Origin of the sequence: Methylobacterium sp. WL19 (genome assembly GCF_008040005.1) — a bacterium.
In the GTDB taxonomy this organism is placed as follows: Bacteria; Pseudomonadota; Alphaproteobacteria; order Rhizobiales; family Beijerinckiaceae; genus Methylobacterium; species Methylobacterium bullatum.
This window is the reverse complement of sequence record NZ_VRVC01000027.1, coordinates 1-43839: the sequence shown is the minus strand read 5'-3', so window position 1 is coordinate 43839 and position 43839 is coordinate 1. Positions and strand designations below refer to the sequence as shown.

Genomic DNA, 43839 nt, shown 5'->3' with positions numbered 1-43839 from the left:
CCCGTCCTCGATGCCCCCGTCGTCCCGCCGCCTTCCCCGGCATTCCGCAACGAGATGGGCGGGACCCCCTGGGTGCCCCGAGCCTGGCCGCCGCTCGAGCGGTCCGAGCCCGTCACGGACCGGGCGCGGCCGGACCGGAGCCACGATGCGGTCATGGTCGCGGCCTTCGACGGCGACGGGCTCGAGGTCCATCTCCAGCCCATCGTCTCCCTGCCCCAGCGCAAGGTCGTGTCCTACGAGGCACTGGCGCGCCTGCGCCTCGGCGCCGACATCCTCAAGCCGGAACTGTTCCTGCCGGTCCTCGAACGCCATGGGCGGACGACCGAGCTCGATCGACGCATGCTTCCCCTGGTCGCCACCGTGGCACGCCATCTCAGCGGGCGCGGCAGTCAGGCCGCGGTGACCTACGCCCTGTCGCCGCATTCCCTGTTCGAGCCCGGCTTCCTGCGCACGCTGCCTCGGCTGCTCGTCGGCGAGCCCGGCCTGTCGGGACGCCTCGTGATCGCGCTGCCCCAGTCGAGCTGGCGCAGCCTGGACGCCGAGCAGGCGGGCGCGCTGGCGGAACTGCGCGGTCGTGTCGGCTTCGCCCTGGACCGTCCCGTGGACCTGCGCCTCGATCCGCTGGCCCTGGCCGACCGGGGCGTCAGCCAGGTCAAGGTCCCCGCCGATCTCCTGCTGCGTCCCGATTCCCGCCAGGCCATGCCCGATATCGCCCTCGACGATCTCGTCGCCTCCCTGTCCCGGGCCGGCATCCGGCTCGTCGCGGAGTCGGTGGAACGCGAGAGCGACGTGCCGGATCTCATCGATCTCGACGTGCCGCTGGCGCAAGGCACCGTCTTCGCTCCGGCGCGGGCCGTGCGGGCCGAAGTTCTCGCCGCCGCTCCGCCACAGGCCGCGCCATCCCCGGCGCCGCCTCCGTCCCGAGAACCCGGCGGCGACGATCCGGAACCGCCGCCGCAGCGTCGGCCGTTCCGCGATTTCCTGCGCCGCGCCGGCTGAAGCAGACTCGCCCGGACCCCGGCGCGTCGATAGTGCTGCGTTGATTTCAGGGCGTGGGCGGCCTAACCGGTCAGCCATTCTCGATGCCCCCGATACCTTGCCAGTCAGGCCAGATTCATGAGCGAAACGATCGCGCGCGCCGCATCCTCGGCTGCGGTTCCGATTCTGGGCGGGCTTTCCGCCGTCGCCGAGCGCTACGACCTCATCCTGTGCGACGTCTGGGGTGTCCTGCATGACGGGACGCGGGCCCATGCGGGGGCGGGCGAGGCGCTGATCCGATTCCGCACCCTGCCCGAGGACGGTCGCCGGCGGCGCGTCATCCTCGTCTCTAACGCGCCCCGCCCCTGGGCCGGCGTCCGGACCATCCTCGACGGCTACGGCGTGCCGCGGGAGGCCTACGATGCCATCCTCACCTCCGGCGACCTGACCCGGCGGCTGATCGCCGAGCATCCGGGCGAGCGCATCCACCATCTCGGGCCGGAACGCGATGCCACGATCTTCGATGGCCTCGACATCCACCTCGTGGCGGCCGGGGAGGCGGATCGCGTGGTCTGCACCGGCCTGTTCGACGACACGACCGAGACGGCGGAGGATTACCGTGAGACGCTGGCCGGGTTCCGGGCGCGGGACGTGCCGATGATCTGCGCCAATCCCGATCTGGTGGTCGAGCGCGAGAAGAAGCTCATCCCCTGCGCCGGTCTGATCGCGCAGGCCTATGCGGAGATCGGCGGCGCGGTGACCTATGCCGGCAAGCCGTACCGCCCCGTCTACGAGGCGGCGCTCGCCATGGCGGCGGAGCTCGACGGTGGCTCCGCGCCGGACGTCGCCCGCGTCCTCGCCGTCGGCGACGCCCTGCGCACTGACATCGCAGGGGCGGCGGCCTACGGCATCCCGAACCTTCTGGTGGCGCGAGGCATCCACGCAGAGGAACTCGGCGTTCTCGCCGAGCACGACACGCTCGGCGAGGTGTCCGAATGGCTTGCTCGGCAGGATGTTCGCCCGGATGCCGTCATCGAGCGGCTGATCTGGTAGCGTTCCCGGATCTCATCGGCCCCGGATCTCATCGGCCCCAAGCGGCGAGACCCGCCGATCAGGAGAACAGGGCGTCGATCTCGTCCTGGGCGGTGGCGGGCCCTTTGATCTGTGGTCCGTTGAGGAGGAGGAGCTCGGCTCGCACCCGGCGCTCCACCTCGGCCGGGTCGACGCCACCCTCATCCTTCGCCTTCACCGCGGCGGCAAAACGCGTGAGGCGGCTTTCGAGCTGGCGCAGGGATTCGCTCACCTTGGCGATCCGCTGGCCCGTGATGTCCTGGAACGTGCACGCCTCGAAGATGTCGTTCATCCGTGCCTCGACGGCGGCGCGGTAGTTCTTGTCGTTGGGCAGGCTGAGGATTTCCTCGGCCGCATTCATGATGGAGTTCGTCGCCCCCGCCGTCGCCTCGACGACGCTGCCGAGCTCCTCATGCGCCATCGGCAGACGGTCACGGGTGAGCTCGTTTGCCCGCAGGGCCGCGATCTCCCTGCGGACATGCGCGATGTAGTCGGCGATCTCGACCAGCTCCCGGATCAGCGACGGTCGCGTCGATGCCGGGTCAGGGCTGGCCTTCCGTGACTTTTCCGCCATGGCCATCGCTTGTTGCTCCACGATGCTGTGAGTCGCCGAAGAAAGAGATCGGGTCTGCGGCTCAAGCGCCGCAAACAGCCTCGATCTTGCTTTTCAGCGTCGCCGCATTGAAGGGCTTGACGATGTAGTTGTTCACGCCGGCCTTCTTGGCCGCGATCACGTTCTCGGTCTTCGATTCGGCGGTGACCATGATGAACGGCGTGGTGCGCAGGGCCTCGTCGGCACGCACGTGGCGCAGCAACTCGTAACCGGTCATGGGCTCCATGTTCCAATCGGAAATCACGAGGCCGTATTTGCGGTTCTTCAGCCGGGCGAGGGCGGCGGTTCCGTCAGAGGCATCGTCGACCTCTTCGAAGCCGAGCTGCTTGAGCAGGTTGCGGATGATGCGGACCATCGTCTGATAATCGTCCACGACGAGGATCGGCATGCCGAGATCGAGGGCCATGGGTCGGGGTGCTCCGTCGGTGCAGGGCCGGTGCGGCATGCCGCGAACCGGAGAAAGTGGCAAAAAATTGGGGGAAGCGCCGCCTCGCGCCGCCTCTCGTTCGTGAAAGTACCTCGCCCAGCATTGCGAAGCGGTTAACTGCGCAAGGGATCGCGCATCCTCCGTCGATCGGGCGGCCGCTTCCCTTGACCCCCCTCCGGCTTTTCGACAGGTTCCCGCGCGGAATCCCCCACGGTCGCCGCTTCGGCCGCAGCTTCTTCGAGACCATTTGAACCCGATGGCGCCAGCCGACGATCCTTCCGTGCGCCCCGGAGCCGCCTCCCCGTCGGGGCGGCCCTTCACGATCTGCCGCGAGGACGAAGCGGTGCCGGCGGCCCTTGCCGGCGCCATCGCGGCGATCGGCAATTTCGATGGCGTTCACCGGGGCCACGGCGCTCTCGTGGAAGCCGTCCGCGAGGAGGCCGACCGGCGCGGCGTGCCGGCGGTGATGCTGACCTTCGAACCGCATCCGCGCGCCTATTTCGCCCCCGACCTGCCGATGTTCCGGTTGACGGGATCGGCTGCCAAGGAAATCGTCTTCGCCCGCCTCGGCCTCGACGGCCTGATCGTGCGCCGTTTCGACGCTCTCATGGCGGGGACCACTGCCGCCGAGTTCGTCCACGGCCTGCTCGTGCGCGATCTCGGCCTCACCGGCGTCGTGATCGGCCACGACTTCCATTTCGGGCGGGGACGCGAGGGAACGCCGGAGGTGCTGGCCCGGCTCTGCGCCGAAGCCTCCCTGGCATGCCGGATCATCCCCCCGGTCTCGATCGGGGAGGGCGAGGCTCCCGTCTCGTCGAGCGCGATCCGGGAAGCACTGCGACAGGGCGACGTCGTTCGCGCGAACCGGCTTCTCGGCTACCGCTGGTTTGTCTGCGGAGAAGTCCGGCACGGCGACAAGCGCGGTCGGACGCTGGGCTATCCCACGGCGAATGTGGCTTTGCCCGATTGTGCCCTCTCTCACGGCATCTATGCCGTCCGCATCGGGTTGCCCGATGGAACGGTGCGGGACGGCGTGGCGAGCTATGGCCGTCGTCCGACCTTCGACGACGGCGCGCCCTTGCTCGAGGTCAACCTGTTCGGTTTCTCGGGCGATCTCTACGGCCGGACCATCGCCGTGGAGTTCCTCGGCTACATCCGCGGCGAGGAACGTTTCTCCGGCGCCGAGGCGTTGATCGCCAGGATGGATGTGGATGCGGCCGAGGCGCGCACGCTCATCGCGAACGACCGAGTTCCGTCGATGATCGGCTGAGATCCGACGCGCGACGGCCGGGCCGCGCCATCCGGCGGATCAGCGCTTGGCGGGATCGATCGAGGCGAGGCGCCGCGCCGCCTCTTGCAGCGCATCCTGGTGGCCGTTGCCGCTGAGCGCATAGACCGAGCGACCCGCCGTCCAGTAGACGGTCTCGCCGTCGCCCGGGCTCGTCACCTCTCCGGTGAAGGCCGCCTCGTTGGTGCCCCGTGCCGCGAACAGGGAGATCTCGCCGAGATCGGGGGCGTCGATCATGACCTCGACCCCGGCCCCGTGACGCGCGGGCACGATCTGGACGTCGCGCACGGACCAATCCCCCGGCAGGTCCGGCAGGACGATGCCGGTGGCACCGGAGATGCCGGCCTTGTCGTAGCTCGGCGAGGCGGGCGAGCCGAGGCGGGCGCGGATCTGGGCTACCTCTCTCGCCTGGCGCGCATCGGCGACCAGGGCCGGATCCACCGGGGCGGCGAAGGTGTCGGGCACGCCGAACACGCCGGTGTCCGAATGCGCGATCCAGCCGGCACCCACGAGAAGCACGATCACCGCCGCCCGCTTGAGCCGCTCGCCCACGCGCCGCCAGGCCATGGACCGGTCGAGGCGGCGGGCCGCCGCGCGGTTGCGCTCCGGTCCCGGTCCCGGCAGTTGCGCGAAGGCCTGGCGCAGGGCGTCCCTGTCATGCATCTCGGCCATCACCCGCGCCGCCGCCTCCGGCGTGCGGGCGAGATGAGCTTCCACCTCGAGCCGGCGCATGACGTCGAGTTGGCCGTCGACGAAGGCGGCGAGGTCACTGTCGGTGATCGGGTCGATCATGACGGTCGTATCCAGTTCAACGATCGGAAACGGCGATGCTTCCATACAGTCCTGGTACTCGGAGGAGCCGAGTACCCTCGAATTCTGTGCGGTTACGAGCCGCCAATGGCTTTCGACGCGAGCCGGACGTCCTGCCGGGAATCCTGGCCGTTCCAGTCGCTGACGAGGCGCAGATGCGGTCGTTCGGGTCTGGCCGTCCCCGAACCCGGCGAGGATTCGGAGCGGCCGCGGCCGGTCTGGCCTTCCTCGAAGGCGCGCAGGGCGGCGCGACCGCGACCGAGGCGGGACATCAGCGTGCCGATGGGAATTCCGAGCACGGCCGCGGCATCCGCATAGGCCATGCCTTCGAGGGTCACGAGGTGGAGCGCGGCGCGCTGCTCCTCCGGCAGGGTCAGGAAGGCCTGACGGATCTGGGCGAGACGCACCTGTCCCTCCTGCGCGGGCGGCACGCTCTCGTCGCCCATCTGGACGAGGGCTTCGGCATGGCGGGCTTCCACCCGCTTGCGGCGCTGGTCGTCGATGAAGACGTTGTGCAGCACCGTCATCATCCAGGTCCGCAGGTTGGTGTTCGGCCTCACGGAGAGACCGGATTCCAGCGCGCGGACGAGGGTATCGTGGACGAGGTCGTCGGCCTTCAGTGCGTCGCGCGTCAGCGAACGCGCATAGCGTCGCAGCGGGACCAGCAGGTCGACGATGGAGGAAGCGGAGGCGGTCTGGGTGGGTTCGGCCGTCATGCTCAGTTAACGCGCGAGCCCGGCCGACTAATCCGGCCGGCCGGAACCCTATTGATAGGTCGCCTTGAGATTGAGCGTGCAGGTTCGTCCGATGCCCTCGTAATGCTCGGCGAGCCAAGCCTGCGCCGCCGCGCGGCCCTTGTCGCGCAGCCCTTCGAACACGCGCATCCGGGCATCCATCCGCGAGGAGGCCTTGTAATCGTCGAGGGCCCCAGTCCCATCGATGCGATGGACCAGCATGCGATGGTAGTCGTTGCGGCCGAGCACGCCGTCCTCGATCAGCCCGTCGACGAAATCGATGGCGCGCAGTTCCCGCATCAGGTTGGCGTTGAAGGTGATCTCGTTGAGCCGGTCCTGGATCTCCTCGCGCGAGCGAGGGGTCTCGCGGCGTTCCACCGGATTGATCTGAACCAGCACCACGTCGCGGGTCCGGGCACCGTGGAAGAGCGGGTAGATCGGCGGGTTGCCGAGATAGCCACCGTCCCAATAGGGCACGCCGTCGATCTCCACCGCCTGGAACACCGTCGGCAGGCAGGCCGAGGCCATCAGATGGTCGATGCTGAGGGAATCCCGCTCGAAGACGGCGAGCTTGCCGGTCCAGACATTGGTGGCCGAAACATAGATCCCGGCGGTCTCCGCCGTCCGGAGACGTTCGAAATCCACGTGCTTGGCCAGGGCCTTGCGCAGCGGGTTCACGTTGAGCGGGTTGGAGACGTAGGGGCTGGTCCTGAGCGCCCGCGTCCAGAAGTCCAGAACCGGGTTCTCGTTCCAGAAGTCGAAGAGCCGGTCGAACACGCCGCGCTGGGCCGGCCACAGGTCACCGTCGAGGCTCGCCTCGCGCCAGAACCGGTCGAGGGCGGCGCGGGCGCCCTCCGGCCCTCCGGCGATCCAGCCATCGACCATCACGACCGCGTTCATCGCCCCGGCACTGGCACCGGTGACGGCCTCGAAGGCGAGGCGGCCATCCTCGATCAGGGCATCGAGCACGCCCCAGGTGAAGGCGCCGTGGGCGCCGCCGCCCTGCAGGGCCAGCGCGACGGTCTTCTCGGCATTCGGACCGGCCAGGCTGACGGGCGGGCGCGAGGCGGGGCGCGGCGGCGCCACTTCCCTATCGGTAGAGGGCGAATCGACCGGGGCAGGCTGTTGGGAATCGAGCATCGTCAGCTCCACGTGGCAGAATTGCACAGACGCATCGATAAAGTGCGCATGGGCATACTGCATTGCAGCATCAAAGGTCGCAGGGCAGCAAAACGGTGGCTGCATGGATCGGTTCCGCTTGGGCCGTTCCTGTGGCGGACATGTCGCACTGCGCCAATTCCCTCGACATCGCCCATGGGATAAGACATGTCAGCCGACGCTGAGCCAACGTGTTGCGCGTGGTCCGTCCTGCCCCCTGGTTTCACCATGCGGTAAGCGGGCTTGACGCATGCGGCGCGCCATCTCAGCTAACCGGCAGGGGTCTAGATAACCGGACCCTTCACCCGATCTTCGCAAAGGATCGGCAGGATTCGATACCAGACGACCATGGCCGGGCGCTCGCTTCAGGGCAGGGCAGGCCAGGCCATAAGCAAGGTCAGCGATGGACGCCATGATGGAAGCCACTTCCGCCGATCCGTTCGGCCCCGGCATTTCGATTACCGGCCCGGAGATCGCCGGTCCGACGCCGCGTCACCGCACGGTGGGGGTCACGGTGGGTGAGGGCGAGGGGGCCGTCACCGTCGGCGGAGGCGCCCCGGTCGTCGTCCAGTCGATGACCAACACCGACACGGCCGACATCGATGCCACCGTGGCGCAGGTCGCCGCCCTGTCGCGGGCCGGCTCCGAACTCGTGCGCATCACCGTCGACCGCGACGAGGCGGCCGCCGCGGTCCCGAAGATCCGCGACCGTCTGGCCCGCATCGGCGTCCATGTGCCCCTGGTGGGCGACTTCCATTATATCGGCCACAAGCTTCTCTCCGATCACCCGGCCTGCGCCGAGGCCCTGGCCAAGTACCGGATCAATCCGGGCAATGTCGGCTTCAAGGAGAAGAAGGACACGCAGTTCTCGACCATCGTCGAGCAGGCGATCCGCTACGGCAAGACCATCCGCATCGGCGCCAATTGGGGCTCGCTGGACGAGGCCCTGCTCACCCACCTGATGGACGAGAACGCCCGGTCCGCGCGTCCCATCGATGCCCGCGCCGTGATGCGCGAGGCCATGGTGCGCTCGGCCCTGTCCTCGGCCCAGCGCGCCGAGGAACTCGGCCTTCCCAAGAACCGGATCATCCTCTCGGCCAAGGTCTCGGCGGTGCAGGATCTGATCGCGGTCTACCGCGAGGTCGCCAGGCGCTCGGACTACGCGATCCACCTCGGCCTCACCGAGGCCGGCATGGGCTCGAAGGGTCTGGTCGCGGCCTCGGCAGCCATCGGCGTGCTGCTCCAGGAAGGCATCGGCGACACGATCCGCTATTCGCTGACCCCGATGCCCGGCGGCGACCGCACCGTGGAGGTCAAGGCCTCGCAGGAACTCCTGCAGACCATGGGCTTCCGTACCTTCGTGCCGATGGTGGCCGCCTGTCCCGGCTGCGGCCGCACCACCTCGACCACGTTCCAGGAACTCGCCCGCGACATCCAGAACTGGATCGTCACCTCGATGCCGGAATGGAAGAAGACCTATCCGGGAGTCGAGGGCCTGAACGTTGCGGTGATGGGCTGCATCGTCAACGGACCCGGCGAATCGAAGCATGCCGATATCGGCATCTCGCTGCCCGGCACCGGCGAGACCCCCACCGCACCGGTCTTCATCGACGGCAAGAAGGCAATGACCCTGCGCGGCGCCACGCTGGCCAAGGATTTCGAGACGGTGGTGATCGACTATATCGAGCGCCGTTTCGGCCAGGGCGCCCGCACCGCCGCCGAGTGAGCCCGTCCGTCGTGACGCCCGTCGCCCCGCGCTGCTCCGGCACGCGGGGCGACTTCGCTCGCCTTCCCGGGGAAGCCTTCCCGGACATCACGGGATCGTCGTTCTCGGCGTCACACCCGCATGATACGACTTTGGCATGCTTCGCGCTGGGAGCCGTCGTGCACCGGTACCTCAGGGGCCGGCCGCCGGTTCGGCCGCGACGTGTCCGTGTGAGGCGGGACAGAGGAGCGCTCACGGCTCGCCCGTCTCCGTCGCTACGTCACGCTCCAAAAAATCCGAGCCTCCCCATTCGATTCCTTTCCCCGTCGCAGAAGCCTGATCGCAGCGCATGACGCAAACCTCCATCCCGAGCGTCCCCGGCGCTCAGCCAGGCCCCGCGGCCCATCCCGAGACGGGGTCGGGCGAGCATGGGTCGGGCAATCACGGGCATGGGAAGACGAACTTCTGGACGCTGGTCGTCGGCTCCGTCGGCGTCGTCTACGGAGACATCGGCACCAGCCCGCTCTACGCCTTCCGTGAGGCGCTCGGCCCGGCGCGGGCGGACGGCATCCTGCTGACCGAGGAAGTCCTCGGCACGACGTCGCTGATCCTCTGGGCACTCCTGCTGATCGTCACGATCAAATACGTCGTCATCCTGCTGCGCATGGACAACAACGGCGAGGGCGGAATCCTCTCGCTGATGGCCCTGGCCCGCAAGGCGCTGGGCGGGTCGCGCATCGTGTTCATGCTCGGGCTGCTCGGCGCCTCTCTGTTCTACGGCGACGCCGTCATCACGCCGGCCATCTCCGTACTCTCGGCCGTGGAGGGCCTGAAGCTCGTAACCCCGGCCTTCGAGCATTACGTGCTGCCGATCACGGTGGCGATCATCTTCGCCCTGTTCATGGTCCAGAGCCGGGGCACCAGCAAGGTGGCGGCCTTCTTCGGCCCGATCATGGTGGTCTGGTTCCTGGCGCTGGGGCTCGCGGCCCTGCCGCACATCGTCTCGCGGCCGGAGGTCTTCCAGGCGTTCAATCCCTGGTACGCGGTGCACTACCTCCTCGGCCACGGCACCGGGGCCCTGGTGGCGCTGGGCGCGGTCTTCCTCGCGGTGACCGGCGCCGAGGCGCTGTTCGCCGATCTCGGGCATTTCGGACGCCGGCCGATCCAGGTGGCGTGGCTCGGCCTCGTGGCCCCGTGCCTGACCCTGAACTATCTCGGCCAGACGGCGCTGGTCCTCAACGTGCCCGACACGACGGATCCGTTCTACCAGCTCGTCCCCGAATGGGGCCTTCTGCCCATGGTGATCCTGGCGACCATCGCCACCGTCACCGCGAGCCAGGCCGTCATCACCGGGGCGTTCTCCCTGTCGCGCCAGGCTATCCAGCTCGGCCTGCTTCCGCGCCTCGAGATCCGCCACACCTCGGAATCGCATTCCGGCCAGATCTTCCTGCCGCAGGTGAACATCCTGTTGCTGATCGGGGTCGTGGTCCTGGCGATCCTGTTCCGGTCGTCCTCGGCCCTGGCCTCCGCCTACGGCATCGCCGTGACGGGAACGATGCTGCTGACCGCGAGCATGGGCTTCATCGTGCTCTGGAAGTCGTGGAAATGGTCGCCGATCGCCGCCGCCGCCGCGATCATGCCGTTCATCGTCATCGAGTTCCTGTTCCTGCTCTCGAATCTGCTCAAGGTGTTCGAGGGCGGCTACGTGCCCCTCGTGCTGGCCGGGATGCTCATCATCGTGATGTGGACCTGGGTGCGGGGCGTGAACATCCTGTTCAACAAGACCCGCAAGACAGACGTGCCGCTACTCGAACTCGTGGGCATGCTGGAGAAGAGCCCACCCCATCACGTGCGCGGCACGGCGGTGTTCCTCACCAGCGACCCGTCCATCGCCCCGGCGGCCCTGCTGCACAACCTCAAGCACAACAAGGTGCTGCACGAGAAGAACGTGATTCTCACGGTCGAGACCGTGGACACCCCCCGTGCAAGCGAGGCGGACCGTATCCGCATGGAGCCGATCGGCCCGCACTTCTCGAAGATCGTGATGAAGTTCGGCTACATGGAGCAGCCCAACATCCCGCGGACGCTGACGCTCCTGAAGAAGCAGGGCTTCAAGTTCGACATCATGGCGACGTCGTTCTTCCTGTCGCGCCGTTCGATCCGCCCCGCCGCGCATTCCGGTATGCCGCTCTGGCAAGACCGGATCTTCATCACGCTCGCCAAGAACGCCAACGACGCCACCGACTTCTTCCAGATCCCCACCGGCCGTGTCGTGGAAGTGGGGACTCAGGTCACCGTCTGAACTGGCCGGGTCACGGCCTCGGCAGGTTGATGACGGGCGGCGGCGGTGGCGCCTCGGGGGCAAGGGCCGCCAGCGTCGCCGGGCTCTTCGTAGCCCGGCCTTTGGCAGCCGGGCCGTTGCCATGAGCGACCTGGGTTTCCGCTGCCGGCTTCGGTGAGGTTTTGGAATGCGCGCCCTGGCTCACGGCGGCGTGGGAGGCGGCGACGGGCTGGCGGCCGGTCACTTCCGGTACGGCGGCTGCCACAGGTGTCGCCGGAACACCGGCGGGAGCAGGATTCGCGATGGCCTGGACCGGTGCGGCCGGAGCCGCCTCCGAGGCGGTCGGCGTCGGGGCCGCTGCATAGGCCAGGGCGGCCGGCGGCCGGGCCTGCTCCACGGCGCCGGGCTTGCGCTTCTCGTAGAAGGCGTTGCCGCCGGCCACCGCCACGTAATGCATGTTGTTGTAGTGGAACGTGCGGCCCGCCGTGTGGAAGTACATGGCGCGGCCGACCTTCGGGTGGCGCTGGCCGGCCAGGACCGCGTCGGCCGCGTCCGCGACCTTGGTCAGGTCCTTCTCCGCCATGGGCTTGGTGAGCACGCCGGTGGCGAACTGTCGGGGCTGGCCGACGACGGCGCAGATACCGCCGTTCGGGAAGGCGGCGGCTTCGAGGCGGTTCATCACCACCGTGCCGACGGCGAGCAGGCCTTCGGAATCGCTGCGGTTCGATTCGAAATACATGGCGCGGCCGAGACAGTCGCGCTCTTGGTCGCTCACCGCCATGGGTTTGGCCGCAAGGCCCGGGCCGCCGAGGGAGCCGGTCGTGGTGGGGGAATTGCAGGCACCGAGGCCCATCGTCGTCATCAGCAGGACCCCGTAGAGTCCCGTCGTCGCCGATCGGGGATACCCCATGCCGTCTCGCTCCCGTCCGTTTCCTGGACGGTCTAGCTCGGCGGGAAATGTGGTTTCTTTTCGGATACGGTCCGGGAGGTTCGCTCATCTTCCCGATGCTGTGGCTTGAGGGTCACGCCCGGCTTTTCTCTCTCCGGCCAGGGCGAACCCGATCCGTGCCTCAGAGCATCGGTAGGTGCGCGGGTTTGGTCCCGTGCGGAAAGGCATCGTCGAGGCGCTGCCATTGACCATCGGTCAGCGTCAGCTCGCCGGCGGCGGCGTTCTCCTCCACATGCGCGATTCGCGCGGCTTTCGGGATCGCGAGGACGGAGGGCGACCGCGTCAGCGCCGCGAGGGCGACCTGCCGCTGCGTCGCTCCCGTCTCGGCGGCAATCTCTCCGAGCACGCGTCCGCCGGCCGAGTCCGGCTCGGGGAAGTCGTCATGGCCGAAGGGGCTGTAGGCGACCAATGCGACGCCATGCGCCGCGCACCAGGGAAGGACGGCGTGTTCGATCGCCCTTTCCCCGAGATGATACAGCACCTGATTGCAGGCGATGCGGCCCTCGCCGGCTACGGCGAGAGCGTCTTCGAGATCGGGGACGTCGAAATTACTGACGCCCCAGGAGAGGAGCTTGCCCTGCCGGACCAGGCCCTCGAAGGCACCGATGGTTTCCTCGAGCGGAATCCCGCCCCGCCAGTGCAGGAGATAGCTGTCGAGCCGGTCCGTCTTCAGGCGCGCCAGCGAACGCTCGCAGGCGGTGATGACGGAGCGTGCCGAGGCATGGTTCGGCAGCACCTTCGAGACGAGGAATACCTCGTCGCGTCGCCCCGCGATCGCCTCCGCCACCACGAGTTCGGCCTCGCCATACATCTCGGCGGTGTCGATATGGCTCATCCCGCGATCGAGGCCCCGCTGCAGGGCGGCGACGGCGTCCGGGCGGTGTGCCTCGTCCAGATACCACGTGCCCTGGCCGATGACGGAGACGGGCCGCCCAGTCGGCCCGAAGGTCGTCTGCCGCATTCGGATCTCCCCTCGAATGGCCCACGGCCGGATGCAGGTCCGGCCGGATGGCTGCGTTTCAGGTCGTCAGGGTGCCGTGGCAGTGCTTGTACTTCTTGCCCGAGCCGCAGGGGCAAGGCTCGTTGCGCCCGACGCGGCCCCAGGTGGTAGCGTCGTTCGGGTCGCGCTCGATGACCGCCGCATCCGTGGACATCGCCTGCGCGGCGTAGCCGTAGGCCGGTCCGCCGCCCCCGGCGCTGCCCGTGCCGCGATCGGAGAAGTCCATCTCGTTCTCGCCGGTGACGGGATCGAGGTGCTGGGCGAACATGGACGGCAGTTCCGGGCTCGCGAACGGGTTCGCGCCTTGTGAATCCTGCTCCTGGTACGTGATCTCGATACGGGCGAGCTGCTGGGTCACCTGCTCGCGTAAGGCGCCGACGAGGCCGTTGAAGAGCTCGAACGCCTCCGACTTGTACTCGTTGAGCGGGTCGCGCTGGGCGAAGCCGCGCCAGCCGATCACCTGGCGCAGGTGGTCGAGGGTGACGAGATGCTCGCGCCAGAGATGGTCGAGGGTCTGCAGCAGGACCTGCTTCTCCACATACGTCATCACCTCCGGCGTGTTCTTCTCGGTGCGGGCGGCATAGGCCTCGTCGGAGGCGGTGCGCAGGCGGTCGCGCATCTCCTCGTCGGCGATGCCCTCTTCCCTGGCCCAATCTTCCACCGGCACGTCGAGGTTCAACACCTCGGTGACGCGCAGGCGCAGGCCTTCGATGTCCCATTGTTCGGCATAGGCGTTCTCGGGCACGTGGACGGCGACGAGATCGTCGACGACGCCGTGGCGCATCTCGTCCACGGTGTCGCGCACGCTGTCCTGGCCCATGAAGTCGCGGCGCTGCTCGAACACGACCTTCCGCTGGTCGTTCATGACGTTGTCGTACTTGAGCACGTTTTTGCGCATGTCGAAGTTGCGCGCCTCGACCTTCTGCTGCGCCTTCTCGATCGCCTTGTTGATCCAGGGATGGATGATCGCCTCGCCCTTCTCCAGGCCGAGGCGGGTGAGCATCCCATCCATGCGGTCGGAGCCGAAGATCCGCATCAGGTCGTCCTGAAGGGACAGGTAGAATTTCGAGCGGCCGGGATCGCCCTGTCGGCCGGAGCGGCCGCGCAGCTGGTTATCGATGCGCCGCGATTCGTGACGCTCGGTGCCGATGATGTAGAGGCCGCCGGGCAGGGCCTTCTTGCGCCCGGCCTCCGGGTCGGCCGGCTCGCCCGAGGCCAGCACCTTGGCGCGGTTCTCCTCGATCTCGGCCTTGATCGCCGCCGCCTTCGCATCCCGCTCGGCGCCTTCGGGCAGGCCGGCGAGCTCCTTCTCCAGGCGCATCTCGAGGTTGCCGCCGAGTTTGATGTCGGTGCCGCGCCCGGCCATGTTGGTGGCGATGGTGATGGCGCCCGGCACGCCAGCTTCGGCGACGATATAGGCCTCCTGCTCGTGGAAGCGGGCGTTCAGCACCGCGAAGGTCTTCGTCACGCGTCCCTCGCGGGCGGCGGCATAGACGTCGGTGAGCGCATTGAGGTCGGAATAGTCGAGCTGGCGGAAGCCGGCCTTGGTCAGCATCTCGGCCAGGTGCTGCGACTTCTCGATGGAGCCGGTGCCGACCAGGATCGGCTGATGGCGCGCATGCGCCTTCTCGATCTCGGCGATGATGCCGTCGTACTTCTCGCCCACCGTCCGGTAGACCTCGTCGTCCTCGTCGACGCGCTCGACCTCCTTGTTGGTCGGGATGTCGACGACTTCGAGCTTGTAGATCTCGGCGAATTCATCGGCCTCGGTGGAGGCGGTGCCGGTCATGCCGGCGAGCTTGGAGTAGAGCCGGAAGTAGTTCTGGAAGGTGATCGAGGCGAGCGTCTGGTTCTCGGGCTGGATCGTCACCCGCTCCTTGGCTTCGAGCGCCTGATGCAGGCCCTCCGAGTAGCGCCGGCCCTGCATCATGCGGCCGGTGAACTCGTCGATGATCACCACCTCGTCGTTCTTGACGATGTAGTCCTTGTCCAGGGTGAACAGGGTGTGGGCGCGAAGCGCCTGGTTCACGTGGTGGACGAGGCTGACATTGTGGGCGTCGTAGAGGTCGCCCTCCTTCAGCAGGTCGGCGCCGCGGAGCAGATCCTCGATGAACTCGTTGCCGCTCTCGGTGAGCGAGACCGAGCGCTGCTTCTCGTCGAGGTCGTAATGCTCCTTCTCGAGATGGGGCATCAGCGCGTCGACGGAGACGTAGAGCTCCGAGCGGTCGTCCACGGGACCGGAGATGATGAGCGGCGTGCGCGCCTCGTCGATCAGGATCGAATCGACCTCGTCGACGATCGCGAAATTGTGCCCGCGCTGCGACAGCTGCGAGAGCTCGTACTTCATGTTGTCGCGCAGGTAGTCGAAGCCGAACTCGTTGTTGGTGCCGTAGGTGATGTCGCAGGCATAGGCGTCCCGACGCTGCTCATCGTCGAGCCCGTGGACGATGGTGCCGACGGTGAGGCCGAGGAAGCGATAGACCCGGCCCATCCACTCCGCATCGCGGGAAGCGAGGTAGTCGTTCACCGTGACCACGTGCACGCCGAGGCCCGACAGGGCGTTCAGGTAGACCGGCAGCGTCGCCACCAGGGTCTTGCCTTCGCCGGTGCGCATCTCGGCGATGCCGCTCTCGTGAAGGACCATGCCGCCGATGAGCTGCACGTCGAAATGGCGCTGGCCGAGGGCGCGCTTGGCCCCCTCGCGCACCGTGGCGAAGGCGGGAACGAGGATATCGTCGAGGGTCTTCCCGGCAGCGAGCTCGGCCTTCAGCATGTCCGTCCGGGCTCGCAGGGCCTCGTCCGACAGGGCGGAGATCTCCGGCTCCAGGGCGTTGATCTCGGCGACGCGGGGGCGATAGCCCTTGACGCGGCGATCGTTGGACGAGCCGAATATCTTCTTAGCGAGGGCGCCGAGCATCGTGAACCTGCGGTCGATCGAAATATCAGAAGGCGTGAGTTGGCCGGGCTTATAGAGGTAAATATTGTAGGACGCATCCGAAAGGGCGGACTGCCTTCAACTCCGAAAGCCAAGGGGGCCGCGTCCGCCGTCGTCGCCTTTGAACGGCAGTCGAACTGCTAAAGCGCCAAAGCGGCTCTTTGGTTCTCGATGATGCGGACCAGAGCCAGGGCCGTGAGCTCCGAGGATTTCGGATTGGCCGGCAGGGCCTGATTCTCGATGCTCATGTCGAGGGTCCCGAAAGCGCCCGTCGCCTGGAGGCGATGTCCATTGCCGGTGGCGCGGGGATCCGCCACCAGGGCGATCCGCGTCCTGTCGAGGCCGATGCCGGCGAGCGCCGTGATGACCGCGACATTGGCGTTGGCCGGGAACAGCCGGGCTGCCTCCCGTGCCGTCCCTTCGAAGAAGGTCGTGGCCTCCGTCAGGCCATCGAGATCGATCCATTCTTCCGCCGGGGTACCGATCCAGGCCACGGGCGGCTTGACGATGCGATGCGTCACCGAGTCCAACGGCAGGATCGAGGCCGCCGCGAGGGCGTCGACCGCGGCGAGTGCGCCGGTGGGTACGAGGATCTGGCTTCCATGCGCCTCCGCGGCGGCGACGAGCCTGTCGAGAAGACCGGCCTCGCAGAAGGCGCTGGTCGACGAGACGGCGAAGCTCTCGGCGTACCGGAGCGCCACGAGGCCCCAGGGCTCGACCGCCGCCCGTCCGGCCGCTTCGATCACCATGTCGGGCTCGACCCCGGCCAGGACGACGTCCCTGCCCCGAGCGTCGAGAAGGTGTGTCACGCGGCGCGCGATGGCTCCCCAGCCCACCAGGGCGATACGAAGCGGCCGACGGCGATCCGGCCGCGCCGCGGAAAGATGAGAGAGGAGAGACAAGGACCGGTATCCCCACGACTGGCGAAGGCTGACGCGGCCCGACGCCCTGCTGCGCGATCTCAAGAAATCTTCGGTCGCGGGCTGTCAAGCTTCCTGCCGGCCGCTGGACATACAGGCGTCAGTTGATCTCGCAGAAACCGGCGCCGGTGCCGACGATGCGCTTGTCGGCGCACCATGACGCGGCCGTGCGGATCTCCTTCGCCGCCGGCGCGGGGACCGGGAGGACCGGGCGCAAGGTCACGGAGTGTCCCGCTGTGGCATCATTCTCTGGCGCACCCGCAATGGCGCGGACGGGCCGTGACGCGCCGATTCCGGCACCCAGGGCGGCCGATCGGGCGGGAGTGACGGAGGGAGCCGGGCGGGAGACGGAGATGGAGCGTCCGCCCTTGAAGCGGGCCTGCGCCGTCGTGATCGAGGCGGACAGAATGAGGCAAGCGGCGGTGATGATGACGCTGGTCCGCATGCCGCTCTCCCACGAAACCCGGAAAGGATGGCGCATGCGGGCTTAAGACCGCTTTATCGTGATCGGACGGATTCGCCCGAAACCCCATATGCGCTTGTCTTCCGCCCTTGCCCGCGCCACTTCTCGCCCACAGATGCCTACGGCGTCCCGCCGCTCGCTGTTGCCACGTCTCCAACCTGGCCGGACAGAGCTTCGTGGACGCGGCATCCACCTGTTCGAGGAATCCCCATTGATGACGTCGCCTCTCCTTCTCCGGCGCTCGGGCGCCCTGGCGCTGGCCGTTGCGCTGCCCTTCGCCTCCGTGGCCTTGCCGCTGCGGGCCCTGGCGCAGACGCCTGCCCCGGCTGCGGCTCCCGCCCCGGCCGCCGCGGCGCTGCCGCCCGAGACGGTTGTGGCCAAAGTGAACGGCTCGCCGGTCACCGCGGGCGACCTCGCCATCGCCGCCGAGGACCCGGCGCTCTCGCTGCCCGGCGTCGACGAGGCCCAGAAGAAGAACCTGCTCATCGACTACATGGTCGACCTCAAGGTCGGCGCGCAGGCGGCAGAGGCGGCCAAGGTCGGCGACTCGCCCGAGTTCCAGCGCAAGCTCGCTTACTTCAAGAGCAAGCTCCTCCTCGACGAGTATCTGGAGCGCGAGGCGAAGAAGGCGGTGACGCCGGAGGCCGCCAAAGCCCTCTACGACCAGACCCTCACCACGATGAAGCCGGAGGAGGAGGCCCATGCCCGCCACATCCTCGTGGACAACGAGGAGGAGGCCAAGAAGATTTCGGCCCGGATCAAGGGCGGCGAGGACTTCTCCAAGATCGCCGCGGAGGTCTCGAAGGATCCCGGCTCGAAGACCGAGGGCGGCGATCTCGGCTGGTTCACCAAGGAGAGGATGGTCGCCCCCTTTGCGGAGGCCGCGTTCAAGCTCCCGGTCGGCCAGGTCTCCGACCCGATCAAGACGCAGTTCGGCTGGCACGTGATCAAGGTCGAGGAGCGGCGCACCAAGCCGGTGCCGACCTTCGCCGAGATGAAGGAGCAGGTGGACCAGTACCTCACCCGCAAGTCGCAACAGGATCTCATCCTGAAGCTGCGTGAGAGCGCCAAGATCGAGCGCACCGATGCGGCCACGCCCGCCGCGGCGCCCAAGGCTCCCTGACGTTCGGCTCACTGAATCAGGACGCTCTGCGAAAACGAAGAAGGCCTGCCCCGTCGCCGGGGCAGGCCTTCTTCCCGTCGATGACGCGAGGCGGCGTCAGGCGATGTACTGGGCGCCGTTGATCGTCAGGGTCGAACCGGTGATGAAGCCCGAATCTTCCGCCGCGAGGTATTCCACCGCGCGGGCGATCTCGGCGGCCTCGCCGAGGCGTCCCACGGGAATCGTCGAGATGATCTTGTTGCGGATGTCCTCCGGCACCGCCATCACCATGTCGGTGGCGATGTAGCCCGGCGCGATCACGTTGACGGTGATGCCCTTCGAGGCGCTCTCCTGGGCCAGCGCCTTGGCGAAACCGATCACGCCGGCCTTGGCGGCCGAGTAGTTGGTCTGGCCGGCCTGGCCCTTCTGGCCGTTGATCGACGAGATCAGGATGATGCGGCCGAAGTTGCGGGCGCGCATTCCCTCGATCACCGGGCGGGTGACCGTGAACATCGAGTCGAGGTTGGTCTTGATGACCGCTTGCCACTTCTCGAAGGTCATCTTGTGGAACGCGCCGTCGCGGGTGATGCCGGCATTGTTCACCAGGATGTCGATCGGGCCGAGTTCGGCCTCGACGGCCTTGATGCCGGCCTCGCAGGCGGCGGCATCGCCGACGTCGAACTTGAAGACCGGGATGCCGGTCTCGGCCTTGAAGGCGTTGGCCGCCTCGTCGTTACCGCCGTAATTGGCGGCGACCTTGTAGCCCTTGGCCTTGAGACCCGTCGAGATCGCGGCACCGATGCCGCGCGTTCCACCCGTGACGAGGGCAATGCGTTCCTGAGCCATGGCTTCCTCCAATTTTCTTTGATGTTCGATGGCGTGCGTCATGCAATTTCTTGCAGATTCTCGGCGCGGGCGGGCTTAGCTCAATCGGCTCCGCCCGCCCATGCCATTTAAATTTGCTGCGTCCTCAAGAATTCTCCAAGACGATGTCCCCAATGTTTGCGGGCATCCTTGAAGATCTGTCACGAGCGCAGAAATTATACTGTATTCAATCGAGCCCGATGGGGCTTCAGACGCGCTCGATGCACATGGCGACGCCCATGCCGCCGCCGATGCAGAGGGTGGCGAGGCCCTTCTTGCCGTCACGACGCTTGAGCTCGTGCAGCAGTGTGACGAGGACGCGGGCGCCGGACGCGCCGATCGGGTGGCCGATGGCGATGGCGCCGCCATTGACGTTCACCTTGTCGGTGTCCCAACCCATGTCCTTGTTCACGGCCAGCGCCTGGGCGGCGAAGGCCTCGTTGGCCTCGATCAGGTCGAGGTCGGAGGGCTTCCAGCCGGCCTTGTCCAGCGCCTTGCGCGAGGCCGGGATCGGGCCCGTGCCCATCACCTTCGGATCGACGCCGGCGGTGGCCCAGGACACGATCCGGGCCAGCGGCGTGATGCCCCGGCGCTCGGCTTCCGAGGCCGACATGAGCACGATGGCGGCAGCGCCGTCGTTGAGGCCGGACGCGTTGGCGGCCGTCACGGTGCCGTCCTTCGAGAAGGCGGGCTTGAGCTTGGCCATCGCCTCGATGGTGGCGCCGTCACGGATGTACTCGTCGGTGTCGACGATGGTGTCGCCCTTGCGGCCCGGAACGGTGACGGGGACGATCTCGTCCTTGAAGCGGCCTTCCTTGCGGGCGGCCTCGGCCTTGTTCTGCGACTTCGTCGCGAACTCGTCCTGCTGCTCGCGGGTGAGCTGGAAGGCCTGGGCCACGTTCTCGGCGGTCGTGCCCATGTGGTAGCCGTTGAAGGCGTCCCAGAGGCCGTCCTTGATCATGGTGTCGACGAGCTTCACGTCACCCATCTTCTGGCCGCCGCGCAGGTACTGCGCGTGGGGGGAGAGCGACATCGATTCCTGGCCGCCGGCCACGATGACCGTGGCGTCGCCATTGGCGATCTGCTGCATGCCGAGAGCGACCGTGCGCAGGCCCGAGCCGCAGACCTGATTGACGCCCCAGGCGGTGGCCTTCTCCGGGATACCGGCCTTGATGGCGGCCTGGCGGGCCGGGTTCTGGCCGGCGCCGGCGGTGAGGACCTGACCGAAGATCACTTCGTCCACGTCGTCGGGAGAGACGCCGGCACGCTCCAGGGCGGCCTTGATGGCGACGGCGCCGAGTTCATGGGCCGGGACGGTGTTGAAGGCACCTCCGAACGAACCCACTGCGGTCCGCGCCGCTCCGACGATGACGATGTCTTCCGCTGCCATTGACGTTCTCCTCTTGAGGGCCGGCGCGACGTTGAAGCCCTCTGATGGGCATGCGCGCTTGAGGCCAACTCAGGCGATGAAAGCGCTGGGCAGGGTGAAGTCAAGCGCGTGCGGAAGGTCGGCGAGTGACCGGCCGGCGTTTGTCACCGGAGGCGCCGCGCGGCGTGTGGCACTATTCTGCGGGGATCGGGGTCAAATTGCTGTTTTCGTCAGCGGGCGAAAGCCTTAAGGTCTGCTCACGCGCAAATACGAATGATACCCGGACGGCGCATCGGGCCTCGAAGGGATTGGGCGCTGGAATGAACGTGTCGGGAAAGGCCACGAGGATGGCGGACAACGGTAAGTCTCAGCAGACCGTCATCAAGAAATACGCGAACCGGCGACTGTATCATACCGGAACCTCGACCTACGTCACGCTCGAGGACCTCTCGACGATGGTCCAGAACGGCGAGGATTTCCTCGTCTACGACGCCCGCTCGGGCGACGACATCACCCGCTCCGTGCTCACGCAGATCATCTTCGAGCAGGAGAACAAGGCCGGCGACGACAATCTGCTGCCGGTGGCCTTCCTGCGCCAGCTCATCCGCTTCTACGGCGACAGCATGCGGACGATGGTGCCGAGCTTTCTCGAATTCTCCATGGCCAATTTCGCCCGAGACCAGGACGGCCTGCGCGAGAAGATGAACCAGAGCTTCGCTCCCAAGGTGTTCCAGAGTGCCATGGAGGAGCAGGTGCGGGCCAACATGAGCTTCTTCGGCGATGCCATGAAGATGTTCACGACCTTCGGCACCGGGCCGCTCTCCGGCATGAAGTCCTCCGCGCCCGGGCCGACGCCGTCCCAGCCTGCGACCCCGGTGGCCGCGCCCGATAGCGACCTCGACGAGTTGAAGCGGCAGATGGCGGAAATGCGCAATCGCCTGGAAGACCTCGCCAAGAAGTAGGCCGGCGACATCGGCGACGGGTCCTCCGACCGCGTCCTGAGAGAGTGCTGACGAACCGTTAACATCGGCCCACCCATTGCGCTTTTCCGCCAGTAACAGGCGGAAGGGCAGCGGGTGGCACAAACCGGCACGGGAAAGCGTACCATAACGGGACGCGGCGTCCCCGAGGGGGACCGCGACACGGCGCGGACGCTCGTGGTCGTCGATGGCGGTGAAACGGTGGCCCGCAAGGCGAGTGACGCCTATGGCAGGCCGAACGCAGAGTTCCTGACCCAACTTCTCGTCAGTTGCGAGCCGACGATGCGCGCCTCTCGGACAGAGCGCATGCGCTCGGCCACGGCTCGTTACGCCGAGACCACGCGGATCGGGACGAACAGGCGCCGCGCCTGATCCGTCGAGGCGGATAACGCAAAAAACCGCCCGAAGGCGGTTCTCGCAGACATCGTCTCGTTCCGGTCCCTGGCGGGACCGTCGACGACGCGTAGGATCAGGCCTCGGCCGACTTCACCTTGAGGACCTGGCGACCGCGATACATGCCGGTCTTCAGATCGATGTGGTGGGGACGACGCAGCTCGCCCGAATCCTTGTCGGCGACATAGGTCGGGGCCTTGAGGGCGTCGGCGGACCGGCGCATGCCGCGCCGCGAGGGGGAGGTCTTTCGCTTCGGAACGGCCATGGGGTAGTCCTGCTACGACAAAAAGGGTGCACGGGCGCCGCCCCGCGAGGGAAGAGGCAACCTCGGCACCGTGTTCAAACGGAGATTCGATGGCGGCTGTATAGCGGCAGATCGGCCGCCTGGCTAGAGCCGCCCGAGGCCGGACTTCCGAAAATGGCGGATCGATCCGCGAAGGGGCAGCCGGCCCCGGTTCGCGGCGGGGCTCGCGAGGCCGTGAAGTCTCGTTAAGCGCCGGTTCAACCGTCGTGTCCTACCTGCGAATACGGAGACGCCTCAACGAAGACTGCGCCGCCGCATCTCGGGAGATTGCCGTGACTTCATCTCGCATGACTACATCTCTGCTCCGCACCCTGGCCGTGCTGGGCTGCCTCGCGGCGGCTCCCGCCCTCGCCCAGGCGCCGAGCCCCTCGACCTCCACTCCTCCCACCGTCGCACCGAAGGCGCCCACGGCTCCGGCCGCCCCGGCCAAGCCGACGGCGGACAAGCCCGCCGCTCCCGTCGCGCCGGCGGCCAAGACCGATCTCATCGATCTGAACAGCGCCTCGCCCGCCGAACTCGAGGCTCTGCCCGGCATCGGTGCGGCGCGCTCGGCCGCGATCGTCAAGGGCCGCCCCTATCACGGCAAGGATCAGCTCGTGTCGAAGAAGATCCTCACCCAGGGCGTCTATGACGGGATCAAGGACAAAGTCATCGCCAAGCAGAAGTAACCCTTCCGCTCGGGCAACCCGGCGCCGGTCCGGTGCCGGGTTGTTCGCCGGGGGGCACGGTGTTACGCGGCCGGAGACCTCGGTTCCCGCCGGAAGACACAAGCCAGATGCCCCCCCAGCCCATCATCCGCGTCCATCGCGGTGATCTCCCGGCCGATTACGTGCCGGGCACCGCCATCGCCATCGACACCGAGACGCTGGGTCTCAATCCGCATCGGGACCGTCTCTGCGTCGTCCAGATCTCGCGCGGCGACGGCAGTGCCGACGTGGTGCAGATCGTCCCCGGATCGAGTCCGCCCGACATGCTCAAGGGTGTGCTGGCCGATCCGTCGGTGACCAAGATCTTCCATTTCGCCCGGTTCGACCTCGCCGTGCTGTACAAGGCCTTCGGCGTGATGCCGGGGCCGGTCTATTGCACCAAGGTCGCCTCCAAGCTCGCCCGCACCTATACCGACCGGCACGGCCTCAAGGACGTGGTCCGCGAACTCGTGGGCGTCGACCTGTCGAAGCAGCAGCAATCCTCCGATTGGGGCGCCGAATCGCTGAGCCAGGCGCAGGTGGACTATGCCGCCTCCGACGTGCTGCATCTGCATGCGGCGCGCGCCCGCCTCGACGCGATGCTCGACCGTGAGGGACGCACGGATCTCGCGCGGCGCTGTTTCGAGTTCCTGCCCACCCGCTCCCTCCTCGATCTCGAAGGCTGGGCCGAGACCGACATCTTCGCCCACACCTGACCGGGCACGCGCATGCCGCAGGCGGGCACGCGGGGGCACGGTGCGGCGGCGCACATCGATCGTGTCGCTGCGATCCCGTCCGGTTGATGATTCCTCAATGCTCCGGTCATAAGGTTCCGGTACGGCCACAACTTCGCCATCGGCCGCGCGCATCCGGCGCTGGACCATGGGGTAAGCGGGTTCCCACGGTTCAGTACATCATGGGCGAGACGTGGCATGTTGCGGGGCGCAACCTGCCGGTGTCCCATCGGATCGGTCAGGCGGAGCGGCTCGGATCATCACCATGCACGGGGTCGACGCCATCGACGCGACAGGGACGACGGGATCGGGCGCGGATGCGCGCCGTCACCGTGCCCATGCGCGGGCTCGCAACCATAGCACGCAGGTGCGCTACCTGCGTCGTCTCATTCCCCTCTCGGCTGGAGCCGCGGTCGTCGCCCTCGCCGTGGTGACGCTGTTCAACCCGTTCGGCAGCGCCCTGCCGGCCGTCACCATGGGGCCGGTCACCCTGTCGGGGACCAAGGTGAAGATGGAGAACCCGCGCCTCTCCGGTTTCCGGAAGGACAACCGGGGCTACGAGGTCATCGCCACGGCCGCCTTCCAGGACGTGCGCAAGCCCACGCTGATCGAACTCCAGGCCATGAAGGGCCATCTCGTCACCGACGATTCGGGCGGGCTCGCCCATATGGAGGCCGCCTCGGGTCTGTTCGATTCGGCACGCGAGACCCTGTCCCTCGAACGCGACATCAAGTTGTGGACCGACAAGGGCGAGGACATCCGCCTCCTGACCGCCGCCATCGACTTCAAGGCCGGTACGGTGAAGTCCGACCAGGCCGTCGCCGTGACTCTTCCCACAGGGACGGTGGCCTCCGACGGTCTCGACATGGTCGATAACGGTCGCGTCATCTCCTTCGTCGGCAATGTCCATGCGGTGTTCCACGGATCGGACAAAGCCGAGAACGCCGGATCCGAGATCAAGCCCGATGTGAAATCGCCGCGCATCCTCACCTCCGCCGCCGAGCCGCAGGATGGGGAGGCACGCCGATGAGCCGTTCCGCGCTGATCTCCACCCTCGCCCTCTGCAGCCTCCTCGCGGCAGGGAGCGCGATGGCGCAGATTCCGTCCGGCACGTCTCCGGCGCCCGCCGCGAAGGCGACCAAGCCGACCGCGCCGGGGAGCACCTTCGGCGCCAGCGGGGGCAAGGAACCGGTCAAGATCGACGCGGACCGGCTCGACGTGTTCGACCGCGAGAACAAGGCGATCTTCGCCGGCAACGTCGTGGCTGTGCAGGGCGACAGCACCATCCGCTGCTCGACGATGACGGTGCATTACAAGCGCGGCAAGGATGCCAAGCCGGGGGCGCCCGCGCCTGCCGCCGATGGTGCCAAATCGCCGGCCGGCATGGCGGAGAACGGCATCCAGAAGGTGGAATGCGCCGGCCCCGTCACCGTGGTGCAGAACGACCAGGTCGCCACCGGCGACAACGCCGTGTTCGACCAGGAGGCCAAGCGCATCGTGCTCACCGGCAACGTCGTGTTGAGCCAGTGCCAGAACGTCACCCGGGGCAGTCGCCTCGTCTACGACATGAATACCGGCCGGGCGAACATGGACCCGGTGGCCGGCGGCCGCGTCTCGGCGATGTTCGTGCCGCAGAAGGAAGAGGCCGCCAAGGGTGGGGCCAAGGGGTGTGCCCAGCCGGCGAGTGCCGCGGGCAAGCCCGCGCCGAAACCTTCCGAGGCCGGCGCGGAGAAGCCGGCCGCAAAGCCGAGAGCGCAGGCCAATTGACCTCCGCCCTGCCGGTGGCCCCTGCGCCAGACCCGATCAGCTCCCGGATCGCCGATGCGGCTCCTGCAGGAGCCGTGCGCGCGCCCTCCCTCCTGTCGCGCCTCTTTCGCCGCGGCAAGGGGCGGGCGGCGGGTGGTGAGGCTGGCCTGTCCGAGAGTGGCGGCGGTCCGGGCATTCTCCACGTGGAAGGGCTGCGCAAGAGCTACGGCGCGCGCACGGTGGTGCACGAGGCCGGATTGACCGTGCGCAACGGCGAGGCCGTGGGCCTGCTCGGCCCCAACGGCGCGGGCAAGACCACGATCTTCTACATGATCACCGGCCTCGTCTCGGCGGATCGCGGCTCGATCAGTCTCGATGGACTGCCGATCACCCACCTGCCGATGTATCAGCGTGCGCGCCTCGGCATCGGCTACCTGCCGCAGGAAGCCTCGATCTTCCGCGGCCTGTCCGTGGAGGACAACATCCGCGCCGTGCTCGAAGTGGTGGAGCCCAGCCGCAAGGAGCGCGAGCGCAAGCTCGATTCGCTGCTCGAGGAATTCGACATCGCGCGTCTGCGCAAGGCGCCTTCGATCGCGCTGTCGGGCGGCGAGCGGCGTCGCTGCGAGATCGCCCGTGCCCTGGCGACATCGCCGAGCTTCATGCTCCTCGACGAACCCTTCGCCGGCATCGACCCCATCGCGGTGGGCGACATCCAGGATCTGGTGAAGCACCTGAAGCAGCGCGGCATCGGCGTGCTCATCACCGATCACAACGTTCGTGAGACCCTCGGCCTCATCGACCGCGCCTATATCGCCCATTCCGGCCGTATCCTCACCGAGGGCACGCCGGAGGAGATCGTCGCCAACGAGGATGCACGGCGCCTCTATCTCGGCGAGGGGTTTCGGCTCTAAGCAGGTTCGCGTTGGCGCGCCAACGCTTCACGCTGCTTAGCTCTTTGATGTCTCGCAGGTTTTTATCGCAGAACCGGAGGCCACTTCTGCGAAACCTGTTTAGGCCACCAGCCCGATCCGTATCCGCGAATCACGCGCCCGCCCGTGCTGCCCACATCCTCTGCTGCCCAATTTCTCGCCACATTACATGGCGACCAAAAGATGCATGCGTTTTGTGCATGTCTTTAGGCTGGTCGTCCGCGCATGCCAGCGGAGGAGGAATTTAATTTCTCTTTGGTACGAGACAGTTGCGCGAGCATGAGCTGCGTCCGTCCAACCCCGGCTGCGCCGAGCCCGATGGTGCGCCGCAGCATCGTGGTGGAAATCGCGCGCATCGCGCTTTGACGGCGACGCAAGATGGCGATAGACCTAGGCGAAGATAAAAAGAAGCAACATTCATGCCGAGCGGCGTAGGGTTCTGTGCGCGCCTTCGGCTGGGCTCACCTGAAGGCGTCGGGGCAACACCATGAGCTTGCTGCAGCGACTGGAAATGCGTCAGGGCCAAGCCCTGGTGATGACGCCACAGCTTCTCCAGGCGATCAAGCTCCTTCAGCTCTCCCAGATCGATCTCGCCACCTATGTGGATGCCGAACTGGAGCGCAATCCGCTCCTGGAGCGCGTCGAGGGCGAGCCGGACGGTGAACGCGCGAACGGCGAGGTGGCCCCGGAGGCCGCGGGCGAAGGGGATGGCGAGTTCGACTCGGCCGAGCCCGACAACTGGATGTCGACCGAACTCACGGCCAGCAGCGCCGAGATGGAAAGCGTCCTCGACACCCGTCTCGACAACGTCTTCTCCGATGAGAATCCGAGCCATGCCCGCGAGGCTGCCTCGGGCGACATGCTCACCCTGACTCCGGCGCCCTACGGCAATACCGGCGGCAGCTTCGACGGCGAGGCGCCGGATTTCGAGGCGACCCTGACCTCGGAAGTCTCCCTGCGCGAGCATCTCAGCGCGCAACTCGACCTCGCCACCCGCGATGCCGGCGACAGGCTGATCGCCGGCTTCCTCATCGATGCGGTGGACGATGCCGGCTACATGCGCGAGTCCATCGACGAGGTGGCCGAGCGCCTCGGCGCCAGCCTCGATTCCGTGGCGCGGGTGCTCAAGCTGATCCAGACCTTCGACCCGCCGGGTATCGCCGCCCGCGATCTCGCCGAATGTCTGAGCCTGCAGCTGCGCGAGCGTGACCGGTTCGATCCGGCGATGCAGGCCCTGGTCTCCCGCCTCGACCTCGTGGCCAAGCGCGACTTCCCGAGCCTGCGCCGGCTCTGCGGCGTCGATGACGAGGATCTGGTGGACATGCTGGCCGAACTGCGCCGCCTCGACCCGAAGCCCGGGCGGGCCTTCGGCTCGCGCGCCGTGGAGGTGCTGATCCCCGACGTGTTCGTCCGGGCGGCCTCCGACGGCTCCTGGCTGGTGGAGCTCAATGCCGAGGCGCTGCCGCGCGTTCTGGTGAACCAGAGCTACTATGCCCGCGTCTCGCGCGGGGCGGCGGCCGAGGGCGACAAGGCGTTCCTGTCCGAATGCCTGCAGACCGCCAACTGGCTCACCCGCAGCCTGGAGCAGCGGGCGCGCACCATCCTCAAGGTCGCCTCGGAGATCGTCCGCCAGCAGGACGCCTTCTTCGTGAACGGCGTGGCGCATCTGCGCCCCCTCAACCTCAAGACGGTCGCCGAGGCCATCGGCATGCACGAATCCACCGTGTCGCGGGTCACCTCCAACAAATCCATCGGCACCAGCCGGGGCACCCTGGAGATGAAATACTTCTTCACCGCCGCCATTCCGGGGGCGGCGGGCACGGCTTCGCATTCCTCCGAGGCGGTGCGCCACCGCATCAAGCAGCTCGTGGACGGCGAGGCGACCGGCGACGTGCTCTCGGACGACGCCCTGGTGCAGAAGCTCCGCGACGAGGGCATCGACATCGCCCGCCGCACCGTGGCGAAATATCGGGAATCCCTGCGCATCCCCTCGTCCATCGAGCGCCGCCGCGAGCATTTCGCCTACGCCCGTTGAGGGCTGCCGCGTTCTGCGGATGACGTCTGCCCGCCGGGGAAAGCTTCAGGCTCTCCCGCCTGTCACCTCCCGTGCAATGCCGGCTCGCCATTCCGTTGACTTCTCCTCCCGGGGCTCCTTTACTTGCCTCCCGAACGCAACAAAACCGGAGGATACATGGGGTCATTGCGCGTCACAGGCCACGGCCTGGACCTCGGCGAAGCCCTTCGCGGGCGTGTCGAAGAGCGAATGGCCGCCACCTTGTCGAAATATCTCGACAGCCACATGAACGGCACCTGTTCCGGCCATGTGACGCTTCGACGGGATGGGACGGCCTACCGTACCGATTGTGTGCTTCACCTCGTCTCGGGCCTGACGCTCGAAGCGTCCGCCGCTTCGCACGACGCGCATTCGAGCTTCGAGCAGACGGCGGACAAGCTCGAGAAGCGCCTGAGGCGCTACAAGCACCGGCTCAAGGATCATGGCGCCGCCCTGCATGAGGGCGCCACCGTCCAGGCGGCCTACGCTGTCTTCGCCGCGCCGAGCGACGCGGAAGAGGATGTGATCGACGACGATCTCGCCGAGGACGAGGAGGCGCATCCGCCCGTGGTCGCCGAGAGCACCAGGGCGCTCAAGCGCCACTCGGTGAGCGAGGCGGTCACCGCCCTCGATCTCACGGGGGCACCGGTCATCGTGTTCGTTCACGCTGGTACCGGCCGCATCAACGTCGTATACCGCCGCAGTGACGGAGCGATCGGTTGGGTGGATCCGCCGGAGGCGGCAGCTTAACGCGCTCTGCCGGCCGCGTGCCGACCATCGGCCGCCTCGGGATGCGTGGGGACCACGCATCCGCAGCGCTAATGTAGACGAGCGGGGGCCGGTGGGTCGCCGCCGATGGGGCGATGGTCCTTTATGCCGATTCTGGAATTCCTGAGTCCGGATTCCGTGGTGACCTCTCTGCGCGCTCGCGCGAAGAAGCAGATCCTCCAGGAATTGAGCACCCATGCGGTGCGCCAGCTTCCCGCTCTGGACGAGCGTGAGGTGTTCGAGACTCTCCTGCAGCGCGAGCGCCTCGGCTCCACGGGCATCGGCGACGGCGTCGCCATTCCCCACGGCAAGCTTCCGGGCCTCGACCGGCTGTTCGGCCTCGTGGCACGGCTGGAGAAGCCGGTGGATTTCGAATCCCTCGACGGTCAGCCGATCGACATCGCCTTTCTTCTCCTCGCCCCGGAGGGCGCGGGCGCGGAGCATCTCAAGGCGCTGGCCCAGGTGGCGCGTCTCCTGCGCGAACCGGGGGTTCTCGACCGAATCCGGGCCGCGAGGGACGCCAGCGCACTCTACGCGCTCCTGACGCAGCCTACGAAATCCGAGGCGGCATGATCCCGATGGACGTGAAGGCGAAGTGGGCGGCGGCCGCGATGGCGGGGCTCGTCCTGTCGCTCACGCCGGCGCGGGCCGACGTGACCTGCGCCCGCGACGTGCTCGTGGCCAACTCGATGCAGCGTCAGGCCATCGACCAGCTCGAGCAGGCGGATGGCGACGATGCCAACCGCTGCCGGGTCTGGCGCCGCCACGTGGAGACCATGCGCCGGGTCGCCAGCGTCTACGGTCGCTGCCTGTCGGGGGCCGAGCGCGCCGCCAAGCTCGCCGAGGTGCAGACCTCGGAGAAGGATTTCTCCGGCATCATCCGGACGCGCTGCCGCGGGCTGTAGTACGTCGGCCCGAATGGCCGGAACCTGGTTTTCAGACGGGCTGATGCTGCAAGGGTAGGGTGCGCTCGGCACACAGGCCGTTACGGCGGGTCGATTGACTCCGGCCTATTGCACTGGCTGTCCTCACCAGCGCCGCCATGCTGTTCACCCGCCTCCCCGACGATCTGTTCAAGCCGCTCGCCTCGCCGAGCCGGGCCTTCAACGCGGCGCTGCTGCTGCATCTGCATGCCAGGGTGTTCGCCGAGACCACCGAACCCCTGCGCAAGAGCGAGCTGCTGGCCTCCATCGGTGATTTCTCCGCCGACTGGTCCCAGGGCGAGATCGCCGACGACGAGGCCACGCCGGTCGATCCGGTGGAGCGACGCTCGGCGGTCTACCGGCGGCTTCTCGACGCCGGCTGGCTGGTGGAACGGCGCGAGCGCTACGTGCCGGTGGTCGATTTCGATCCGGATGCCCGCCTCGTTATCGAGGAACTCGCCCGTCTCGACCGAGGCGAGACCCGCTCCTATGGCGGTGCGGTGCTGGAGGTACTGGGTAGCCTGGAGAGCGCGGTGGCCAACCCGGCCGAACGTTCGGAGGCCCTGGTCAATGCGGCCAAGGCCTCGCGCGCCTTCCTCGGACATCTGCGCAGCCTCGCCGGCTCGATGCGCAAGATCGAGGAGCGGATCCTGCGCGAGGAAGACCAGGGCGTCGCGTTCCGCCTCTATTTCGAGGAGTTCGTCGCGCGCCATCTCGTCAGCGACTACCGTACCCTGCACACGCGCCTGAACCCGTTCCGCTTCCGCTCCGGCATCGTCCGCGAGGCGGGCCGCGCCCTGCGCGACGACCTCACCCTGCGGGCTCTCGCCGAAGCGGGGCTGCGCGAAGGGAGGGCACAGGACCTGTCCCTGGCCGAGCGGGCGGTACGGGCGGATCTCGCCGAAATCCTCTCGATCTTCGAGGGGCTCGACCGGCATCTCGACGCCGTGGCCGACATCGTGGCACGCCTGGAGCGCCGGATCGCGGCGGCCCTGCGCTACACCGACCATCGCGATTCCGACCGGATCGAGCGTACCGCCGCGGCGTTGCGGGCGGTGGGCGCCGCCGAATGGTCGGAGACCGGTCCCTTCGCCGAGGTCTCGCTCCTGCGTCCGCCCATCGGCGAGCCGCATCTCTACACCCCCCGCATGCGGCGCGCGGCGATCCTGTCCGAGCCGCTGCCGGAGATCCATCTCGACCCTGCCATCGAGGCCTTCATCCTGGCCAAGGACGCCTTCCGCCAGCGGGTGATGGTGACGCCGGAGCGCGTCATCGCCTTCGTCGAGCGCAAGCTCGGGGCGAGCCCCGCCGTCCGGGGTTCCGAGATCGTGGTGGCGGATGTGGACGAGTTCGTGGTGTTCCAGCGCCTGCGCGAGATCGACGTGCTGTTCGACGGCATCCTGACCACGCGCTACCGCCTCTCGCGGGTCGCGGGCCGCGTCTCCAACGGCTGGCTCGACTGCCCGGACTTCCTGGTGGAGCGCCGAAACCCGGCGTTCCGCCCGGCATCGGTTCGCCCACGCGGCGCCTGAGCGGGGACGAACTCCGCATCGGGTCACAATCGGTGACGATCTTGGACCGCCGCCTGATCACATTGATGTTTCCGGACTTGGCAGACGTTGGAAGGGGGATCATGCTTGCCGAAGGCCCGCCGAAGATGCGGGAATACCGGGAGATACGCCGATGACATCCGGGAAATGCTTGATCAAGTCCGCCTGGATCGCGGTCGAGGTGGGCAAGGAGAGATCCGAGCGCGTGCTCGTGGTCGAGACCTATATCGCCGTCAGTCCGCTGGAACGGAACTTCGACCCCTCCCGCTACGACCGGGTCGTGGCGGAGGTCCAGCGCGTGCTCGCCGAGAATCCGTCCATCGACCGCGCCTCGATCCTGAGCATGCACCGCGACACCCAATGCCTCTCGCTGTTCAAGGCGACCCAGCAGGCGGCATGAACGCCGGGCCTTTGTGAAAGGACCGCGATCCGGGTAACGAGGCGCCACGGCGGGACGGGTGTTCCGCCTCAACGCTTCATGGATTGTCGGGATGATCGAGGCCTTCCGCGCCATCGTCGACGGCGACGAGCCTCCGCCTCCGGGGACGCGCGCGCCCTCCGGGGAGGATCTGACGCGGGCGCTCCAGGTGCTGCTCAAGAGCCAATGCATCTATTCCGACACCCCCGGCATCGGGCGCTCCTACGAGCTTGCCCGGCACTACGCGCCCTTCTTCAAGAGCTACTTCGCCTGCCTCGGATACGGGGTCGAGGTTTCGCCCCGCGACCAGATGGTGTTCCTGCGCGTGCCCCCGGACGGTGTGCGCCACGACGGCCAGGCCGAACGCCTGCGCAAGGACGAGACCCTCGTCCTTCTCGCCCTGCGTCTCGCCTACGAGGAGGGGCTGCGCGCGCACCGCGTCACCACCGACGGCGTGGTCGAATGCACCACCGACGACATCGCCGAATCGATCCGCACCGCCGCCCGGAGCGAGGCGCCGGAGGAGGCGCGCCTCACCGAAATCCTCCGCCTCTTCGCCCGCAAGGGCGCCCTGCGCCTGGGGGAGCGCGACAAGGCCGAGAAGATCACGCCGCTGATGCTTCTACCGGGCATCGCCGTGCTCTCGCCCGATGCCTGGATGGAACAGGTCCGCGCCTGGGCCGCGGCGCGCCTCGACGACGACGGCTGAAAGCGGGTCACCGGGGCCGGCGAACGCGCCGATGTCGGCCTTCGGTCGGGATCGGGGCTGCTTAATAAAAGATTTCACATGAAAACATTCCGGTGCGCGGGGACGGACCGTCCCGCCCCTATAGGAGGTGACGCTGCGACCCGACTTGCATCGCGAGCCGACGGCGTCCATGCCGGGCGACCGACACGCCCCGCAGGGAGCCGCCCGACCGGTGTACCGCCTCACCGACATCGTCCTCTCCAACTGGTACCTGATCCGGCGCGAGCAGATCCGCATCCGGGGGGCGGCTGCCCTGGTGGGGCCGACGGGCGCCGGCAAATCGACGATCTTCGATGCCGTTGGAACGGTGCTGGCCGGCAACAATGCCAGCCGCCTCGCCCTCAACGCCTCCGCCTCGGGGCGCAGCGCCCGCACGGTCCGCGATTACTGCCTCGGCTGGATCAGCGACCCGGCCGAGGGCGGACGCCCGACCCGCGAGGCCTGCGAGACCCTGATCGTTCTGGTCTTCGAGAACGAGACCACCGGCCGCGTCGTCTCGGTGGGCCTCGCTTTGGCGGCCCGTGCCGAGGACAGCCGCGAGACCACGCTGTCGCGCTTCATCGCGGTCGGCCATCGCTTCGAGATCGCCGATTACGTCCGCGAGACCGCGGAGGGCAGCTTCGTCGCGCCCTGGCCGGAGATCGCCAAGAACATGCGCATCCAGGCCGACCGGTTCGAGGAATTCCGCTCGTCGGGCGAGCGCTTCACCGCCGAATTGCTGGCGCTGATGCGCGAGGGGGCGTCGAGTCCGGAGCCACGGCATTTCCTGCGCACCTTCTCCAACGCCGTGGCGTTCAAGCCGATCTTCGATTCCTCCGCCTTCGTGCGCTCCTTCGTGCTCGAACCGGAGCCCCTGGACGTCGCCCGCATCCGCCAGTCGGTGGAGAACTGGCGCCGCCTGCTGGAGACGATCGAGGAGTTGGAGCGCCGGCTCACGCATCTCGGGCGCATCCTGAAGCGCTACGAGACCTGGGCCGAGGCCAGCCTCTCGGCCACCCTCGACGATCTGCGCGCCGCTGGCGCCGATCTGCGCCGGCGCATCCTCGATTACGCGACCGCCCGCTCCAGGCTCGGCGAGGTAGCCGAGCGCCTGCGCATCGCCCGCGAGAGTGTGGCCACCAGCCAGGGGTTCGTGCGCGAGATCGACGGGGAAATCGCCGGCAAGAAGGCGATGCTCGCCGGGAGCCAGGGGGAGGGGCGGCTCGCCGCCTCCAATGCCGGCCTCGCCATGCTGGCGCGCGACAAGCGCGACCTCTCCGCCCGCGTCGCCGACCTCGTTGGGATGGTGCAGGAGGCGGGCAAGCTCAACACCCTGTTCTCCGAGATTCAGCGGATCGATCCCGACGCCGCCCGGATCGTGGCCGCGTGCTCGCGCTCCGGCCTGCGCCGTGAGGCGCCCCCGGAGGAATCCCTGCGCCTCGACGGCCCCCTCGGCGGGTTGATCGAGATGCTCGCGGCCCTGCCCGACATCGCCACCCCCCTCGACACCGCCGCCGAGGATATGGCCCTGCGCGCCCGGGCCCAGGAGAAGGAGGCGCAGGCCCTCTCGGCCGAGATCGGCACCGGGCGGACGGGCGGCGCCCGCCTCTCCTCCGACACGGCGGGCTTTCGCGACGAGCTGGCCCGGCTGGGGATCGAGGCCACGCCGATCTGCGAGCTCGCCGAGATCACCGATCCGAAATGGGGGCCGGCCCTGGAGGGCCTGCTCGGCGGCGCCCGCGAGGCCCTGGTGGTGGAGCCGGACAGGCTCAACGAAGCCTTCGCCCATCTCGAAGCCCGCAAGAGCCAGTTCTACCGCTGCCTGCTGGTCAAGACCACCGACACCGCGCGGCGCCGGGGCGGGCGCGACGACGAGGGGCCGATCTCGCTGATCGAGACCCGCGATCCTCACGCCCAGGCCTTCCTCGCCGCGCGTCTCGGGGGCTACGATCTCGCCCCGAACGACGCGGCCCTCGCCCATATGAGCCGCGCCGTGGCGCCGAGCGGCCGCTCCACCTCGGGCATGGCCTATTCCGTGGTGCGGCCGGTCCAATTGATGATGACGCGGGGCAGCCGCGGCCCCACGGCGGAGGGACGGCAGAACCTGGAGCGCGCGGTGGCCGAGGCGCGGCGCCTGCGCGGTGAGGCGGGCGTGCTGCGCGAGGCCGCCCGCATCGCCGCCATGCTGCGGGTCCGCCTCGCGGAAGCGAATCTCGACATCGTCTCCCTGCGCCAGGAGGCCGACGCCATGGAAGGGCGCCGGCGCAGCCTCACCACCGAGCGTGAGGCCGTGGAGAAGGCGGATACCGGCGCGCTGGAGGCCGAGATCAAGGAACTCGCCAAGGAGCGCTCGGCCTATCTCACGGAACTGGTTCAGGTTCTGGAGCCCAAGCGCGACGCGCTGCTCGGCGAGGAAGCGGGGCTGAAGGCGAAGGTCGCCACCGCGCGGGAGGCGATACGGGGCGCGCTCCAGGCGAGGCGCAGCGCCCATGCGCGCTGGATCGCCGGTGATTCCGTCCGCATCCGACTCGTCCGGCCGGCCGGGTTCGATCCGCTGGCGGTGGCGAAGGCCCGGGCCGACGCCGCAGGTCTCGAATCCAAGGAACTGGCGGCTTTGGCCAATGCGGCGCGCGGCGCCGCCCGCGAGGCGATGGAGACGGCGCGCACGCAAGGCCGTGCCGCCGAGCGCGATCTCGCCGAATATTGCGTGCAATGGCGGATCGAGAACCCGCTCGGCAACGGCGACGCCCCGGCCTCCTTCGGTTTCTCTTGGGTCGCCCGCGCCCATGACGAGGTGGCGGGCCACGAGTTGCGGCGCTATCGCGACCAGGCGGTGCGGGCAGAGGGCGAGATGCGCCGCCTCATGACTGAGGACCTGCTGACGCGCCTCGCCGACAAGTTCGAGCGGGTCCGCACCCGCCTCGACGCCCTGAACGAACGCCTCTCCACCCAGACCTTCACCGGCCAGACCTACGCGTTCGAGGCGACCGTCGACCGCCGCTACGCCGCCGTGCATGCCCTCGCCACAGAGGTGGCTCGCTCGGCCGACGCGGCGCAGGCGATTCTGCCGGGGGAAGGCGAGGAAGCGCCTTCGGGGCCGCTCGCCGCCGCCATCGAGGAGATCACCGCCCTGATCGCCGGGGACGAGAGCGCGGCGCGGCTCGCCGATTACCGCAACTATTTCGTCTACGAGATCGGCATGCGCGACAAGGCGGGCAACCGCACCACCATGTCGAACCGGGCCCTGCGCGGCTCGGGCGGCGAGGCGCAGGCGCCGTTCTACGTGGCCATCGCCGCCTCGCTCGCCTCGGCCTATTACCCCGGCGACCGGCCCGGCGACGAGAATCCCGGTCTGGGCCTCTGCCTCCTCGACGAGGCCTTCTCCAAACTCGACGTGCGCAACTCGCAGGCCCTGGTGGACCTCTATCAGGCCTGGGGGCTGCAACTCCTCATCGCCGCCCCGGAAGACAAGCGCACCACGCTCACCGAGGTGATGGACACCATCGTCACCGTCTATAAGAGCCCGGACCTGACCTCGGTGCGGATCGAAGCCGAGCATCCGCTGGAGACGGCCAAGCGCGCGCTGGCGGCCATCAACCCGGAGCGGCAGGGAATCGAGACGTTCCGGGTCTCCGACGCGGCGGAGTGAGGGGGGTATCCTCCCTCAATGCGCTCGGCCTTGACGAACGCGCGATCAGGTCCGCCGCGATGCGGCTTCCCGGATCGCGGTGAGAGTCAGAATGGCGGGGGCACCGTTCCCCGTCACCGCTAGGTGATCGGCGCCAGTGGAGAGAAGCAGCGCCAGGGCGTCCTTCAGCGATGTCTCGGCCGTGACGGACGGCGCATCCGCGGCCTCACCGGGAACCGCGACGACACCCGCTTGCGTCAGCGCGAGACGCCGCAGAGCACGGTCCTCGCCGACGAAGCTCTCCACGAAGGCGTCGGCGGGAGCGACCAGGAGGCGGTCTGGCGTGTCGGCCTGGACGATCCGGCCCTCGCGCATCAGCACGACGTGATCCCCCATCCGCATCGCCTCGTCGATATCGTGGGTGACGATGATGACGGTCTTATTGAGCCGGCGAAGTATCTCGCCGATCTCGCTTTGTAGCCGGCTACGCGCTACCGGATCCACGGCTCCGAAGGGTTCGTCCATGAGGAGGACGGCTGGGTCCGCCGCCAGAGCGCGGGCGACGCCGACACGCTGGCGCTGACCGCCGGAGAGTTCGTCCGGCCTCCGGTCGCGGTAGTCCCGCGGATCGAGGCCGACGAGGGCGAGCATCTCGTCCACGCGATCCGCGATCCGGGCGCGGGACCAGCCCGACAGCTTTGGCACGGTGGCGACGTTCTCGGCGACGGTCCGGTGGGGGAACAGGCCGATGCCCTGCAGGACATAGCCGATGCCGCGGCGCAGCCGCACCGGATCGACCCCCGCCACGTCGCGTCCGTCGAGGAGAATGCGCCCGGCATCCGGTTCCACGAGCCGGTTGACCATGCGCAGGGTGGTGGATTTGCCACAGCCGGAAGGGCCGATGAGGACGCAGGTCGTGCCTTCCGCGATGTCGAGGTCGATCCCATCGACGGCCGGTCGATCCGCGCCGGCAAAGCGACGGTAGACGCCCTCGAACCGGATCATCGACCGAGCCTCGCGGGCTCGGATCTCAGCAGCCGAGGCAGATCGAACCCATCGTTGTCCGCATCTTCCGGTCCCAGGCCTTGTCGCGGGCGGCGGAGACCTTCTGCGCCTTGAGCATGTCGCCTTCGGTCGAGGCCCGGTTGAAGGTGGAGGTCGGCGGCTTCGTCACACCCATGGCGGTGGTCATGCGCTTGGGGGCCGGCTGCTGCGCCGTGGTGGAGGGCTGCGCCTGGACGGGCATGGCGACAAGCAGGCCCAGACAGACGGACGCGGCAAGGAAGCGTGTCATGATCGATCTCGACTTTTCGAATGTGTAGAAACGCAGCAGAGGCAAACGAAGACCGCGCCCCGAATACCAGCTCTCTTCGTCCATCATGACGGCAAGGTTGAGGCGTTGCGATGCGATCTCTCGAATGGCAGGCGTGGATAGTGCCGAATTGTCGTGGGGCTTAGCGTGTGCCAGCGCACCGGGCGACGATCGTTTCGGTCACGGAGTGGTGGGTCACGTCTGTCGTTTAGGGCGGAACGCGACCAGGGTCATGTCGTCCCGGGGTGTCTCGGAGCCGCGATAGGCGGCGAGCTCGGTTTCCAGTGTCCCGATCTGCCGGCCGAGTTCCTCCCCGCGGGTGCGCAGGAGGATATCCGCGACACCGCGATACCCGAGCAATCGCCGCTGCGTACCGTGAATACCCATCTGGTCGGTGATGCCGTCGGTCATCAGGTAGAAGGTGTCGCCCGGCGCCACATCCAGGATGACGTTCCCGGTGCTGAAGCTCTCGCTCCCCTGGCGCGGATAACCGAGTCCCCGCTTGGCCCCCCTGATCCGGGTCACCCCCGCATCCGTGACGGTGGTGAGCGACAGGCCGGCGCCGGCGAAGGTCAGGCGCCGTGCCTCCGGGTCCCAGATGCACAGGCCGCAATCGAGCCCGTCATCGGAATCCGAACCGCGCCCGTCCTGGCGCAGCTGGGCGCGGACCATCTCGTCGAGGACCGTCAGGATCTCGGCCGGCGAGCGAAGGCCGCGCTCGTGCAGCACGCGGTCGAGGGCGGTGGCGACGATGAGCGTGATGAACGCGCCCGGTACGCCGTGGCCGGTGCAATCGGCCACGACGATGATGCTGACGTCACCGAGGCGTTCCAGCCAGAAATAGTCGCCGCCGACCTGATGCAGCGGCTCCCACAGCACGGCGACATCGAGTCCCGCACCGGCCAGCGCCATCCGGTCGGGCAGGACGGAGGTCTGGATGCGACGGGCGTAGCCGATGCTCTCCATGACCTGGTGGTTGGCGTCGGCGAGCTTGGCATGGGCGAGTTCGAGGTCGGCGAGGAGCTGCTTCGCCTCGTCGCCGGCGCGCAGGCCCTCCACCATGCGGTTGAAGGCCGAGGAGATCACGTCGATCTCGTTGCTGGCCCGTATGGCGCCGTCGAACGCCACCGTCGACCAGCGCTTGTGCTCGACCTCGCGCATGGCGAGCAGCAGGCGCTTCAGGGGGGCGAGGACGTGCTTGCGCACGTTGGCATGCAGGGTCAGCACGAAGGCCAGCATCAGCACCAGGCTCGCCCCGACCGCCAGGAGCGCCTGCTTCTCCGCATTGGCGCGCAGGGCTTCGGTGGAAAGTCCCAGCGTCAGGCTTCCCACGGGCTTCGCCTGGCCCGCCAGGGTGATGGCGGTGGAGGCCCGGATGAGCTCGATGCCGCGTCCCCCCGGCATCTCGCCGATGGACATCACCAGGCCGCCCTCCGCGTTCCAGGCACGGACGAAGCGGAACGCCGGATCGAGGGTCAGGGCCTGGACCTGGGTCGTGTAGACGTCCGGCCGCTCGCTCCAATCGGGTCGGGCGATGGCCTGGGCGGTGAGGGCGACGAGAAGGTTCGCCCGTTCGGTATAGAGCCTGAGACTGTCGTTGTAGTTCACCCAGGCGATGCCGACCTGCGTCGCCAGCACCACGATGGCGATCACCGGGTAGATCCGCAGGAACAGGGTGTGCGCCAGACTGTCGAGGTCGCGCCCGCGGGCCGAACCGCGCAGGGCGCCCGGGCGCATCGTACCGGGCGCGGATGTCGACACGTCGGTGAAACCGGCCAGTTCCAGGAAGTCGTCGCCGCGCAGGGGACCGCCTCCCCTCAAGGAGCGCTTGCGGGTGGGGGAGGCGACGGCGGGCGTTGCCCCCTCGGCCGCAGGATCGAACGTCATGGCGGCGGTCCGTCCGCGGACGGGCCGCGGGACGGGCGGACACAGCCCCGTCCGGCATGTTTGGCCGCATAGAGCGCAGCATCGGCCCGGCCCAGAGTCTGCTCGAAGGTCTCGGTTCCCTCGATGGCGGCGATGCCGATGCTGACGGAGAGCGCCAGCGGTCCTCCGGGCCACGCCACGCCGGTTTCCCCGACGAGGCGGCAGATGTCTTCGGCCACCGTGAGCCCGGCATCGGCCCCGATCTCGGTGAGCAGAATCGCGAATTCCTCGCCGCCCATGCGGCCGATCACGTCCACCTTGCGCAGGCGCCTCCGGCAGGTCTCGACGAAGCTGGCGAGGGCCGCGTCTCCGGCGGCGTGGCCGAACTCGTCGTTGAGGCGCTTGAACCGGTCGAGATCCGCCATGAGGAGGCAGGCGGGAACCCGGTCGCGCTCGTATCGCAGCCATTCACGCTGGCTGATCTCCATGAAACGGCGACGGCTCACCGCGCCGGTGAGGTCGTCGGTATCGGCCAGATGCCTCAGCTTCGCTTCGAGCCGGGTCCGATGCTCGATCTCGCCGGACAGCGCCTCGTTGAGGGCCTGTAGGTCGCGTTGCTGCTCGGCGAGGCGGTGATTCGCCTTCTGCAGGTCGAGCTGCATCCGGTCGCTCATCCTCACGAGGCGGCGCTGCTCGCGATAACTGCGCCGGTAGGCTTCGGCGAGTTGCTGGACGCCGCCCGCGACCTGCGCGAGCCCCGCCAGCATCCCATCGGTCTTCCCCAGGACCGCTTCCTCGGTATCGTACAGACTGAACGCGTCGCCGACGACGGGGGGATGGTCGGTTGGCGGAACGACCCCGGGCTTGGCCTTCATCCGTGTCAGTTCCCCGCCTGCGAGGTCTCGACGAGATCGAAACGTGCATGGGAAAAGTCGGAGGCGAAATCCTCCCCGGCCTCGGCGATGGTCTCGTCGCCCTCGGCGTAGAGCCAGCGGATGGTGACGCCACGGCCTTCGCCGGCTGCGGCCTCGAGGGGCATGAACAGGTTCATCAGTCCCTTGGCGCTGGAACTGTTGAAATAGACGAGGGCGACCTCGAACACGATCGGTTCCGGACCCGACAGGGCGAGGTAGGACCGCAGGGACTGGAGCAGGGGGCCGAAGAAGGCCGCGGCATCCTCCGGATACGATTCGCCGCTCAGCCTGAAACGGCCGGCTCCGAAGTCGAAATCCACCTCGGGGGATCGGGCGGTCGCCGGAATTTGAATGCGGTCCATCGCCGGGGCGCCGTCAGATATAGGCTTTGAGGCAGAACAGACTGCGCTCGTCGCCGAGATCGTGAAAATCGAACTCGACGGGAGCACTCGACCGGCGAGCGATCTCGATCAGGCCGATGCTCCCTCCGAGGCTGCCCTCGTCGGGGGGCTGGCGCAGTTTCTCGCGGTAGAAACGCTTGAGTTCTTCGCTGGACATGCCGGCAATGTGGTCCAATCGCTCATGCAGAACGGCGGCATCGGCCTTGGGAACCTCGTTGCCGCACACGACGAAGAAGCGCGCGTTCTCGACGCCGACCACGATCATCCCCGCACTGATCATGCCGCAGGACGCCTTGTCCCCGGGGAGCTTGTCGGCCGAGTAACGAATGATGTTCTGGGCCTGCTCGACGAAGATCGAGAACACCCGCTTGGCGATGGTCGCGTCCGTCTCACCCTGGATCATCCGAAGCTTCAGGACTTCGCCGAGGGAAAACAGCACGTTCTCCGAGATGTCGCCGCCGAACGACAGGATGATACCGTTACGCTTCGATGTCTCGAAGAAGGATTTGAAGTCCCGCGCGAGCACAGCATCCTCCTCCCGATGGCGGAAGGTGCCGCACGGTGAGCGCCCACCTTCACTGCCCGACAGCACTAACCCAAAGGCCTCTACAGAGAGTTACCGCCTCGCAATCTGGCGGAGTGCGAGCAAATTCCATTCCATCCGGTTAACCAGGACGACAGGATTGGACGACCCCGCGCCATGGTTCCGACAGGAGAACTATCTCGGTCCAAGGTGTCGATGATAGATCGGACGGCATCGGGTTCGTTCTGCGAAAAGAAACAATTTATAGGGATTTGTTTCTGTAAAACTCGCGAGCGCGCCTGTGTTTGGGCACGAACCCAGACCTTGCCGGTCTGAAGCGGATCGGATCGTGACACAAGACAAGTCCGTCCTCATCGTATCGGATCGACCGGACCGGGTGAGACTGCTGGCGCGCGCCATCACCACCATCATGCCCTGCCGCAGCGTTCTCGGGGACCAGTCGGCTCCCGCCATCCTGCCCGTCGTCGCCGTCATCGATCTGGATCCCCGTGACGGCGTAGCGGCGGCCTGGGTGGTCCGTCTCCTGGCGATGCGCGTGCCCTGCCTCGTTCTCACGAATGCGCCCGCCCACATCCCGGACAGGGCGAATCCGGCCCTGCGCGTCACGGCGGCCGATACCCCGCGCCCGACCATTCTCTCCCTCCTGTTCAGCCTCATCGATGCCGGCGAGAAGCTGCGCACGCGTCACGCCGGCGAGACCGCCGCATTGGAAGGCAGGGCGCACCGCGCCTGCTCCGTGGTGGCGGACCTGTTCCATGCGGCGCAAGCCGATCGGCCGATCTCCTCGGAGGAGGCCGATGCGGGAACCGACGTCATTCTGGAGGCCGTTTCCGAGGGTGGCATCCGCGCGTGGCTCGAGGTGATCGGACGCTACGACGAGCTCCTCTACCAGCACTCCCTCAGCGTCGCCGGCTTTGCCGCGGCCTTCGGCTTCCACCTCAAGATTCCCCGGGCCGACCGGAAGCGCCTCGCGAAAGCCGCGTTGCTGCACGATATCGGCAAATCGAAGATTCCTCTGGCCATCCTCAACAAGCCCGGTGCGCTGACCTCGGCCGAGATGGCGACCATGCGCACCCATGCCGCCGCCGGTGCCGACATGCTCGCCAGGCAGGAGGGGTTCGATGCCGCCATGCTCGACGTGGTCCGGCATCATCACGAGATGCTCGACGGCAGCGGCTACCCGGCCGGCCTCACCGGCGATGCGATTCCGGATCTCGTCCGCCTCGTGACGATCTGCGACATCCACTCGGCCCTCACCGAGCGGCGGGCCTATCGCAATCCGCTCCCGCATGCCGAGGCCCATGCGATCATGCTCGGCATGACGGGCAAGCTCGACATGCCGCTCCTGCGGGCCTTCCAGCCCATCGTCCTGCAATCGAGCCATGGCGACGCATTGGTCTAGCGCCTCGCGGCGTTCGGTTTACCGAACCCTGTCCGGTTCAGGTGGAGCGTTCTTCCAGGGCGGACCCGTCGATGGGCCGTGATTCTGCATGAAATTGCCAAGTCGAAAGTTTCATCTCCTACGGGGACATCTTGCCGAAGACCGATCTCCCATGCCTCGTTCTTTTAAAAGCACGTTTCGTTGACCCGGATCGCCGCTGCCATCACATTTCGGTAACGATGCCGAGGGGCATTCCATGACCGGACGGCCCGCCATGACTGGACGGCGCGTTCGGATCAAAGTCCCCGGCGCATTCCCGTACCCGATCGGTAGGCGCTCGATGTCCCTTCAAGGCAGCTCTTTCTCAGGCCCGCTTCCGCGCATCGTCGGCTTCAGCGCCAACCTGCAGCGTCCCTCGAAGACGCGTGCGCTGGTCGAAGCCGTGGCCGAGGCGACCGGCGCGCGGCTGCGCGCCGACATCCGCCTGTTCGACGTGGTCGATGCCGGGACCGGCCTCGGCGCGGCCTGGTCGCGCGACCAGCTCTCGCTGCCCGCTCGGCGCATCCTGGAGGCGATCGAGAACGCGGACGCGCTCATCGTCGGAACGCCGGTCTACAAGGGCGCCTATACCGGCCTGTTCAAGCACCTGTTCGACTTCGTCGATCCGGCGGCCCTGGCGGGCAAGCCCGTCGTGCTCTCGGCCACCGGCGGGGGCGCGCGGCACGCCCTCGTCGTCGAGCATTCCCTGCGGCCCCTCTTCGGCTTCTTCAGCGCGCAGACCGTCCCGACCTCGGTCTATGGCAGCGACGCGGACTTCTCCGACGGCGTCCTCGTCGACGAGGGCGTGCGGGGCCGCGTTTCCGATGCTGCGGCCCAGCTCGCCGCGCTGCTCGGCGCACGGGCGAAGCCCTCGGC

At 67.8% G+C, this 43839-nt stretch carries 42 protein-coding genes; 23 read left to right on the top strand and 19 right to left on the bottom strand.

The annotated features are described in order from the left end of the window. Both FV220_RS07875 and FV220_RS07870 read left to right on the top strand, forming a co-directional pair. A partial coding sequence (locus tag FV220_RS07875) for an EAL domain-containing protein (RefSeq protein ID WP_246689408.1) occupies positions 1 to 999 on the top strand: 999 nt, incomplete at its 5' end. Positions 1000 to 1116: 117 nt separating this feature from the next. Beyond that, entirely contained in the window at positions 1117 to 2031 is a 915-nt protein-coding gene (locus FV220_RS07870) for a TIGR01459 family HAD-type hydrolase (RefSeq protein WP_147830545.1), read from the top strand. 58 nt (positions 2032 to 2089) lie between these two features. Here the strand turns inward: FV220_RS07870 and FV220_RS07865 are convergent, their stop codons facing one another. Then, positions 2090 to 2623 (bottom strand): protein phosphatase CheZ, encoded by a 534-nt coding sequence (locus FV220_RS07865; RefSeq protein ID WP_051074447.1) that lies wholly within the window; start codon positions 2621 to 2623, stop codon positions 2090 to 2092. Between the two features lie 61 nt (positions 2624 to 2684). Then, positions 2685 to 3068 carry a response regulator gene (locus FV220_RS07860; protein ID WP_018046001.1) on the bottom strand — a complete coding sequence of 128 codons (384 nt, stop codon included), beginning with the start codon at positions 3066 to 3068 and terminating at the stop codon, positions 2685 to 2687. 277 nt (positions 3069 to 3345) lie between these two features. On the opposite strand from FV220_RS07860, the gene FV220_RS07855 reads away from it, so the two are divergent. Further along, positions 3346 to 4359, top strand: coding sequence for a bifunctional riboflavin kinase/FAD synthetase (locus FV220_RS07855; protein WP_147830543.1), 1014 nt, complete (start codon positions 3346 to 3348; stop codon positions 4357 to 4359). Positions 4360 to 4398: 39 nt separating this feature from the next. Here the strand turns inward: FV220_RS07855 and FV220_RS07850 are convergent, their stop codons facing one another. The 3 genes from FV220_RS07850 to FV220_RS07840 all read right to left on the bottom strand — a co-directional run bounded on the left by FV220_RS07850 (position 4399) and on the right by FV220_RS07840 (position 7061). Then, a complete protein-coding gene (locus FV220_RS07850) occupies positions 4399 to 5169 on the bottom strand; it encodes an anti-sigma factor (RefSeq protein WP_043765038.1) in 771 nt (256 codons plus the stop codon). Positions 5170 to 5261: 92 nt separating this feature from the next. Further along, positions 5262 to 5903: a sigma-70 family RNA polymerase sigma factor gene (locus FV220_RS07845; RefSeq protein ID WP_056160596.1), complete on the bottom strand. Its 642-nt coding sequence runs from the start codon at positions 5901 to 5903 to the stop codon at positions 5262 to 5264. A gap of 48 nt (positions 5904 to 5951) precedes the next feature. Beyond that, positions 5952 to 7061 (bottom strand): patatin-like phospholipase family protein, encoded by a 1110-nt coding sequence (locus FV220_RS07840; protein WP_238254225.1) that lies wholly within the window; start codon positions 7059 to 7061, stop codon positions 5952 to 5954. A 430-nt stretch (positions 7062 to 7491) separates the two neighbouring features. Between FV220_RS07840 and ispG the strand changes: the two genes are divergently transcribed. Together ispG and FV220_RS07830 are read left to right on the top strand one after the other, a co-directional pair. Then, the gene (gene ispG / locus FV220_RS07835; RefSeq protein WP_187273356.1) at positions 7492 to 8805 is read left to right on the top strand and encodes a flavodoxin-dependent (E)-4-hydroxy-3-methylbut-2-enyl-diphosphate synthase; all 1314 of its coding nucleotides are present in this window, start codon (positions 7492 to 7494) and stop codon (positions 8803 to 8805) included. A gap of 328 nt (positions 8806 to 9133) precedes the next feature. Further along, positions 9134 to 11086: a potassium transporter Kup gene (locus tag FV220_RS07830; protein ID WP_056143720.1), complete on the top strand. Its 1953-nt coding sequence runs from the start codon at positions 9134 to 9136 to the stop codon at positions 11084 to 11086. A gap of 10 nt (positions 11087 to 11096) precedes the next feature. On the opposite strand, the gene FV220_RS07825 is transcribed toward FV220_RS07830, so the two are convergent. From FV220_RS07825 to FV220_RS07805, 5 genes are all read right to left on the bottom strand, one after another. Further along, positions 11097 to 11975, bottom strand: coding sequence for a cell wall hydrolase (locus FV220_RS07825; RefSeq protein ID WP_147830542.1), 879 nt, complete (start codon positions 11973 to 11975; stop codon positions 11097 to 11099). Between the two features lie 160 nt (positions 11976 to 12135). Next, positions 12136 to 12975, bottom strand: coding sequence for an aldo/keto reductase (locus tag FV220_RS07820; protein WP_147830540.1), 840 nt, complete (start codon positions 12973 to 12975; stop codon positions 12136 to 12138). A 58-nt stretch (positions 12976 to 13033) separates the two neighbouring features. Next, entirely contained in the window at positions 13034 to 15931 is a 2898-nt protein-coding gene (gene secA, locus FV220_RS07815) for a preprotein translocase subunit SecA (RefSeq protein ID WP_056143710.1), read from the bottom strand. Between the two features lie 158 nt (positions 15932 to 16089). Then, positions 16090 to 16851 (bottom strand): aspartate dehydrogenase, encoded by a 762-nt coding sequence (locus FV220_RS07810; protein ID WP_147830538.1) that lies wholly within the window; start codon positions 16849 to 16851, stop codon positions 16090 to 16092. A gap of 118 nt (positions 16852 to 16969) precedes the next feature. Beyond that, positions 16970 to 17314 (bottom strand): hypothetical protein, encoded by a 345-nt coding sequence (locus FV220_RS07805; protein WP_147830536.1) that lies wholly within the window; start codon positions 17312 to 17314, stop codon positions 16970 to 16972. 232 nt (positions 17315 to 17546) lie between these two features. Here FV220_RS07805 and FV220_RS07800 point away from each other — a divergent pair, with 232 nt between their 5' ends. Further along, positions 17547 to 18455 (top strand): peptidylprolyl isomerase, encoded by a 909-nt coding sequence (locus FV220_RS07800; RefSeq protein WP_056249164.1) that lies wholly within the window; start codon positions 17547 to 17549, stop codon positions 18453 to 18455. A 96-nt stretch (positions 18456 to 18551) separates the two neighbouring features. Here FV220_RS07800 and phbB read toward each other — a convergent pair whose 3' ends face one another. Both phbB and FV220_RS07790 read right to left on the bottom strand, forming a co-directional pair. After that, the gene (gene phbB / locus FV220_RS07795; RefSeq protein WP_026176322.1) at positions 18552 to 19280 is read right to left on the bottom strand and encodes an acetoacetyl-CoA reductase; all 729 of its coding nucleotides are present in this window, start codon (positions 19278 to 19280) and stop codon (positions 18552 to 18554) included. A gap of 226 nt (positions 19281 to 19506) precedes the next feature. Then, positions 19507 to 20688: an acetyl-CoA C-acetyltransferase gene (locus FV220_RS07790; RefSeq protein WP_056143698.1), complete on the bottom strand. Its 1182-nt coding sequence runs from the start codon at positions 20686 to 20688 to the stop codon at positions 19507 to 19509. A gap of 326 nt (positions 20689 to 21014) precedes the next feature. On the opposite strand from FV220_RS07790, the gene phaR reads away from it, so the two are divergent. Both phaR and FV220_RS07780 read left to right on the top strand, forming a co-directional pair. Further along, complete coding sequence (phaR, locus tag FV220_RS07785; protein ID WP_056143801.1) at positions 21015 to 21629, top strand: polyhydroxyalkanoate synthesis repressor PhaR; 615 nt, start codon at positions 21015 to 21017, stop codon at positions 21627 to 21629. A gap of 114 nt (positions 21630 to 21743) precedes the next feature. Further along, the gene (locus tag FV220_RS07780) at positions 21744 to 22019 is read left to right on the top strand and encodes a hypothetical protein (protein WP_056143693.1); all 276 of its coding nucleotides are present in this window, start codon (positions 21744 to 21746) and stop codon (positions 22017 to 22019) included. 97 nt (positions 22020 to 22116) lie between these two features. Here the strand turns inward: FV220_RS07780 and rpmF are convergent, their stop codons facing one another. Then, entirely contained in the window at positions 22117 to 22305 is a 189-nt protein-coding gene (gene rpmF / locus FV220_RS07775) for a 50S ribosomal protein L32 (protein WP_018046018.1), read from the bottom strand. A gap of 326 nt (positions 22306 to 22631) precedes the next feature. Here rpmF and FV220_RS07770 point away from each other — a divergent pair, with 326 nt between their 5' ends. The 13 genes from FV220_RS07770 (at position 22632) to FV220_RS07710 (ending at position 36527) form a co-directional block, all read left to right on the top strand. Beyond that, positions 22632 to 23012, top strand: coding sequence for a helix-hairpin-helix domain-containing protein (locus FV220_RS07770; RefSeq protein WP_056143689.1), 381 nt, complete (start codon positions 22632 to 22634; stop codon positions 23010 to 23012). Between the two features lie 107 nt (positions 23013 to 23119). Then, on the top strand, positions 23120 to 23746 hold the full coding sequence (locus tag FV220_RS07765; RefSeq protein ID WP_018046020.1) for a ribonuclease D: 627 nt from the start codon (positions 23120 to 23122) through the stop codon (positions 23744 to 23746). A gap of 283 nt (positions 23747 to 24029) precedes the next feature. Next, the gene (locus tag FV220_RS07760; RefSeq protein WP_018046021.1) at positions 24030 to 24794 is read left to right on the top strand and encodes a hypothetical protein; all 765 of its coding nucleotides are present in this window, start codon (positions 24030 to 24032) and stop codon (positions 24792 to 24794) included. Then, positions 24791 to 25531 (top strand): LptA/OstA family protein, encoded by a 741-nt coding sequence (locus FV220_RS07755; RefSeq protein WP_082473126.1) that lies wholly within the window; start codon positions 24791 to 24793, stop codon positions 25529 to 25531. The genes FV220_RS07760 and FV220_RS07755 overlap by 4 nt, the downstream gene beginning before the upstream one ends. 35 nt (positions 25532 to 25566) lie before the next feature. Further along, on the top strand, positions 25567 to 26421 hold the full coding sequence (lptB, locus tag FV220_RS07750) for an LPS export ABC transporter ATP-binding protein (RefSeq protein ID WP_043765042.1): 855 nt from the start codon (positions 25567 to 25569) through the stop codon (positions 26419 to 26421). Between the two features lie 505 nt (positions 26422 to 26926). Continuing rightward, positions 26927 to 28474 (top strand): RNA polymerase factor sigma-54, encoded by a 1548-nt coding sequence (gene rpoN, locus FV220_RS07745; protein WP_082473125.1) that lies wholly within the window; start codon positions 26927 to 26929, stop codon positions 28472 to 28474. Between the two features lie 156 nt (positions 28475 to 28630). Beyond that, positions 28631 to 29242 carry a ribosome-associated translation inhibitor RaiA gene (gene raiA / locus FV220_RS07740; protein ID WP_026176326.1) on the top strand — a complete coding sequence of 204 codons (612 nt, stop codon included), beginning with the start codon at positions 28631 to 28633 and terminating at the stop codon, positions 29240 to 29242. Between the two features lie 123 nt (positions 29243 to 29365). Further along, positions 29366 to 29833, top strand: a complete 468-nt coding sequence (gene ptsN, locus FV220_RS07735; RefSeq protein WP_027171308.1) for a PTS IIA-like nitrogen regulatory protein PtsN — start codon at positions 29366 to 29368, stop codon at positions 29831 to 29833. Between the two features lie 5 nt (positions 29834 to 29838). Continuing rightward, positions 29839 to 30165, top strand: a complete 327-nt coding sequence (locus FV220_RS07730) for a hypothetical protein (protein WP_147830547.1) — start codon at positions 29839 to 29841, stop codon at positions 30163 to 30165. Between the two features lie 137 nt (positions 30166 to 30302). Then, positions 30303 to 31715, top strand: a complete 1413-nt coding sequence (locus FV220_RS07725; protein ID WP_147830534.1) for a Wadjet anti-phage system protein JetA family protein — start codon at positions 30303 to 30305, stop codon at positions 31713 to 31715. 151 nt (positions 31716 to 31866) lie between these two features. Next, positions 31867 to 32133, top strand: coding sequence for a hypothetical protein (locus FV220_RS07720; RefSeq protein WP_018046029.1), 267 nt, complete (start codon positions 31867 to 31869; stop codon positions 32131 to 32133). 91 nt (positions 32134 to 32224) lie between these two features. After that, entirely contained in the window at positions 32225 to 32860 is a 636-nt protein-coding gene (locus FV220_RS07715) for a DUF4194 domain-containing protein (protein ID WP_147830532.1), read from the top strand. 211 nt (positions 32861 to 33071) lie between these two features. Further along, the gene (locus FV220_RS07710) at positions 33072 to 36527 is read left to right on the top strand and encodes an SbcC/MukB-like Walker B domain-containing protein (RefSeq protein ID WP_147830530.1); all 3456 of its coding nucleotides are present in this window, start codon (positions 33072 to 33074) and stop codon (positions 36525 to 36527) included. A 45-nt stretch (positions 36528 to 36572) separates the two neighbouring features. Here FV220_RS07710 and FV220_RS07705 read toward each other — a convergent pair whose 3' ends face one another. From FV220_RS07705 to FV220_RS07680, 6 genes are all read right to left on the bottom strand, one after another. After that, complete coding sequence (locus FV220_RS07705) at positions 36573 to 37511, bottom strand: ABC transporter ATP-binding protein (protein ID WP_147830528.1); 939 nt, start codon at positions 37509 to 37511, stop codon at positions 36573 to 36575. 25 nt (positions 37512 to 37536) lie between these two features. Further along, complete coding sequence (locus tag FV220_RS07700) at positions 37537 to 37800, bottom strand: hypothetical protein (RefSeq protein ID WP_043765043.1); 264 nt, start codon at positions 37798 to 37800, stop codon at positions 37537 to 37539. A gap of 213 nt (positions 37801 to 38013) precedes the next feature. After that, a complete protein-coding gene (locus FV220_RS07695; protein WP_056143663.1) occupies positions 38014 to 39705 on the bottom strand; it encodes a SpoIIE family protein phosphatase in 1692 nt (563 codons plus the stop codon). After that, positions 39702 to 40559, bottom strand: coding sequence for a GGDEF domain-containing protein (locus FV220_RS07690; protein WP_056143658.1), 858 nt, complete (start codon positions 40557 to 40559; stop codon positions 39702 to 39704). The genes FV220_RS07695 and FV220_RS07690 overlap by 4 nt, the downstream gene beginning before the upstream one ends. A 5-nt stretch (positions 40560 to 40564) precedes the next feature. After that, positions 40565 to 40960: a DUF1987 domain-containing protein gene (locus tag FV220_RS07685; protein WP_056143656.1), complete on the bottom strand. Its 396-nt coding sequence runs from the start codon at positions 40958 to 40960 to the stop codon at positions 40565 to 40567. A 13-nt stretch (positions 40961 to 40973) separates the two neighbouring features. Further along, complete coding sequence (locus FV220_RS07680; protein WP_018046037.1) at positions 40974 to 41525, bottom strand: SiaB family protein kinase; 552 nt, start codon at positions 41523 to 41525, stop codon at positions 40974 to 40976. A gap of 346 nt (positions 41526 to 41871) precedes the next feature. On the opposite strand from FV220_RS07680, the gene FV220_RS07675 reads away from it, so the two are divergent. Both FV220_RS07675 and msuE read left to right on the top strand, forming a co-directional pair. Next, complete coding sequence (locus FV220_RS07675) at positions 41872 to 42945, top strand: HD domain-containing phosphohydrolase (RefSeq protein ID WP_308445004.1); 1074 nt, start codon at positions 41872 to 41874, stop codon at positions 42943 to 42945. Between the two features lie 319 nt (positions 42946 to 43264). Further along, a partial coding sequence (msuE, locus tag FV220_RS07670) for an FMN reductase (protein ID WP_147830525.1) occupies positions 43265 to 43839 on the top strand: 575 nt, incomplete at its 3' end.

What these genes read in the sequence shown, in the direction of transcription:
- phbB (WP_026176322.1), bottom strand. Translation starts at nt 19,280, where the DNA reads ATGGCTCAGGAACGCATTGCCCTCGTCACGGGTGGAACGCGCGGCATC.
- FV220_RS07845 (WP_056160596.1), bottom strand. Translation starts at nt 5,903, where the DNA reads ATGACGGCCGAACCCACCCAGACCGCCTCCGCTTCCTCCATCGTCGAC.
- secA (WP_056143710.1), bottom strand. Translation starts at nt 15,931, where the DNA reads ATGCTCGGCGCCCTCGCTAAGAAGATATTCGGCTCGTCCAACGATCGC.
- FV220_RS07790 (WP_056143698.1), bottom strand. Translation starts at nt 20,688, where the DNA reads ATGGCAGCGGAAGACATCGTCATCGTCGGAGCGGCGCGGACCGCAGTG.
- FV220_RS07770 (WP_056143689.1), top strand. Translation starts at nt 22,632, where the DNA reads ATGACTACATCTCTGCTCCGCACCCTGGCCGTGCTGGGCTGCCTCGCG.
- FV220_RS07690 (WP_056143658.1), bottom strand. Translation starts at nt 40,559, where the DNA reads ATGAAGGCCAAGCCCGGGGTCGTTCCGCCAACCGACCATCCCCCCGTC.
- FV220_RS07715 (WP_147830532.1), top strand. Translation starts at nt 32,225, where the DNA reads ATGATCGAGGCCTTCCGCGCCATCGTCGACGGCGACGAGCCTCCGCCT.
- FV220_RS07870 (WP_147830545.1), top strand. Translation starts at nt 1,117, where the DNA reads ATGAGCGAAACGATCGCGCGCGCCGCATCCTCGGCTGCGGTTCCGATT.
- FV220_RS07830 (WP_056143720.1), top strand. Translation starts at nt 9,134, where the DNA reads ATGACGCAAACCTCCATCCCGAGCGTCCCCGGCGCTCAGCCAGGCCCC.
- FV220_RS07700 (WP_043765043.1), bottom strand. Translation starts at nt 37,800, where the DNA reads ATGACACGCTTCCTTGCCGCGTCCGTCTGTCTGGGCCTGCTTGTCGCC.
- ispG (WP_187273356.1), top strand. Translation starts at nt 7,492, where the DNA reads ATGATGGAAGCCACTTCCGCCGATCCGTTCGGCCCCGGCATTTCGATT.
- FV220_RS07865 (WP_051074447.1), bottom strand. Translation starts at nt 2,623, where the DNA reads ATGGCGGAAAAGTCACGGAAGGCCAGCCCTGACCCGGCATCGACGCGA.
- ptsN (WP_027171308.1), top strand. Translation starts at nt 29,366, where the DNA reads ATGCCGATTCTGGAATTCCTGAGTCCGGATTCCGTGGTGACCTCTCTG.
- FV220_RS07805 (WP_147830536.1), bottom strand. Translation starts at nt 17,314, where the DNA reads ATGCGGACCAGCGTCATCATCACCGCCGCTTGCCTCATTCTGTCCGCC.
- FV220_RS07850 (WP_043765038.1), bottom strand. Translation starts at nt 5,169, where the DNA reads ATGATCGACCCGATCACCGACAGTGACCTCGCCGCCTTCGTCGACGGC.
- FV220_RS07760 (WP_018046021.1), top strand. Translation starts at nt 24,030, where the DNA reads ATGCACGGGGTCGACGCCATCGACGCGACAGGGACGACGGGATCGGGC.
- FV220_RS07685 (WP_056143656.1), bottom strand. Translation starts at nt 40,960, where the DNA reads ATGGACCGCATTCAAATTCCGGCGACCGCCCGATCCCCCGAGGTGGAT.
- FV220_RS07860 (WP_018046001.1), bottom strand. Translation starts at nt 3,068, where the DNA reads ATGGCCCTCGATCTCGGCATGCCGATCCTCGTCGTGGACGATTATCAG.
- FV220_RS07695 (WP_056143663.1), bottom strand. Translation starts at nt 39,705, where the DNA reads ATGACGTTCGATCCTGCGGCCGAGGGGGCAACGCCCGCCGTCGCCTCC.
- FV220_RS07755 (WP_082473126.1), top strand. Translation starts at nt 24,791, where the DNA reads ATGAGCCGTTCCGCGCTGATCTCCACCCTCGCCCTCTGCAGCCTCCTC.
- phaR (WP_056143801.1), top strand. Translation starts at nt 21,015, where the DNA reads ATGGCGGACAACGGTAAGTCTCAGCAGACCGTCATCAAGAAATACGCG.
- FV220_RS07820 (WP_147830540.1), bottom strand. Translation starts at nt 12,975, where the DNA reads ATGCGGCAGACGACCTTCGGGCCGACTGGGCGGCCCGTCTCCGTCATC.
- FV220_RS07765 (WP_018046020.1), top strand. Translation starts at nt 23,120, where the DNA reads ATGCCCCCCCAGCCCATCATCCGCGTCCATCGCGGTGATCTCCCGGCC.
- raiA (WP_026176326.1), top strand. Translation starts at nt 28,631, where the DNA reads ATGGGGTCATTGCGCGTCACAGGCCACGGCCTGGACCTCGGCGAAGCC.
- rpoN (WP_082473125.1), top strand. Translation starts at nt 26,927, where the DNA reads ATGAGCTTGCTGCAGCGACTGGAAATGCGTCAGGGCCAAGCCCTGGTG.
- FV220_RS07730 (WP_147830547.1), top strand. Translation starts at nt 29,839, where the DNA reads ATGGACGTGAAGGCGAAGTGGGCGGCGGCCGCGATGGCGGGGCTCGTC.
- FV220_RS07825 (WP_147830542.1), bottom strand. Translation starts at nt 11,975, where the DNA reads ATGGGGTATCCCCGATCGGCGACGACGGGACTCTACGGGGTCCTGCTG.
- FV220_RS07705 (WP_147830528.1), bottom strand. Translation starts at nt 37,511, where the DNA reads ATGATCCGGTTCGAGGGCGTCTACCGTCGCTTTGCCGGCGCGGATCGA.
- rpmF (WP_018046018.1), bottom strand. Translation starts at nt 22,305, where the DNA reads ATGGCCGTTCCGAAGCGAAAGACCTCCCCCTCGCGGCGCGGCATGCGC.
- FV220_RS07855 (WP_147830543.1), top strand. Translation starts at nt 3,346, where the DNA reads ATGGCGCCAGCCGACGATCCTTCCGTGCGCCCCGGAGCCGCCTCCCCG.
- FV220_RS07800 (WP_056249164.1), top strand. Translation starts at nt 17,547, where the DNA reads ATGACGTCGCCTCTCCTTCTCCGGCGCTCGGGCGCCCTGGCGCTGGCC.
- FV220_RS07840 (WP_238254225.1), bottom strand. Translation starts at nt 7,061, where the DNA reads ATGCTCGATTCCCAACAGCCTGCCCCGGTCGATTCGCCCTCTACCGAT.
- FV220_RS07725 (WP_147830534.1), top strand. Translation starts at nt 30,303, where the DNA reads ATGCTGTTCACCCGCCTCCCCGACGATCTGTTCAAGCCGCTCGCCTCG.
- FV220_RS07720 (WP_018046029.1), top strand. Translation starts at nt 31,867, where the DNA reads ATGACATCCGGGAAATGCTTGATCAAGTCCGCCTGGATCGCGGTCGAG.